This is a genomic window from Maridesulfovibrio sp. (assembly GCF_963678865.1).
Lineage (GTDB): Bacteria > Desulfobacterota > Desulfovibrionia > Desulfovibrionales > Desulfovibrionaceae > Maridesulfovibrio.
The window spans coordinates 498,529-556,199 of sequence record NZ_OY787459.1; the positions used below are offsets into that span (position 1 = coordinate 498,529).

Consider the following 57,671-nt stretch of genomic DNA (forward strand, 5'->3'; position numbering starts at 1 on the left):
AAAGGCTTGCCATGTCCACAACCGGTACTCAAATGCAAAAATGCTATTGAATCTGAGAACCCTGCAAAAATCAAAATCATAGTTGATAATGAAGCGGCCAAAGAAAATGTCTCCCGGTTCATGGGAACCAAAGGCTACGAAGTCAGTGTTAAGGAAAAAGGCGACCTTTTTGTGGTAAAAGGCAAAAAAGACGTTACTTCCGAATCTCCGGCTGAATGTGAAGTCTGTAATGTAATGAGCGACGAAGAACTTTCCAACGTGGGCAGTAAAACCCTCGTATTCCTGAACAGCGAATTTCTCGGCAGCGGTGACGACGAACTTGGTGCCGGACTTATGTTCAACTTTATTTCAACCCTGCCCGAACTCGGGGACTCCCTCTGGCGGATTATCATGGTCAACAGTGCGGTAAAACTTGCAACAGAAGGCAATAAGTGCCTTGAAAAGCTGCAGGAACTCGAGAAGTCAGGTGTTTCCCTTCTTGTCTGCGGGACCTGTCTCGATCATTTCAAACTGCTCGACAAAAAACAGGTAGGCGAAACCACAAATATGCTCGATGTGGTCACCAGCCTGCAGCTTGCCACTAAAGTCATAAAAGCTTAAGAGGTTGCCTCCGGCAGCTGAAGAGGAAGGGGGAACTTTTGCTAACACCGAAAGTTCCCCCTTTCCCTTTGGAATTACCATCAAAACACGTTATGTACTTCGTAGAGCTACTTTGCTGTTTGGATGGGGTTACCGCATGAAGAGATTTCACTTTTAACGCTAGAAGCAAATGACTGAAAAACAAACAATCAGATTGAATAAATATATTGCCTCCGCCGGGCTTACTTCCCGACGCGGAGCAGATGAGCTTGTCCAAAAGGGCAAGGTAAAAATCAACGGTCAACTTGCGGATTCACCCGGAATTCAGGTTGATCCTGAAAACGACCAGGTGGAAGTAAACGGCAAGCTCGTACAGCACAACCAAAAGTCCAAGGACATATACATCCTGCTGCACAAAACCATTGAAACCGTTACTACAGCCAAGGACCCCCAAGGGCGCAAAACAGTGCTCGATCTTTTGCCACCTGAAATCATCAAACGCCGGGTCTTTCCCGTAGGCAGGCTTGATTTCTATTCTGAAGGCATGCTTCTGCTGACTACTGACGGCGAATTGTGCAACCGCATGACCCACCCTAAATGGCACTTGCCCAAGATTTACCACGTAACCATTCGCGGAAAACTTTCGGACAAGGAAATGTCGGTCATAAAAAACGGTATGTTCCTCGAAGATAAAGGGGAGCTTCTCGCCCCTGTCAAAATAAGAATAATTTCCGAGGTAGGCGAAACCACCAAATATGAAATGGAACTGCACCAAGGCATCAACCGCCAGATCAGGCGCATGTTCGATGAATTCGGCAAAACCATCCTGCGTCTTAAAAGAGTTCGTCAGGGACGTATTGAGCTGGGCAATCTTAAACCCGGAAAATGGCGTGAGCTGAGCGATAAAGAACTGACTTTATTGAAGAACGATTTGAAAATGAAGTAGAATTGCCTCTGGCTGCCTCAAGGCCAGTACAAAAGTATCCATCGTAATTTTCGAAACTGTAAGCAAAACTTTTCGCTTAAGGGATAATTCAAAAATCCCATTTTTTAAAAAGTTTCATCACCGTTTACGATATTTCGCATTAAATAGGAAAGGCCCGGATTTGATAGTCAATCCGGGCCTTCTCTGTTGGTAATTTTAATTAGCCTTTGTATTGTCTTCTACATTTACACCTTCCGGTGGAGTAAATTCAAACGCAGCAGCATCCACATCAGGATCGATTTCAATGTTGCTCATGGAGACTTCATTTCCATTGCCGTAAAAATCAACAACAAGCACCTTGCTCATCATTTTTTTACTTGGATCTATCCACGCAAAGGCTAGCACCATACCTGTTTCAGGTTCAAGGGGCAGCAACTTGAGCTTGATCAGCCCGTTGTCATCACCCTGATTTTCAACTACAAAATCTTCTTCGAGCTTGGCCTGCCCGGAGATGAATTTAATCATGGTCTTGGAGTTGAAAAGCTGCTGGGTGCGATATTTAAGGGCCAGTTCATCTTCCGGAAAATAATCCCAGACAACGGATTCGCCCACAATGAGAAGCTCCGGTTCCGGCTTGACTGATTCCCAACGCAGCAACGAAGGCTGCTTAAAAACAATCTTACCGGAACGAATGTCTTGTTCTTTACTTGCGGCATTGGTCAAAGTCTGGGTAAAATCCGCACTGAAAGTTTTAATGGAATCGTATGTTTTCTGAATTTCGGAAGTCAGTTCATCTGCTCCTGCTATGGAGCTGAATGAAAGTAAAACCGAGATTACAAGTATTAAAATCCTGAATTGCATTATTCTCCTCGTGAATTCGGGTTCATCTACAAAAACTGTCTTAACCCTTTTGGATTAATTATGAAAGTACAACCTGTATCACAAATTTCCCGTCGCTTGATTGAAGCGGAATTGTATGGCGAACTTTATGAAACCATTAGCAAAAAAATCGGCAAAGAACAGGCCCTGCAGCTCATAACCGAAAACCTGCAAAATTCAGCCCGCAAAGCCGGACAATCATTTGCTGCCTCAGTAGCTACCCCAAATCTTGAACATTTCGCAACAGCCGTGGAAGTCTGGAAAAAAGGTGATGCCATCGAAATCAGCAATATTTCCCTCAACGACAATGAATTGACCATTAAAGTCACCAAGTGCCGCTATCAGGAATCTTACCGTGAAATGGGCCTGCCAGAAGAACTTTGCACCCTGCTCTCCTGTTCAAGAGACGAACCTTTTGCCAAAGGCTACAGCGAAAGCCTAAGCATGACCAGAGAAACTACACTGGCAGAAGGCGGAGACTGTTGCCCGTTTAAGTTTACCTGGAAATAGCTTCCATCAGCCCTTTGGGGACCAAAGAAACTTATAGCGAGCTTTACAGCCTCACTCGCTAATCAATGCAAAAACAATAACCGCAATATCTTCGAAAGATATTGCGGTTATTGTTTGAAAAACGGTTTCTTGCGCTACTTTCGAAGCATACTGAAAAATTTTGAATGGGATGGAGTCTGGGGAAGGAAAAATTATTGCAGACGTTTTTCCTTCCCCAGACTCCGAAGAGATTTTAATCTTTAGTAACCAAAACTATGCGAGGCTTACTGCCGTCCTGTGGGCCGAGTATGCCGTCCTGTTCCATCTGTTCAATGAAACGGGCAGCACGGTTGAACCCGATGCGGAAACGACGCTGCAGGAGGGAGATAGAAGCTTTTCCCTGCTCCAGAACAAATTGTACAGCCTCGTTATAGACAGGATCGTCAGATTCTCCGGGCATACTTCCGACTCCGGGACCGGATTGACCTGAATCTTTCCAGTCACTGAAATCAAGTTCAAAATCCTGAGGATATTTTTTCTTCCAGAAATCAACAACGCCCTTGATCTCGTCATCTTCAACCAGTGCTCCATGCAGCCTGCGAAGCTTTGAACCACTGGGCTTGAAGAGCATATCACCTCGACCGAGCAGCTTTTCCGCGCCGACCATATCCAGAATTGTGCGTGAATCATGTTTGGAAGTAACCTGAAAAGATATACGCGTAGGGAAGTTCGCTTTGATCAGACCGGTGACGACATCAACAGATGGACGCTGGGTTGCAAGAATAATATGTATCCCGGCAGCACGAGCCAACTGCGCCAGCCGCACAATGCTGATTTCAACATCCTTACCGGCTGTGAGCATCAGGTCGGCAAGCTCATCCACGATAATGACTAGGTATGGCATCGGTTCGAGATCTTCAAGTTCTTCGGGCAGATCATCACCGGATTTAGCCAGTTTTTCGTTGTAGCCGGCTATATTGCGAACTCCGAGGCGGGCCATGTTCTCATAGCGCTTATCCATTTCGAAAACAGCCCACTCAAGAGCGGACTTGGCAAGAGCCATATCAGTGACCACTGGATGCACAAGATGCGGCAGACTGGCGTAAACAGCCAGCTCAATACGTTTGGGGTCGATAAGAAGCAGTTTCAGTTCTTCCGGTCCGGCTTTGTAGAGCATGGACATAAGCAGGCCGTTCAGGCAGACACTCTTACCGGCCCCGGTAGCTCCAGCCACCAGCAGATGCGGCATTTTAGCAAGGTCTGCGGAAACAGGTACGCCCTGAATATCTTTACCAAGAGCCATGGTCAGTGCGGACTTGGAGTTGGTAAAGCAGCTGTGCTCAAAAATTTCACGCAGATAAACGGTCTGTCGAGTGTCATTGGGAATTTCGATACCAACGGAATCCTTACCCGGAATAGGAGCCTCGATACGCACAGCAGTAGCCTTGAGCGCAAGAGCAATATCATCGGTCAGGTTGGCTATTTTACTTACTTTTACACCCGGAGCAGGACGGAATTCAAACATGGTTACAACCGGACCGGGTGTAACTTTCTGGATTTCACCGTCAATGTTGAAATCCTTAAGACAGACCTTTAATGATTCAGTCTTTTCTTCGAGATCCTTAGGATCAAACTGGACACCGGCAACCTTTGGTTCTGCCAGAAAATCAAGGGCGGGAAAATCTGTACTGATATCAATCTTCTTCGCTTTAGGCTTTTTAGGCTTAGCCTTGGCGGTTTCCTTTTTAGAAGACTTATCACTAAAAGGCTTGAGTACAAGCAAGTCGCCCTCTTCCTCAACATCAACAGATTCGATTTCCTGTTCTTCCGCTATCGCTTCTTCAGCTTCGCGCCGGGCTTTCGCCTTTTTGCGCTCGGCACGTTTAATTTTCTGTTCCGCTTTCATGCGCTTGGCTTTACGTCCCACCCGCTCCTTGTTCTTGAGCCAGAAATCGATGAATATGGAACGCAGCCGTTTGCCGATGGAGGCCCAGCTTAGATTCAGGGTAAGCTGAATTCCGGCAAGACTCATGAACATCCAGAACAGAAAAGCGCCAACAGGCTTAAGGTATTTAAAAGACCATTTGGAAAGAAGCGCGCCTATGAAGCCTCCTTGATGGATGACCATAGACTTCTGAAATTGGATCAGCCATGGATGGGCGGACCATGCCAGCAGGCAGACGTAAAGGAGTATCAACCCGACCCAACGCCACCAAGGTTGCTTAAGTTCGGAAAGGAAGGAGGTAATACCCAGAAAAACAAAATAAAAAGGAATCAGCCATGACCCCAGACCAAGAAAATCCACCATAGCCCCTGCGGCGTATGACCCGGCAGGACCGATTAAATTTTTGACCTTCCAACTGCCGCTGACAGCCTGATTGAAGGTTGGGTCCCCCGGATGGTAGGAGTACATGCTGATAAAAAGAAATACGGCTAAAAAAATCCAGAACATGCCGAAAATCTCTTTTGCGAATTTTCCGCTGGGCAGTGGCGCATCCTCCGTTTGATGCCGGATCGGGGCTGATGAAACAATAAGTTTTCGGGGAGCACCGGGCCCCCCGAAAAAGTCAATATCAGACTATTTTTCGCGACCGAGGTATTCGCTGGAACGGGTATCAACCTTGATCTTGTCATCTTCATTAATGAACAGGGGAACGTTGATAACCAGTCCGGTTTCAAGAGTAGCAGGCTTGGTTGCGTTACTTACGCGGTCCCCCTGAATGCCGGGGTCGGTCTGGGCAACGGTAAGAATAACGGAAGCCGGAAGTTCAACACCGATAACCTCACCGTTGTAAAGCAGCGCTTTGTTGGTTTCACCTTCTTTAAGGAAACCGCCCGCAGTTGCGATAACATCAGCAGCAACATTCATCTGTTCATAGGATTCGAGATCCATGAGCACATACTCTTCACCGTCTTTGTACAGGAACTGCATTTCTTTGGTTGCCATGTCGGGCTTTTTCACTTTTTCACCGGAACGGAAAGTCTGGTCAGTAATACGGCCGGTGAACATGTTACGCAGTTTAGTACGGACAAATGCTCCGCCCTTACCGGGTTTAAAATGCTGAAATTCAACAATTTCAAAAGGTTTACCGTCAATCTCAATTTTAAGTCCGTTCCTGAAATCCTTAGTAGAAATCATATTTCCTCCGAATAAATATTATTTGCAGGGCCTTAAATGGCGCCTTGCGCGTTACCCCGCTGTCTGCATATTAATAAGGTGACAGCGCGCTGTTTTCAGCGGCCTAAATGTCAAATCTCGACATTAATCAGCTGCCACATGTGAAAACAATGCTTGAACGGCCAAGGCATAGCTCATTATTCCGAATCCGGCAATTACTCCAATGCACTGTTTTCCCATAAAACTTTTCTGGCGAACCGGATCTTCTGTTCTTGCCCAGATATTGCTGATGTGGACCTCCACGCAAGGAACTTCGATCCAGGCCAGACAGTCGGCAAGAGCAAGACTGGTGTGGGTATATGCTCCGGCATTAAAGGCAACCCCGTCAATACCGTCTTCACGGGCCTTCTCCAATCTGTCGATCAAAGCGCCTTCAGAGTTGGACTGAAAAAATTCCAGCTTGATTCCGTCCGCTTTATCTCCCATGAGAGTCTTAAGGTGATCAGGAATATCTTCTATTTTATCGGAACCATAGATTTCAGGCTGGCGTTTGCCAACGTATCCGAGATTGGGACCGTTAAGAATCAGGAAAGTTTTCATCAAATCCGCCTTTGTGTTCTGGTTAAGGTAAAATATTCTTGTAATGATCGTCCGGCTTGACTAACCTTAAGAAATAAGTGAACTAGCCGGGTTTAAACAACCACGAATAATCAAGGAAAATTCCTTATGGATAATACACTCACACTAATTAAAACAGTTTACGAGATCAATCAGCTTGAAGAACTGGCTGCTCCGCAGATTATTCTTGCCGGACGCTCAAATGTAGGCAAGTCATCATTGATCAATTGCCTCGCAAACAGAAAAAAACTGGCTAAAATCAGCTCCACACCGGGTAAAACACGCAGCCTCAACTATTACGAGGTAAGTCCGCACGGATATTTTATTGTAGATCTGCCCGGATACGGCTACGCACGCTGTTCAAAATCCGAACGGGCCAAATGGGCCGCGCTGATTGACAAATACATGCTTGACAATCCGCACATCACGGCGGCAGCGGTGCTGCTGGACAGTCGTCACAGTCCGCAAAAAAATGATCTGGACCTGATTTCCTACTTCAAACACTGTAACATCCCCGTTCTGCCGATCATGACCAAATCGGACAAAACCAAGCAGAAAGATCGCGCCAAGATCCAAAATCAATGGGAAGACATCCTCAAGGTCAAGCCGCTTTGCGTTTCCAGCAAAACAGGCATGAACCGCACCAGACTCTGGAATCTACTTGATATAACAGCCATGCCGGAACTGGCACAGGCTGAAGATAAATAAAAAAATCTCCGGCGTCTGTGGAAGGATAATCTCCTGCAAAGGTTTCCCCTTTCACAGACCCTATCCCCTTCAAAGCCTTCTGGCATGCTTCGCAAGAAGCGCGCTATGGCTGCCTTCGAATAAAAGACCGGCGAAAACGCACCAAATCATCTCTTCATCTTGGCAAAATATTTGCCGAAATGTTCAGGCACAAGCACCCATGCTATTCTACTGAGAGCAAGAGAGCTGACGATAATATTACCCAGCCATGCCGCTATAATAGGAGGTAAGGCACCGGAATCACCGGCGGAAGCACCAAGCATAAAGAGCGCATAATACGAGAAGACCAGAGCCAGCCCTAGCCCGATATTTATATAAACATTCTCGGTAACAGTAACCAGAGCCAATGAAACAAGAGCCATGGTCAAGAGAGAAAAGGCATAGGCCCATTTTGAATGCCATGCCGTAATAAGCCTATCTACGCTGGAGCCGGAAAGCTTCAACTGCTCAATGACCTGATCCAACTGCCAGAGCGGCAGCTGCGCCGGATCAATGTCCGGATCGACCACCTTGAAAACATCAAGATTAAGTTTGATGGGCATAGTAAAAATAGGATGCTCACGAGAAGCAAAATGGTCCGGGCTGAGCTCAACTGCATTCTCCAGCTTCCAGCCGTACTTGCTGCTGACTTCGGCACTGTCGGAGGTGATAACACGTTTGATTCCGCCGTTATCTTCGGCAAACTCGTACACGGTAATCCCCTTGGCCCGATTGCCGAAAGGCATTACCTCCTTGGCCTCTACCACAAACCGCCCTTCCTTGAGCCAGATGTTTTTAAGCACCCTTTTATCAAGCATGCTTTTTCGTACATCTTCTTTCCAAATACGATAAGCTTCCTGTTCTCCGTAAACACCGATAACCTGCGAAAAAAGCAATTGTCCAAAGGACCAGATCACGGCATAAATTACAAAAAATTTAAGAAACCACGCCAGTGAAAGTCCTCCCGTACGCAGGGCCAGAAGTTCCTTGCTACGGGCCATGACGCAAAGCTGCACAATCATGGAGATTAAAAAGACCGCAGGCAGAATCTGGGAGAAAATGAGCGGCATTTTTACCAGAAAATATTTGAGGATAGTCCCCATCCCCAGCCCGGCCTCGATGAAATCATCCAAACGGTCAAAGAGATCCGAAAGCAGATAAATTCCGGTCCCCACCCCAAGACATACACCCATGAGGAAAAGATTCTGCTTCAAAACATATGACGCCAGATATCCAGGAAGAAGTCTGCGGATCATGCTTCTTTCCTCCTGAATTTTTTCAGGAACGGAATCCTGAGGCTGAAAGAATGCTCCATAACCGCCATTTTAAGCAGAACAATTGAAATAACCGCAAAGGACACATTGGGCAGCCAAAGCCCGATAACCGGGGTCAGCACCCCGCTCTCCCCAAATGTAACCCCAAGGGAAAGCATTGTATAATAGACCAGAAAAAGCCCCATGGAGATAAGTAAGCCATACTGCTGCTTAAGCCCCCGAAAAATACAGGCAATGGGCATGGCGAACATCCCCAGAACCAGACAGGCTACAGGCAGGGCCAACCTTTTTTGAACCTCCACTTGAACTTTTTTCAGGAAACCAGGATCAATATCCTCAGCACGATCCCCGGCCCGGCTGATGCGGACCAGTTTTTCCCAAGACATTTCCTTGGGCCGCAATTCGTCCACATCATATCCTTTCAAAATATTGGCAAGAGGAATGCGTACGTCGTAATTTTTAAATTTAAGCACGCTGAGCTGGTCGCGCTCCTGCTGATAAATACGGCCGTTTTCCAGATGAATCAGTAAACGGCCCATCATCGGGTCGGTACGAATTTCACCCAAGGGAGCCACGATTGTGGCAGTCATGTCTTTACGGGTACTGTCACGTACAAATACAGAGCGCATAACCCCGTTATCATCATCAACATCCTCAGCATAAAAAACCAGTCCCGGAAAATTTTTATTAAATACCCCGGGCTGGATTGCCAGTTGACTCTGTGTGCGGGCAAAATCCATTAAGGCGCTGCGGAAATTTTCCGTACCCCATGAAAGTCCGTAAAGAGAAAAATAAAAATCCGCCCCAGTGCAAATCAGGCAAAAAATTATGGGCGCGGGCAACAGCCTGTAAAGACTCAACCCACCTGATTTAAGCGCTGTAATTTCATTGTCCGCATTCATCCTTAAAAATGTAAGGAAAATGGAAAGCATGGTTGCTATCGGAGTGAGTATAAGCAGAAAAAACGGACAGAGATACACAAACAGTTTGGCCATCTCCAATGCGCCGATACTCTGCCCCATGAACAGGTCGCGAAACTGGAGAAGTCTTCCGATTAGGATCAGGCCCATGAATCCTGAGAGACTCAAGGAAAATAATGATATGAGTTCTTTAAAAATATTGCGATGAAGAAGCTTCAATTTAGTTCCCGCAAAATATGCAGAGATAGAGTTTCAAACAAGTCATTCGGACTTTAAAAAAAGCCCGTGACGTAAATTATCGGGTGCAGATAGCTAGCAATCAGGTTCTTCGCCGTTGTTTTCAGCGTAAAAACGTTCCATGAATTCCATATCTTTAGGGGAAAGGTTAAAGCGCATGGCAGCTTCTTCAAGCAGGGATTTCAATGGCTTGCCAGTGTCAGCATGCTGTTCGGAAATCCATTTAATCGCTTTTCTGGTCAGTTCGCAGGGAGGCACGATAGTAGCCATATATTTTTATCCTCATTTAAAGTCGTAATTGATTAATATTTATCAGTACACGAGCTTGCCGCCCCTTGCAACTTTGTGCAGGCTGGCTTACCCAAAACAGGTAACTTGTAAACTAGGCCGGAAGTTCCGGCAATCATAAAGGAATACCTATGACATCACTATTTACCGCCGGCATACTCGGCATTGTTGAAGGTCTTACTGAATTTCTGCCGGTATCGAGTACCGGCCACTTGATTATCACCGGACACCTGCTCGGCTTCACCGGTGAAAAAGCCGCCTCTTTTGAAGTAGCCATCCAACTTGGGGCCATCCTTGCCGTTGTCGTTCTTTACTGGTCCCGTTTCTGGGGACTGGTTGTTCCTGATCCGACCAAGAGGTTTTCAGGGATTCGCGGGCTGTACCTGCTTTTCCTGACAAGTCTTCCGGCATCGGTTCTGGGGCTGATTGCACACGATTTTATCAAGCAATACCTTTTCAATCCCTACACAGTGGCATGGGCGCTGGGAGTGGGCGCAATCATGATTCTGATCGTTGAAAAAAAAGATATCCGGCCCAACTGCTATTCACTTGATGAGGTAACACCCAGACTCGCTTTTGGCATCGGCTGCTTTCAGTGTCTGGCATTATGGCCCGGATTTTCACGGTCTGCGGCAACCATCATGGGGGGGATGCTCTTGGGAGCAAAACGTAAAATTGCTGCGGAATACTCTTTCATCGCCGCTGTACCGATCATGTTTGCTGCCACTGGCTACGACATGCTTAAAAGCTACAAACTTTTCACTATGGGTGATATGCCCTTTCTGGCTGTCGGCTTCATTGTCTCTTTCCTTTCAGCATGGGCGGCGGTCAAAGGATTTATATATTTACTAGGCAAGCTGACCCTGCGGCCTTTTGCTTATTACAGATTGGCACTTGCTCCGTTTATCCTGCTCTTCTGGAGCTAAAAGGCACTCAACATGCTGGTTCGATGCACTATTTTAAAAAAAATTTAAAAAAAGTTATTTTTTTACTTGCCAAGTGCAGGCAGACTGTATAGAAAGACTCCTCGTTGGACGGGAAGTCCAGCCCACAAAAACGTGGCGAGGTAGCTCAGTTGGTTAGAGCATGCGGCTCATATCCGCAGTGTCGGGGGTTCAATTCCCTTCCTCGCTACCACGTAAATCATAAGGCTTTGCAAATTTTTGCAAAGCCTTTTTCTTTCCAGCTGACCGGTTAGATGGACATATAATTATTATACCGAAATTTTTGTCATTTTTTACTTGCCAAGCCGCTCAGGAATGTATAAACACTGTCCTCGTTGGACGGGAAGTCCAGCCCACAAAAGTGGCGAGGTAGCTCAGTTGGTTAGAGCATGCGGCTCATATCCGCAGTGTCGGGGGTTCAATTCCCTCCCTCGCTACCACGTAAATCATAAGGCTCTGCATAATTTGCAGAGCCTTTTCTTTTGCCCTCTCCTTTCAAAGCCTGCCTGTCAATAATTCAAGGGAATAATTTGCAAAGGCCATCCTTTCTGTTATTCATGAAGACAAGACCACACCCGAACTAATACAGGATTAGTATTTCATGAAAAAGCAGCATCCTTTCGAAATACATAAAACACGTAAGCACAATATATTTTTGCCAACTTTTTTTGTCTTCATCTTTTTATCGTTTCTAATCCAATTACCCAACAACAGCTTTGCCAACGAAAAACTGGATAAAGTAACCCTGCAACTAAAATGGTTTCATCAATTCCAGTTTGCCGGATATTACGCCGCCCTTGAAAAGGGATATTATGAAGATGAAGGACTTGAAGTTACAATCATCGAGCGGGACCTGCGCAGTAATCCCATAGACAAGGTGCTTAACGGTGACGCTGATTTCGGGGTCAGTAATTCCGAAGTGCTGCTTAACTATTTGCGTGGCAAGAAATTAGTACTGCTGGCTTCTGTTTTCCAGCATTCACCGTTGGTTTTTATTTCGAAAAATCAACCGCTCATTCATACAGCGCAAGCCTTGAAAGGCAAAACAGTACTTATGAGTTCCGCCTCACAAGATATTGAGCTGAAAGTTCTTCTAGAAGGAAACGGAATCTCGTTCGATGACATCAATTTGATAGACCGCTTTGCCGTTCCTGAGGATTACTTCGACCCTCAAATCGACGTCATAGCAGCATACATCACAAATCAACCTTATTATCTGAAAAAAGAACACGTTCCTTATTCAATAATCTACCCATACACCCACGGTATTGACTTCTACGGAGACACACTTTTTACCTCTCAGGCACAAGTCCGGAACAACCCGGAACGGGTCAATAAATTCCTGAAAGCAAGCCTTAAGGGCTGGCAATACGCTCTAGACCATCCGGACGAACTGATAGATATCATAATCAATAAGTTCGGATCGCTGAAATCCAAGGGGCATCTGAAATATGAAGCTGAAACAATACAAACCTTGATTTTGCCCAAACTGGTACGCATCGGGCACAGTAATCCGGCTCGCTGGGAACAAATTGGCGATGAATTCAGGAAACAGGGTTTAGTCACCGAGACTAAAGATCTTTCACCATTCTTTTTCAATCCGACAGCAGGTAAAGTAACTATTAAAGAAGAAACAGCTTTTATTGCAGCCGTAATATTTATTGTAATCATAGTTATCCTGCTGGCTTCTATTTTTGTTGCCGGAAAATTCAAACACGAAATCAATACCCGCAAAGAGATAGAAAATAAGCTTAAACAAAGTGAAAAATATTATCGCAGCCTGTTCGATAATACCGGGGCGGCGACAACAATCCTCGGTGAAAATTATCTGATAAAACGATGCAATGAAAATTTCGCCATGCTCTGCGGTTTGCCTATGGAAGAGATTGAAAATAAAAAAAAGTGGACGGATTTTATTGCCCCGGAAGAACTCGAAAGAATGACGGAGTATGCAAAAGCAAGAAGGTCCAACAACCAGTCCCCGCCAAAATCATACGATTTTATTTTTTTGCGCGCTGATGGCGAAACACGAAATGTCCACGTACAAGTTGAGATTATCGACGATAGCACTGACTCCGTAGCCTCTCTCCTCGATATGACAGAAAAAGTAAAAACTCAGGAACTTTTGATCCAGACCGAAAAAATGATTTCAGTAGGAGGTCTTGCCGCAGGCATGGCCCACGAAATCAACAACCCTCTTGCCGGGATACTGCAGGCCGTACAAAATATTCACCGCAGAATTTCACCGGATGTGCCTGCCAGCATAAAAACGGCTGAAAAATATGGCTGTACCTGTGAACAGATAAACAGTTTTCTTGAAGAAAGAGGCGTAATAAGAATGCTGGACGGCATACACAGTTCAGGAGAAAGGGCTGCCAACATAGTCAGGACCATGCTCAATTTCACCCGCAGAAACGATGAAGGCAGAAACAACTGCAACCTGAATCAACTTTTTGATGACATTATGAACATCATTACCTGCGATTATGATCTCAAGAAAAAATACGATTTCAAGCATACAAAAATAGTCAAAGAATATCAGGATAATCTTGGTATGATCAATTGTTTGCGAATAGAAATCGAACAGGTCCTCCTGAATCTGGTTAAAAACGCCGCATATGCCACTAATGAGATTGCCGACATCAGGACTCCCACCATCACCCTGAGGACAAAAACTGATGATCGGTACATTGTTGCCGAAGTGGAAGATAACGGGCCGGGCATGTCTGCAGATGTAAAACGAAGGGTTTTTGAACCATTTTTCACTACCAAATCCCCCGGTATGGGAACAGGGCTTGGACTTTCAGTGTCATATTTTATAATAACACAAAACCACGGCGGAATATTTGAGATTGACACCCAAATCGGTAAGGGTTCGAAATTTACTATTAAAATACCAAAGATATGATCATTATGTTTAAGAAAACCATACCTGTTCTGCTGGCCCTTATGCTTCTGAGCTGCCCGGCCTGTGCTAAAAAGCCTGTGCTCTACCCTAATGAGCAATACAAAAAAGCCGGGGAAGCCAAATCTTCCGAAGACATCGAATATTGTCTGGCCCTTGCAGAAAAAAGCGTTGGCAAAGACTCTAAGGGGAAAACATCCCTTAAAACAGGAATTCAGGGAGGACTGATAGGTGGAGCTGTGGGGCTGGGGATCGGAATAGTGACTGGAAGTCCCGGAACTTCAGCACTGGCAGGTGCAGCAGGAGGAGGAGCCGGAGGAGCTGTAGGCGGAGCCATGCAGGATAACCCGAACTCCCTGTACAGAAAATTTGTGGAGCGCTGCCTACGCGAAAAAGGCTACGACCCCATTGGTTGGAAATAAACCCGGGCTTTTAAAAACCTTCATGAACGGGGATATATCTGGAAATTATTTTTTGATATGAACCGTCCTGCTTCATTTTTTTCAGTTCAGCATTAACTTTTTCAAAAGCTTCAGGATCCTTTTTTCTTGAAAAGGCAAGATATGTGTCCGATTTGGAATAAATCAAAGGCAAACCGCTTTCCGGGGCAATGATGGCCTCAACTTTATACAGTAGATTATTGTCGTTTAGAAAATTTAATGCCGGATAGTAATCTGCAAAAAAGAAATCAATTCTGCCAAGCAGCAGTTTCTTTACATTCAGATCTATATTCGGCACTTCTTCGATCCTTAAAAATACTCCCTTCTTCAGGGCCTGATCCACTTTCTTACCATAGTAGAATCCCCGGCCTACACCACCTGAATACTTTTCTGCCCCGGAAAAATCAGAGGGAAAATACACATTTGATCCGGCAAGGCGCAATGCGACAACTTTTTCCGTAATCAAAACAGTTTCAGAAAAACGCAAATATTTATTACGTTCTTCATTATATCCGGCATTAAAGATAGCATCGGCAGTCCCTTTTTTAACCATTGCCATAGCCCTTTTCCACGGGACAATACGTATATCCGGTTCATACCCCGCCCGCTTTGCGGCTTCAGCAACTATTTCTACCAGAAAGCCTTTAGGCTTGCCGTCCTGAAGAAATGTTTGAGGTGGAGTATCCAAAGTAACAAACACAAGTTTTTTCGCATGCAGGGCGGACGGGAAAAGCAGAATAAATATAAACACAACAGAAAGTATCTTATTACACACAGCTATGACGCCCTCCTGAATTTATGTGTAATCTATCACTAATTTGCTGTTGTAACAATCGGTCCCGGCCAACACAAACGTAAACTTATTCATATAATTTCCAATTCGGGTTATCATTAACCAAAATTACAAATTTCGGTGTTAAGTTTATTAAATAAATGCCGATTGAATTTGTAATGGTCTTAAAATTTAAAGGAAAAATTATGCTGAGATTACTGACCCTTCTCATAACCATCCTCATGCTTCCGTCCATAGCACTCGCATGGCCGGGAAAAATAGTAGCGGTGGAAGGAGCCACAACATTCGTGGTTCTGAAAAATGGGCAGACCCCTGTAAAAGTGAATATTGCCGGGGTAAAGCCTTCGCCGAACATGGATCCGGCCAAAGCCCGTATGGAAAGCAGTAACGATGTTCTGATGCGCGATGTGGAAGTCCGGGAACTCAGCAAAACCGAAGACGGCACCATTATTGGAGACATTACTGTTGACGGCAAATCCCTCTCAAAAGAACTGCTTGATGACGGGATTGTGGAAAGCTCAGCTCAGGCTCCGCCTGCAATTGATACGTCCCCGGTAGAGTTACCCAAAGAAATCACCGAACCGGCAGCACCGGTACAAGATACAGCCCAGGCAACAGAAGCCAATGCTGATGAAATAGTTAATGAGCTCACTCCTGAACAATCAGCACAGGCTCAAGCTGCGGCTCCCCAACCGGTTCAACAACCAACTTTCCGCCCTGCTCAGCCCCAGCCCGGACAGGTGCAATATGTTCAGGTTTATCAGGCTCCACAGCAACAATTGGGACTATGGCCGGGACGTCCGGCAGCACAACCTGTGCAGCAGACCTACACTACACAACAGCACGGTATTCAACCTGTACAGCAATCATCCCCAACTTCCGCTCAACAAACAGAGGCTCCCCGGATGCAGCAGCCCGGCGATGCGGCAAAACAAGATTACGATCTGGCTGTCAGTGTACAAAAGAATTCCCGTAGAGACCGTAAACCTACAGGTTTTTTTACAAAAAAACGTAAATCAGAAACCTATGTCGGTGTAAACTCCGGTTTCCATGCAGTTATGCAGCCTAAGTCTAATGTTCCGTATGAAAATTGGGGATCAAACGATGCAATAAGCATCCGCCATTTCTTTCCTTCAGGACTAGGAATCGGTGGTGATTTCAAATATTCATTGAGTAATGGACGGTCTGGTTCTTATGCTCTCAACTCAACCGATTCAGCAGATTATGATTACAAAAAGAAGTCTTTCAGTACTTATTCATTAACAGCCTCCCTGCTTTACCGTTATTATACCGGTAAAAATTTAACCGCTTATATTGGCGGCAGCGGCGGCTATGCTTTCTTTTCCCACCCCGATACAGAATTCCATCTTTCCGACGGAGCTCCTTTGATAGGCTCTGAAACCGGAATATTATATAAGTTCGATTCCGGTTTTACGATTGGCGGAGATATTAATTACACGACTCCCATCGGGGGTAAATCTGACGATCCCAATGGATATCTCGGCACTTCGCTCAACATTGGCTACACGTTTGATTGATTTTAGCAGCATAACAAATAAAAAAAAAGCTCTTAACATATTTAAGTTAAGAGCTTTTTTTATTTCTTTATTGACTTCATTTTCTTGTCTTTGTATTACTCATACCAAAAGAGTAGCACAATACAGCTATTCATTTTAATTTTTCATAATCAGGGGAGAAAGAATGTCGTTTAAGCAACATTTTTGTATGCAGCTTCTAATTTTATTTGTTATCGGAAGCCATCCGGTCTTTGCCCACAGAGTAAGCCTGTTTGCCTATGTTGAAGGCGATACAGTGTTTACGGAAAGTTATTTCAGCAAAAAAAGAAAAGTACATCAGGGAAAACTTGAAATCTTCAGTACTGGCAGCAACAAACTCCTGCTTACAGGAATTACGGATGACAACGGAGACTTCAACTTCCCTATCCCCGAAACAACAAAAGCCGAAAAAAGCGGTGTGTTAATCAAACTGCATGCATCAGAGGGCCATCAGGCTGTATGGACTTTAACTCCGGATGAAATTTTCCCTGAGTCGTCCACCGCACAACCCGCTGCAGAAGACTCTCCCTCCCCTTCTCAAGCCCCACAAGTCAAACAATCCGCAACAATTGTCCCCGGATCTGAACTTGCCGAACTTTCTTCACAGGTAAAAACGCTGAGTAACAAGGTCGAGACTCTCAAACGACTAATTATCAGTCAGCAGGAGAAAGGCCCCGGCGTTAATGAAATATTTTCGGGGATCGGATACATCCTCGGACTTTTCGGTATAGCCGCTTTTTTTCTTGCACGGAAAAAGTAGCTTTTCCATAACCTTTCATACGGAGTGATTCCATGCGTAAACTGTTTATTTCAACTCTGGCCTGCTCAATGCTTCTTCTTTTTTGCGGTTCCGCATTTGCCCATTTCGGAATGCTGATCCCCGGAAACTCAATTATCACCCCGGCCCAAAAAAGTACAAAAATTGAGCTTTCTTTTTCACATCCTTTTGAAATGGCCGGTATGAATCTGGTTAAACCCAAAAAATTCAGCGTTTATCATGACGGCAAAGAGACCGACCTTCTGCCTTCTTTGAAAAAAACCAAAAACATTGGCCATGATGCCTTCAACACTGAATTCAAATTTAAAAGACCGGGCATGTATACCTTCTTCATGGAACCGGTTCCCTACCCGGAGCCTGCAGAAGACAATTACATTATTCACTATACCAAAACCATCGTCTCCGCCTTTAACGAAGGAGAAAACTGGAACACTCCCCTTGGTGTAAAAACAGAAATCGTCCCGCTGACCCGCCCCTGGGGCAACTATGCCGGTAACGTTTTTCAGGGAGTTGTTTTGCTGGACGGTAAGCCTGCACCCTTTACCCGCGTAGAGGTTGAACTTTACAACAAAGACGCAAAATTTGAAGCTCCTTATGAGTGCATGGTTACCCAAGAAGTTCTTTGCGATGAAAACGGAGTATTCACATTCGCCTGCCCCAAAGCCGGCTGGTGGGGATTTGCCGCACTGAATGATGCTGATTATAAAATAAAAGGAAAAGATGTTGAGCTTGGAGCAGTGCTCTGGATTGAAATGATTCCTTATAAAAGCAAATAAATAGAGACAATCTGCTTGCAAGCTGGTTATTATTTATGGCCGGTAGCATCTAGCTGCCGGCCTTTACTTTTATCCTCAAGCTCATTATGACTTTTTGTACAGATATACAAAATAAACATAAAATACTGTTTTATTTGTAAAAAGACAAACGGAGCATGAATGCTTAATCCTCAGGTTTTGATTGTCGACGACAGCAAAACTATCCGATCTGTCATAAGTTCGGAATTAAAGAAGTACTCAATTGACGTCACTGAGGCTGCTGACGGCCTTCAGGGGCTCAACTATACCCGTGAACGGCATTACGATCTTGTAATCACGGATATAACAATGCCCGGTCTTGACGGCTACCAGCTCTGCACAGAAATCAAAAAAAACCCGGACACGCAATCGACTCCTGTAATCATGCTTTCCAGCAACGAGAGACATGAACAAATCGAAAGAGGATTCGAAGTAGGAGCGGCTGCGTATGTTACCAAGAACAAAGCCCGGAAAGATTTACTGCCCTATATCAGAGAAATTCTGAATCGTGCCAAACTTCTTCGCGACAAACTTGTTCTAGTTGTGGATGACTCAAAATACATCCTAAACGTTGTGGAATCCGGCCTGACTTCAGCAGGATTTAAAGTCATCACAGCACGCAATGGATTAGAAGCATTTGAAATGGTCAGCGAAGTAGCTCCGCATCTGATTCTTTCCGACATAAATATGCCGGTTATGGATGGTATTAAACTGTGCGAGAAAGTGCAGAACCATCCCGGACTTTCACATATTCCTTTTGTAATCATGAGCTCCGGTTCAGACCGTAGAACCATGCGCGAACTGCTGCACAAAGGGGCTGCAGCGTTTTTAGTCAAGCCATTCAATATTGACCAGTTAGTGATTACTGCCGAAAAGCTGCTCAGTGACCATTTTCAGATTATTTTACAACAACGTGAGCTTTTTAAGAAAGAACGCACGTTGCTCATGGGCAGCATCACCAGTCTGATTCAGGCCCTTGAAGCAAGGGATTCTTACACCAAGGGACATTCAGATACGGTGTCTAATTTATCCGTCAGCATAGCCAAGAAGCTCGGTTTAAAGGAATCTGAAAGAGAACGTATCGCATTTGCTGCAAGACTGCATGATCTAGGTAAAATCGGCATTCGCGACGACATACTGCTTAAAAACGGACCTCTTACTGATAATGAATTTGCCAAAATCAAAGAACACCCTGTTCTGGGAGCTGATATCCTTAGCCCTATCCCGAGTATGGAAGATATCATCCCGGCTGTGCTTCATCATCACGAAAAGATGAACGGAACAGGCTATCCGCATGGTCTTTCCGGCAACAAGATTCCGCTCTGGGCACGTATCATTTCAACTGCGGATGTTTATGATGCCCTGACAACAGACCGACCTTACAAAAAAGCTTTTACTCATCAGCAAACGATGGAATTTATCGATAATATATGTCCCAATGAGTTATGCCCGGAATGCGTCAGGGCATTTCAGGCTGTCATGCAGGAAACGACAGCCAACTGCACTAGCTAAAAAGCTTATACCGGCTGAAGTTTATCCAGACCTGAGACTTCCCAAGCCCTTTCTTTATCTACTTCTTCACCGTTTTCCAAAACCTTGGCCTCCATGTCCTTAGCCACATCAGCGCTCTCATCCACACCCATCATGAATATCCGTTTCTGATTGGTGTCATAGATGTAAGCTGTTTCCTCATAAATATAAAACTTGAAAGGATTCTGCATAGTTCCTCCATTAAATTATTATTCTACAACATCAGGCTTTTAGCACTTTGCGCAATGACAAGAAAGAGATATTATTATAGAAATTCAAGTTACTGCGAACAGCATCAGCATATTAAGCAAAAGAGAAATGCCATGAGACAACACCGGAGAAGGACTCCCCTAATCCTACTTATCCTGACCATCGTTTTGATCAGTACAACTGCAATTGCAGATACCTCCAATTTTAAATGCGACGACGGACCTGGTTGCATTGACGAAAGGGTCAATTTCGGGACAGCCAAAATTAAATGTACTGATATTAACGGAGATGTGCTTTCAGATTGGGTTTGCGAATATGAAATGGAATATTCCTGCCGCGATGAACTGACAGGTGAAGTACGCAAGGGTGGCTATGATCCACAGGGGACATCCTTATGCTCTGAACTTTGCGGCCCCTGCGATGAAGGCTGGGAAAAATAAAAACTACTCGTGCAGCACTTGCCAACTGTCCGGTAATGCTATAACTAAACGTTCTTCACCTGCAGGGCTTAGAAGAATTATCTTTCTGTAAACCTTGCATCATCTTCCTGCGTGTATATCATATAAGTAGGAAGAAGTTCTTTGAAAATGGGGGCGCATTGGTTTCGACGGGGGTGAATGAAGCCAAGGTTGCAGGTCGTGGCGCCGCTGGCCACGTAAAAAGCGGCACAATCATAATTGCAAACGACAATTACGATTACGCAATGGCAGCTTAATTAAGCTTGCCATGTCATAGCTTTGATGTCTGATATTAGCTTTGACAACAACCCTATCAGGCTGGCTATCTCTGCGTTGCACGTCCGTAGAGAGGCGAGAACCTAGCACGCGCTGGCTCATATGTTGCCTGTTCAGGGGCGTTCATACGGGCGAGATACAATACTTGAACTAAACCTGTAGATGCCTTGGTGGAGCATTCTCGGACGGGAGTTCGACTCTCCCCGCCTCCACCACCCTATTGAAATAACTGAACTTTTTCAGTTTTAAATTGGTTCATGGTAAATCTAAGCTAACTTTTAGTACAAAGGTTAGTACAAAAAGGATTTATTATGGGCCTTTTTTTATGCCTTCAGGGTCACACCTACCATTATAGAAAAGTTATACCCGCCCCTTTGCGCCCCTACCTTGGTAAACGTGAAATTAAAAAAAGCCTTCAAACTGGAAATAAGCTTGAAGCAAGGCGCAAGTCTTTGGTATTGGGTGAAAAAGTTGAAAAAATTATCCAATATACGAGGGCGATAATGGCGAAATCAACACTTTCAGATGAAACGAAAAAGAAAATCATAACCCAGTACTTTCAATATCTCATCGAAATGAATGACAAGATTCTTGATGACGATTTCAACAACTACCCTCTTATTACAGAGACTTGTGAAATATTTTCAGCTGACCCAACACCTCTAATTAATCTTTTCAGAAATCATGGCGAAGAGATGGATTTAGAAACAGCCATCGAAAGTCACAATAAAAGAGACTTTGACCGCCTTATTACAGATGTAAAGATGTCTGCTGAATATAATGGCCATCGTTTGAATGATAAAGATTTTAATGGAAGCTTTCTGAATAATCTTTCTGTAGCAAGAATTGATGCAGCTCGTTTTATTTGCGACCAGCGAGAAGGCAAATGTCCAATAACACCAAAAAAATATCTACCTAAGCAACAACCTCAAATAAATGAACCAGACTCACCCTTGCTGCAAGAAGTTGTAGATGCTTACGTCGAGGACCGTACCAAGACAGGCAGGTGGAATGAAAAATCAAAACAAGAGAACATTGCTTGCTATAAGACATTCATAGAGTTCGCAGGTCAAGACATTAGATGTGCAGACATAAACTATAAACTCATGACAAGATATAGAGATGCACTGTTAATGCTTCCGCCGAATATTAACAAGTCACGGAAGTATAGAGATAAATCAATACACGAAATTTTAAGCATGCAAATTGACGTAACAATGTCACCCAGCACTGTTAACAAAAAACTGAATAGAATGTCATCGCTATTCAAATTTGCTGTTAAAATTCAAAGTATGCAAATTAATCCAGCAGAAAAATTAGAACTGAAAATTGAAACAAAAGATTCTGACCTACGAGAAGTATATACCAATCAAGAGCTTCAACAACTTTTTGACTCACCGCAATACGTAAACGATAATTTCACATACCCTTATATGTTCTGGGCGATTCCTATTGCCCTATTTACAGGCATGCGCCAAACGGAAATAGCTCAGTTGTATCTTGATGACATCAAACAAGAAGATGATATTTGGTATTTTGATATTAATGACAGTACATATGATAAAAAAATAAAAACTAAGAATGCTAAGCGCAAAATCCCAATGCACAACTTCTTATCAAAAGAATTAAATCTACCAGCATTTGCCCAACGCTTACGAGATTCAGAACAGAAACGACTTTTTCCTGATATAAATCGAGGAAGAGACGGATATGGACAAAGGATAAGTCGTTGGTACAATGGCAACTCCAGCAACTCATTAGGATACAAAATAAAATGCGGAATCAAACCGTCTAACAATGAAGCGAAAAAAGACTTTCACAGTTTCCGGCACACACTAATCAACCACCTCAAGCAAAAACTTGTTGATTCCAAACTCTTACATGAGTTTGACGGGCATTCATTAGGTTCAATGACACTAGATAGATACGGCAAAGCCTACGAAATCAAAACCGTATTCGAAGAAATCGTCTGTAATATCAGCTTTGACCAAGACTTAAATTTGAAACACTTAAAGAAATCTAAACATGTACTTGGCAAATAAGGATTCAAGACGATGAAAAGATATCATCCCCTCCCCTTAACCCTTACACATAATAACGCGCGGGCAGAGTATAAACAAAGTCCAATCACGCCACGGCTGTCCTTGCTCCCCCCTACACCTTAAATCATACCAAAATGGTATACAATATTACCAACACAAGCTCAAGTAGCACGAAATACTAAACTTGTGTCACCAACAGACAATCACATTCACACTGTCATTCTGGGGTAAACTCTAAGTTGACAACCTAAAAACACCAAACAGTGTCAGTTTAGAATTGTTTTCGTATTTTATTGACAAGTGTCAGCTTAAGTCCTAGACTTCTTATTAACACACTTAAGGAGGATTAAGCATGAGCCAGAGAATAGGATACATTAGGGTAAGTTCCTTGCTTCAGAACACCGAAAGACAGCTTAACGAAATTGAGCTTGATAAAATATTCAAAGACAAGGTTTCAGGTAAGGATACAAACCGCCCTGCACTTACTGAATGCCTTGAATATTTGAGAAAAGGTGATTCGCTGCACGTCCATAGCATTGATAGACTGGCTCGCAACCTGAAGGACTTACAAGATATAGTCGAAAGCCTCTCAGCAAGGGGAATATCTGTTCATTTTCATAAAGAGAATCTAACCTTTGACGGGCAAGTATCCTCACTTCAAAAGCTTATGTTTCAGATGCTTGGAGCGTTTGGTGAATTCGAAAGGAACCTTATCAGAGAAAGGCAAGCAGAAGGAATTGCTATTGCCAAGCAAGCAGGGAAGTACAAGGGCCGTAAGAAAGCCTTAAGCTCTTCACAAGTATCAGAGATTCAGGAAAGAATGAATGCAGGGGAAAAAGTAACCCACTTAGCAAATGAATACGGTGTTTCCCGCCAGACGATATATAAAAACATCAACGCCTAGCCCCTGCCCCCCCCCTTAGTATTATTTACTACAGGGGGGTATCTCTATTGATCGCAGGGTCAGCAGTACAAGTCGAAACGTATTTTCATGGTCGAACCTCCATGAAGAGTAAAAGACTTAAATCTAGTCTTTTGAAAACTGAATCCGATCTGATAAAAATCTCCTTAAAAAGTGGAACCCTCATAGTTACGTGTTTTAAAAAATTTTAAGCGTTGTTAGTATCAATCTGGACCCATAGGTCGACTTTATAGTAAAAATGGATTCTAGGCCGAAGACTCTATGTAAAACACCATATTTAGAGCATATAAATAAATTTATGAGACACAGTAATTGTCAACTTGAATGCAATATACAAAAAATAGGCCTATTACGTGATATATTTCAATGGCTACTATTGACAATTTTAACTAAATAACTAGCTATATGGAGGCGAAACAAAATACAACTCAAACCATAAGAAGAGGAATATGAATGGAAAGACTTTTCATCGAAGACGAAACAAAATATAAGGAGAAGCATTTAAACTTCAGCATACTACTAGATGCATATAATAGGGCAGAATTCAAAGGGCTAAACTCTTTTGTGGAGGAGATACGCAGAGATGCACCTTCTGGTCTCATTGGCAAGATAAGTAAATCTATCGAAAAGAACAAGAAGAACCTCAATTCGGTTGTCCTGAACCTGTTTGTAGCATGGAGAATATCCAAACGTCTTTACATTGCGGTTCCTCTGGCAAAAGATCGCTACAAGAAGAGTGAACGGTTAGGTAGATTATTTTTTAACCGCGAAGGAGTCTCGAACGCTATCAAATTATTGGAGCTTAAAGGATTGATAGAGGCCCACAAAGGTAGCTTCAACCGAGAAACACAAAAAGGACACTTTACACGGATAATTGCGACCGAAAAACTTCAAGAGATGTTTAGCTCTATGATTATTGACCTGCCTAAGATTGTTCCAGAGCACCAACCTGTATATCTTAGAAGGGCAAACAAAGAGAATATCAACATCAAAGCAGGCAAGCACGCCCAAAATGCCAAGCCATTCAAGAAGAATGTCGATCTGATAAATGAATTCCATAGCAAGGCCAAATGGACCCTCAATATAACTGAGGAAGAGTTCATTCAGGAATATATTATCAAGAAAATGGCGGCCCCAAGCAAAAAGAAGAAAAAGGGTAAAAATACTCGCAAGCAGACGACTTACCCGCCAAATCCTCTTAAGACAAAGCTTCACAGGGTATTTAATGTCGATTTTGAACACGGTGGAAGGTTCTATGGTATTTGGCCCCAAAATGCTCCAAGCTCGCTCAGAAAGCATATACTGATTAACGATGAGCCAACCGTGGAATTAGACTTCAAGGCAATGCACCCAACAATCTTATACCACGAAGCTGGAGTAGAATGCCCTAAAGACCCTTACCAAATTCTCGATTACAACTCTGAGGAAGAACGGAGACGAAACCGGAAGTCCATGAAGCTGCTTTTCAACATGGCACTAAATGCCAGATCCAAGGAAGAGGCTTTCGCTGGCTACAGGGGAAAAGCATTGACTCTGGGCGATAAGATAGCAGCTGGAAGCCGAAAGAAGGAGTGGTACACTAAGGCCTATGACACTATGGAAAAATATCATGCTCCAATTAAACAGAGCTTTGGAACCGGAGACGGAACAAGACTTCAGCGAATTGATTCGGACATAGCAGAAATAGTGTTACTCAAGTTAGCGGAGATGAATATCCCAGCAATACCCGTGCATGACTCTTTTTGTGTTCAGGAAAGACATGAGGAGACTTTAAGAAAGACCATGCAGGAAGCTTCTGAGGCTGTTGTAGGGATTGCTCTTGCTGTAGACAAAAAATAGCCTCTTAAAATCTCGCTAGCCCTTATTTTGTAAGCACTCACTCGCTGTATGATAAACTAATTGGCCTAGTAATGAGATATATTGTTATTTCTGTTATTACAGTCTTTATATATTCTATGTTTTTTTTTTTTTTTTTTTTTTTTTAACATATCATATTACTTAATATCTTCCCTTGTAACTCTTTAATAGTTACCTAAATAATACCAATCTATGAAAACCAACCAAATCATAGGTATAATCTAAATAGATTTATCTATATTTGTCTTGAAATAATTCTCTGAATATGTTATAATAGCGTAGAAAGTTTGGGAAAGTGCCGCTCCTCTCTTTCCTTGCTGACTTGCTAGCTTCCTATGTAATGCCCTTCTGTGGTGCGTTTATATATGCCTCAAGGCTGCATCTTCACTTTCGGACCTTAGCCCGAGATGCAGCCTTGTATCACTATGTCTCATTTTTTTTTATAATAATGGTCGCTATATAGGCTCTACTTCGGACCCACAATGCTTACATTTGATAGCCTTAGCTTTTATTACTTCAAAACAATAAGGGCATTCTCGACTATCTGACAGAACTTTATTTTTTTCATTCATATCAACATACTCATCCGAAAATGCACTCAATACCTTTTTGCATCCCTTGCAGTACTTAGCCCCTTTTTCAAGATCGTATCCACATTCACTACACTTAAAATTAATATTAGCTGACTTCGTTTTGCAGAAAGGACACCAACTTGATTCAAAGCATTCTGAACTTTCATTTTTTTCATTTCCACACTCAGAACATGTAGCAACGACATTTACTATTTCAGTCTCTTCCCGGACATACCCTGAATGACCTCTCTCATTTGTCCACTTCCACCCATTTTTTAGATAGTGATTCTCCATTATTGATTTCGCAAAAAAAGGGTAAATTAACCATGAAATACCGCCAGTACAAAAGGCAATAATTAAACTAGCAGCGCAATGAGTCCATACACCTTTGACTGCGAAATAAAATGGACCGAACAAAAGCACTATCCAGCCAACATTATCAGACACTTCCTCAACATAGCCATTTGAAGGATTTTTGAATTTCATTATTCATTCACTCCAACAAAAGGCACATACTTACTGGATTTAACCTCTGCTTGCCCCGTACTGCTATCTATTTGCCTAATCCCTGCACAACGAGCATTAGGAGCAATTACAAGAAAGCTACTCCCATTAGCCTTAACTGCTACCTGAATAGATTCTTCCTTAATGGTAGGAGTCCAACTACCAAAGCATTTCACCCCAATAGTATGCCGTCCTTGATTCAACTTGAATTTTGTATATTGGCCTGAACCGATCTCAAAAATATCACTTTCGTCAACAGTCACGACATAACTTATAGCTGCACCTACAATACTACTTTCCCGGATTACATAAACTTCACCTGCCGAATTTACATTCTTTATTTCAGGCAAAGTCCCTATAGCACCAGATGAAGCACACCCCGAAAACACGCACAGACAGCCAAGAAGAGCCACCAGCGATATAATTTTCATCTCCTTCATATTTACCCCCTCCATTGAACAGTTCAAATAAACCTTCTTATATCCCATTTTGGGATATTTCATTCCGGCGTTTAAACTTCCCTCTTAACCACAAGAGAGAAGAAATGAAATCAATCTACACGCCTGAATATAATGATCTTATATCTTCGCTTCGACTAGCCCGCAAAAAGGCCGATATTACACAAGAGGAGCTAGCCAAACGCCTTAACAAACCTCAGTCGTTCATCTCAAAGATCGAAAGCAATGAACGGCGTATAGATATTGTGGAGTTTATCCATATCTGTAGAGCCATTAACGCCAGCCCCACAGCCTTGCTGCAAGAAGTCGGGTTACTCTAGCTTTCCCCGCCCCTGCCTTTAACCGCCTTTTAATATAGACTTAATCATACCAGCCTTGAAATTGGCTCTGTAGATTTATTGCATACACCTAATGATTATATTTGTCACATCCAAATTTACCTAGGATGACCTGCATAACAATTAATTCGAATCCTCATTCAGGAATCGAATTGACATAGAGGGCGGTTTAGTACAATAAGAAGTACAAAATGGAGTGCGGTAACATCCATGCAACCAATATATTGATACATTTTTAAAAATGTGTATCGCCTCTCCCCGCCTCCACCATTTCATTGATTTCATACTGTCCCATACAGTTTCACAAAGAACTCTAAACCCTTGTTATTCATACGAATAGCAAGGGTTTTTTCGTTTCTTCTACGTTCGTTATAGTTCGCTTAACCCCGTTGACATCCGTGGTTTGATATGGGTAGACGATCGAGTATATCGCAAATACTCATCCAATCTACCCGCAAAAAGGAGGAACCCGCATGGCTCTTACCGTAAAGCAGATTCAAGCCGCAAAACCCAAAAAGAAATTATACCGCCTCGGAGATTCAAATGGGCTCTGTCTCGAAATCACACCCTCCGGCACAAAACTGTGGAGATACCGATTTCGTTTTAACGGCAAAGAAAAAATGATGTCTTTAGGCTCCTACCCTGCGACCAGTCTAAAAGAAGCCCGAGACAAGCGAGACGAGCAACGTAAAATTCTAGAACGTGGTATAAACCCCTCCGAATACAAAAAGGACCAACAAGCTGCGGCAAGTGGAGAAAATGAATTTGAATCAATCGCCCGCGAATGGCACACCAAATTCAAAAGTACTTGGACCGCTGGACACGCCCAAACAGTTATCAGACGTCTTGAACTGAACTGTTTCCCTTGGATCGGCAAAATGGTTGTCAGTGAGATTGAACCGCCGGATATCTTAAAAGTCCTCAGAAGAATTGAAAGCCGGGGTGCGCTTGAAACAGCCCACCGTGTACGCAGCATTCTCGGTCAGGTTTTACGTTATGCCGTAGCGACCGGCCGCGCGACTCGCGACGCTACTTCAGATCTTAAAGGTGCTCTTCCGCCAGTAAAGCACAAACACATGGCCTCAATCACTGACCCTAAACAAATCGGTCCCCTACTCAACAGTATTGATGAATATGAAGGCAGACACATAACCAAGTGCGCTTTGCAACTGGCTCCGTTAGTTTTCGTCCGCCCCGGAGAACTTAGACATGGTCTATGGAGTGAGATTGACCTCGAAGCAGCTGAATGGCGAATCCCTGCGGGCAAAATGAAAGCTCGCCGTCCACACATCGTGCCGCTATCCCGGCGAGCCTTAGAAATTTTATATGAACTTAAGCCCCTTAGCGGTGATTGTGAGTTTTTATTTCCAAGCGTACGCAGCCAAGCATACCCAATGAGTGAAAACACCGTTAATGGTGCCCTGCGCCGTCTCGGCTACAGCAAAGAAGAAATCACTGGTCACGGATTCCGCTCAATGGCGTCGACAAACTTAAACGAGAATGGTTGGAAACCAGATGTGATTGAGAGACAGCTAGCTCACGTTGAAGGTAACAGCGTACGAGCAGCATACAACCATGCCGATTATCTGCCAGAGCGACGTAAAATGATGCAATGGTGGGCTGATTATTTAGATGCTTTGAAGAATGAAGAAGAAATCCCAGAGATCAATTAAAACTGGAGGTTAGTATGAGATCATTTTTAGAGTTAATTGATAAAAAAGAAGACATTGCAAAAGACATTTTTCCAATTTTCATGCTGTATACAGCAATTGGAGTATCATTTTTATCCATTGGTGAAGAAATCTTTTTCGGATGGTTTATCCGAATCGCAATGCTGGTAGCAATATTTATCTGCTACGCGATAGTAATCATCAGAAACCATAAAAAGATATCAGATTTGGAAAATGAACTGGAAGTTCTTTCTAGTACTAAAAAATTTATTCTTAGCGAACTTCATGATGCCCAACAGAATACGAAAGAAAACACAGTGGAAGATCTGGAACAAACTTTAGTTCTTAAGGAAAAGATTAAATCCTTAGAAACACAACTCGCCGAACAAGAAGACATCATAAGCAAAAATAAATGGAAAAAATGGTTTATCCCTGCATGCACTGCTATGGGGGATATTATTCGTGAAAACACAGTTAATTCAAGCCATCCTATCATAATCGAAAAAGAACAATTTTTTACCAGAGTGATATCGCACTATCCAAATTTCAATGAAATTAAAAACGTAAAAGGAGAACCTTTTGGTTCAGCTTTAAGAGAGTCATGGAGATGTGTTCCGGTCACGGTTAAAGATATGACAGGAGGTTCAGGAAGGGGTAAAAAAGCCTCGAAATAGATATTTAAGACTCAAATTCTTTAAAAATAAAAACCATAAAAACAATTACTTATATTTTTCTACCCCCTTTTACCCCTTCAACCCGTCTAGAAAACAAATCCGATTCTTGTAGGCTTTCCTCAAACGTCAAAAAACGGAGGAAAGCTTATGAGAACCGAATCAAACCAGACTTCATACCACTTGCCTAATACGGGCTTTGTGAGACTTGTAGATGTCCTGAAGGTCATCCCGGTATCTAAAACAACGTGGTGGAAAGGTATCCAGACCGGCAGATTCCCGAAGCCGGTCAAACTCACTGAACGCACAACAGCATGGCGTGTTTGTGATATTCGCAGACTGATTGATGAACTCCCAAATCAGAGCGAAGCCTAACATGTCTAATATGGCGTCCATGGCTTTTGAGGGGAGTAACTTGCTCCCCTCGCCAACCTCTTTCCCGCAAGGAGTTCTCCCGGCCAGTGTTGAAGACTCGCTATCCGTAGCAGCTTCAGCCTTTACGGTTCCTTTTGCCGTTCCTGCCGTAACCTTTCTTGCTGTGATCGGTGCAGCAGTCGGAAGAACCAGAGGCCTTGAAATTAAACCAAGCTGGATCACGCACCCGAATCTATATTGGGGACTGGTAGCGCGGTCGGGCATGGGTAAAAGTCCGTGCTCAAATGCCATATTAAAACCAATTCATGAGCAAGAGAATGCTGCATTTAAAGAGCATAAGCGAGAGTTAGAAGCATACGAGCTGGAATTAAGTGTATTAGTTCCGACTTGATCTGACATTTCCTCTTGAAACAGAAGAGGTTCTCCTTTTTGATGGGAATACTAAGGAACCATCAAAACAGGGCACCGTGCCCAAGGAGAACCACATGTCCAGTTTCAATCAAAACATCATAAAACACAAGATAGGTCTGCTGAATCTGGCGGAAGAACTCGGTAATGTTTCCAGAGCTTGCAAGCTGATGGGCTTTTCTCGGGACACCTTTTACCGGTATCATTCAGCCAAGGAAGAAGGCGGTGTGGAAGCACTTTTTGATAAGTCCCGTCGTAAACCGAACCTGAAGAATCGGGTAGATCAGGCAATCGAAGACGCAGTTGTTGTTTACGCAACTGACTTTCCTGCTCATGGACAAACAAGAACCAGTAATGAGCTAAGAAAGTTGGGCGTTTTTGTTTCGCCTTCAGGAGTTAGATCCATTTGGCTCCGGCACAATCTCCATAATTTCAAGCTCCGGTTGACTGCGCTGGAGAAGATTTCAGCAGAGCAAGGAGTTGTACTCACCGAGGCGCAGGTTCAGGCCCTTGAGAAGAAAAAGGATGATGATTTGGCCTGCGGTGAAATCGAAACAGCCCATCCTGGCTATCTGGGTAGTCAGGACACCTTCTATGTCGGCACAATCAAAGGCGTTGGGCGGATCTATCAGCAGACTTTTGTGGACACCTATTCCAAGTGGGCAGCCGCAAAGCTCTACACAACCAAAACGCCGATCACTGCAGCCGATATGCTCAACGACAAGGTCCTTCCTTTCTTCGCGGAGAAGGAGATGGGCATTTTGCGCATGTTGACCGATAGGGGAACCGAGTACTGCGGATGCGTTGAGAAACACGATTACGAGCTGTTTCTTGGCGTTTGCGGCATTGAGCACACAAAGGCTAAGGCACGTCATCCGCAAACAAATGGGATTTGCGAACGTTTCCACAAAACAATTCTGGATGAATTTTACAGGGTCACGTTCAGGCGCAAGATCTACACTTCACTGGAAGAATTGCAGGCTGATCTCGATATCTGGATTGATGAATACAACACACAACGATCTCATCAGGGAAAAATGTGTTGCGGTCGAACACCACTGGCAACTATGCTGGATGGAAAAGAACTCTGGAACGACAAGGTTCTGAGTTTAAACTAAACTGACAATTTCGGTCCCATCAAAAAGGCGGACTGTCAGATCAAGTATGAACCACTACAAATTAAGGGAATGGCAAAGCTCTTTTGCTCGCGCTCAGCGCAAAAACGACACGCTTCCAAATAAGCCCATCTACCCTACTTGGGAGCAGATTTACGTTGAGGACAGTACCACGCAAGCCGTGGGTTCAATTCTGTCCAATAATCCCCGTGGCATTCTCTGGTACCGTGATGAACTTTCCGGTCTGCTGGCCGATCTAGGCCGCTATGACAACAAAGGCAGTGACGGAGGCGACAAAGCCCGTCTGCTTTCCGCATACGATTGTGGCGCATGGAAAGTATCTCGCAGCACTAAGGACGCTCTTCATATACCTCACGCCTGCGTTTCTATCTTCGGGACAGTCCAGCCAGATCTACTTCCGTCACTCTTCAAGCACAAAGACACCGTCTCCGGCTTCTTGCCTCGCTTCCTGTTTATCCGCTGTGAGCAAGAAGCTCCGCCCCTATGGACATCCGAAAGCTTCGATGGAGAACCGGCTGACCATATCCATGGATTCATTCATCAGGCATTAGACTTGAATTTTGGTCCGGAGAACTCCCCCTGAAATAATAAAGCTATCCGATGCGGCCAAACACACAGTCAAAGACTGGTACGACAATCAGGTCTTGTCTCACTGGTATCAACCGGAGCTTGAACAATTCGAATCTCTTGCACCCAAATTACGTGGCGCATTCTTCAAAATCTGCCTGATTATTCACATGTTGGACTGCTGGAGCACTGGCAAATCTGAGATGAGCCCTGTTAATCATGAATCAATTCAGCGAACCATTGTTTTGATGGAATGGCTTCAGGAACAGCAAAGACAGGTCTGGACCTTACTTTCTGCCGGAAACAAATTTCAGGAAGCTTCAGCCATTGAACGGAGAGTTGCAAAGGCCATTGTTAAGCTTTCTGTAAGCCTAGAAAAATCATTTCTGCCTACTTCAAAAATCGTTGATTTTCTCAACAAAGATTTACCTCAAGCATTTCACATCACATCAGGTACAGTTGGCAAAACCTATAAGAAATTAGGTCTCGAATCGAGCCGCACAAATAAGGTAAGAGGGGCTGAGATATCGCCTGAAATTATCCAAGCTCTTTCTAAGCACTTCCCACCTGAAAAATCCGTCACAAGCGTCACAAGTGTCACTGACACAGTTAAAAGTAAGGAATTTCAAGATGATAACAGAGTGACACATAAGGTGACACCAATTTTCAACCCGTCACCAAGTGTCACCGATAAAAATGTACATAAAATCAGCAACCTACAACAGGAGTGACGGATGTGACACTTGTGACACCGCATTTAGGGTTAATAACTCATATTGATAAAAGTGCTCTCATATTTCTCCATGGAGTTAAACCTGCGACCCAATTTCGCGCCAGCAGGATAGACCAAAATTCGTACATAGTAATGTGCTGTAGCTGTCCAAGCCAGTTTACCCAATGTTGCACATCGGGAACTGGCGAGGGAGATTCTCTCCCTTCGATCCCACGTAAGATTAAGAGCCGTGCAAGCACTCCACTCTCTGCGAGGTTTAGACTCCATGAAGAATAATGAAGAGAAACGCACCGAGTTCGTGAACACACGTGTCACTCCATCGGAAAAGAAAATACTCAAGCTTCAGGCTGAAGCCGAAGACATGAGCCTAGGCGATTATGTGCGCGAAAAACTCAATCGCCCAAGAGTCAGGAAGACGAAAGCAGAAAGACAAAAAGTCATCCACTTGGCCCGCATCGGCAACAACATGAACCAAATAGCTCGCTGGGCAAATACTTATAAGAAAAATGCTGAAGCGGCACAGGTGGTCCTAGCTCTCCTCGAAATCAAGGAACAGCTCAAATGCTTATGAAAGTGTTCCGGCACGGAGTTGGACGCGGGGCGAAGGTCGTTGAATATGTGACGGGTAAGAAGGACTCCAAGAGAAAGGAAAATCCACCTGAAGTACTGCGTGGAGATCCAGACTTAACTTCAGACCTCATCGATACCACTACCCGCAAATGGCGATACACTTCCGGCGTTCTTTCATGGGCTCCGGAGGACAAGGTCACGCCTGAAGACGAAAGAAAGCTTATGGACAGCTTTGAATTATACGCTTTTGCAGGTCTTGAACCGGACCAATATTCAATCCTTTGGGTGCGCCACAGCCATGCTGGCCATCATGAAATGCATTTTGTGATTCCGCGCACAGAACTACGAACAGACAAAGCTTTCAATCCCTGCCCGCCGGGATGGGAGAAACAATATAATCCGTGGTGTGAACTTCACAACCGTCGTCACAACTGGGCACGCCCTGATGAAATGAAACGCGCAAGGTTGGTCAGTCCGGGAAGCTCGATACAGAGCTATAAATCCGGCAATGCCTCAGAGGTAAGGCGGACCGTAACTGAAGCGATAGTTCAAGGTGTGGAAGCCGGTCTTATTCATAACCGGCAAGACATCGTCAGGACTCTTGAGGAATTCGGGTTTGGTGTACCGCGCCAAAGCAAAGAATACATAACAATCGAACTACCAGAAAACGACAACAGCACTGTTTCCCAGAAACGGAAAAACCGCCGCATCAGGCTAAAAGGAGTACTTTATGCAAGATCATGGACAGCCGAGCAATTCAAACAACGCGCTGAGCTTAGCCGAGAAAATGAAGGAGCAGATGGAGGAGCAAGTGCAAAGCTCCAAGCTGATAATTCAAGAAGGATTGCAGAGCTTGAGAAAAGCGTTTCTAAAATCCGCCAAACACGAGCTGAGTACCATCGAAACCGCTATAAAAACAGAGACCGCAGAACTCTCGAAAATTCAACAAACCTTAATCCGCGACATGCACCGATCCTTGAAGATCCCAGTCGCAGTATCATTAGCGGTGACATTCGTGTGTTGTCTGGTCCTAGTGGGCGGGACTCTATTCTGGATAGATCTTCAGGGAACAACCCTAGCAGAGCTTTCCGAAAAGATAGAACACCAGAGGACAATAGAGAAAAAGCTCGTAAGCTGGGGAGTAACGCCCCTTCTGGACAACAACCGCAGGTTCATAGTTCTGCCAGCCGGAACAAGCCTGAAGCAGAATTGGCAATCAGGAAACCGTCCCGCCATTTTACTCAAGGATTGAGCCATGAACGAATTACAGAAGAGCTTATCGGACGCGCTGAACCGAATCGCAAAGGAACAAGCTCGCCGTCTGGACGAACAAGATCAAAAGATAGCCGAACTGGAAAAGGAAATACAAGGTTGCCGGGACTTGCAGAGCGAATTGGAGCAAGTTTTGAACGAATTGGAAAAATTAGCTCAGCTCTAGTCCAGAAAATTATGACCCCCAGAAGCCGCAAAAAGACTTTAAAAGCTGGAATTAATAAACTATTGAGCAGGTAAAGGAGTCAGTAAATGAATCATTACGAAGGAAATATAGAAGATGCGCTCAGCAAACACGACATAGAAGCCGTATGGGAATGGCTGGAGCATGGCGGCAATCCGCGCCATATCACTGAATACGGAGATTCACTGCTCCATATCGCAGCGTTAAATGATAACACCGATGCCACAAAGCTGCTGCTTGATGTCGGCGTAGATCCTAATAACCGTAACGCCGAAGACCTCACCCCCATATGCTACGCGAGCAAGGCTGAAACAATCATCATGCTGCATGAATATGGCGCATCCTTGACCGTTGAAGATAGCAATTACGGCCCTCCCCTACACCGGGCGGCCTGCGGTCTGTCCGTGGAAGCAGTAACGACCATGGTCGCTCTTGGTGCTGATATTTATGCCAAACCTTCAGACGGAGGATTACCGGCAATATATAACAGCTTTCTTTCGGATAACTGCAAAGCAATGTTGCTGGCGTTCATCTCAATGGGCTTCAGTGTTAACGGCCAAGAGGGACATCCCCTGCTTCATTATGCTTACGGAAGTGCTAGACTTGAAGCGGTCGAACTACTTCTAAAACTTGGTGCAGATCCAACTCTCAAAGACGAGAATGGCAGGGACTTTGAAACCTTTAAGGAAATGGTGAAAGAGCGCCGAAAAGCAGCCAACAGTCAGTCCATAGAGGCAGAACAAGAAGTTAATCCTTTACTTGAAGAATTGGATAAGCAATTAAAGATAAATGAGCAGCTTAAACAGGAATAAAAGAATCTATGCAGACGAAACAAATAAGTATTTCCGAAGAGATAGCAGATAGATTGGAGGATCTTGCCAGATACACCAATCGCAGTCAGGAAGAACTCATAACCTCTGCAATTGAAAGTTACATTGAAAATGAATTTGCAGAAATTTCCCTCATCCACGAAAGCCTTGCCCAAGCCAACAACGGCGAATTCGCTACAGACTCAGAAGAACAGGACGCTTTCAGCAAATGTGGGATAACGTCAAAATTAACTGAATTTTAATACAGTTTTATTTCAATTTGCTCTCCGTTCAAAAAAAGCTACAATCAAGCATCGTTAACACATAAACACACGGCTCACATTATGTCCCAGAATAAACAAGATATACCTTCAAGCTACATACTTCCTGATTCCGCAGAGCTCACCACCAGCCTTGCCGAAAATGACAGGTTGCAAAAGATTATTGATAAAAAACGCCCGTTGGAAGGTGACCTTTGGGACGTGATCCAGTTTAAGCTGAAAGTAGACTGGACTTACAACTCAAACGCTATTGAAGGCAGCACCTTGAGCCCAAGCGAAACGCTGTTCTTTCTGCGTGAAGGGCTTACCGTGAAGGGCAAGCCGCTCAAGGATTTTCTGGACGCCAGAAACCATTCTGAAGCTGTTGATTTACTTCAGGATACCATCAAGGATGAAAGACCGCTTTCTGTTGGATTCATGAAAGAAATAAACGCCTTGATTCTCAATGGAGTCAGTTACACAGCAGCCCAGACACCCGATGGGCAGAGCACCAAAAAGAAAGCTCATGCCGGGGAATATAAAAAGCATCCGAACCATGTGTTAACACCAAGCGGCGAGATCCATACCTACGTTGAGCCTGAACAAGTGGCCGCTGAAATGGATTATCTTTTTGAATGGATTGGTGAGCAGGAACAAAAGCAAACACATCCGCTGATTACGGCCTCTATAGCGCATTACAATTTCGTGCGCATCCACCCTTTCGATGACGGTAATGGTCGCGGGGCAAGGCTTCTGATGAACCTAATCCTTATGAAAAACGGGTATCTCCCTGCCGTCATTAACAATGAAAACCGTCAGGATTATATTGAAAGCCTGCATCAGGCAGATAAAGGTGAGCTGGCCCCTTTCTGCGTGTTTGTTTCTCAGTCCCTGCGGGAAACTCAAGAATCGGTTGTGAAGATTCTGGAAGGTAATGGGAAATAATCTCTATTGTTGCTGATAGTTAGACATTAGATACGCCACACTCTAGAAGGAAATTGTACATAGGGTCGTAAAACTCAGGAAGTCTGGTTTCATCTTCAGTGCTACCCTCAGGAATAAAAATGACCATTCCTTGCCGTGCTCTGGTCAACAACACCCTATACGCATTAAGAAGATATCGCCTACGTATTTCATCATTTACATTTTGCCACTTGGTTCCTCGGAAATTTTTAAACTCCCAAGCCCCGTTTTTAATTCTTAAACTCGAATCCCAAGCAACACAGGTCCAATCTAACTCAAGACCTTGGATATCAAATTCAGTTGCTGCATCTTCTAAGAATGCCGCTGATCGCACATCATTTTTATTATTTAAAAACCATGTCTTAGGATCGATTTGCGATTTAACATGAATACCGTAAGGCTTTAATCTATATGCTCCTGAGTAAGCAGTTATTCCAAGTCCTTCACTGCCACGCGCTTTTGATTTAAGCCAATTTTTTGCTTCCTCAAGATTACGAGTAACTTTAAGTGGATATACTTCCCTTAATTCTTCATTCAACTCTGCAGCGGTCTCCAGATCTAGATCCAATATAGCCTTTACAAATCCAGAAAGTCGTTCAGACCTAAAAGATCTAACTGAAACAGATAAGTGTAAATCTTTTTTGATCTTAAGTTGTTCAGTTGAAAGTGCCGAATAGATATTGTTTCCATTTGTATATTCAATCTCAGTAAGCTGGTCAGAAGCATATACATCCCAATGTGGATATGAATCATGTATTGCAGTAAACCACTCAGGTAGTCCCGCCTCACCTGTGTTTATCTCCTGGCCTCCGCCTATCAGACAAATGATCGTCGCCCAATCCTCATGTCTATCGAGAACGCTTATTAAAAATTCAGGCTCAGACATTGAGAAATCACGCATATTTCTTTTTTTAGACATGAAAGAACTCGCCTGCTCTTTAGTCCATGCTCTTTGAGCTTCATCAAAAACAGCCACTCGTTCGATTGGAGCTAAATCACTCTGCAAATTATCATCTCGAAAGTGGTGTATATTTTGGATGAATGCTTTAGCTTTTCGACGGGCTTTATCCTTGGTTATCTTTACGCCTGAACATGATGCGACTTCATTTCTTGCAAGAGCTTCCTGCAAAACATCAACTAAAGGTCCATTACCGGATAGAAATACGGCATGCTCACCTTCGTCAACATTATGCCGTTCATTTGCAATGTTAAGTCCGGCGAGAGTCTTACCTGCACCAGGAACACCTGTAATGAAGCAAATAGATTTCCGCTTTTGAAGTTTAGAGTGCTCAATAATATCTGAAATTGTATTTGAGGTAGCGGCGAGATTAATAGCACCAGAGTCTGATCTAGAAATTTCCTTTACGCTATGCCCTGTATAAAGAGCTTGAGCAGCTTCGATAATTGTAGGAGTAGGCCTATATACCGAATCTAACCATGCTTCAGAGTCTATTTGACCTATACATTCAACTTTTTTTGATATTTCAGATAAATATTCAGCAATGTTGTTCTTGTTCGCCATAATGGGCTGATAAATAGCATCTGGATATTCTTTGAGAATAAACTGTTCTCGAGGCGCTTCTGTTGAAACAACGACCGGAACAATCACGCAATTATGGCTTTGCTCGTGAAAATTTTTCAAATCAACTGAATAGTCTAGTACCTGCTCTATTGCCGACTTCGTATACTTCTTATCGCCAACCTTGAATTCCAGCGCAAAAACGATCCCCTTATAGATAATGACTACATCTATACGTTTTCCCATTCTGGGAATTGCATATTCAAAAGCTATGTAAGCCCCAGAAAAATCTTTTAACTCACGTTGAAGTATCTCTATCTGAGCCACCCAGGCATTTTTTTGTAAATCTTCTAATGAAAATGTATGGTTCTGAGTTAAATCACCAAGAATTGAAGACGGGGAATCAAGAAGGAATTTATCAACTGGCGAAGAATAATAGGCTCTTTTCACAAAATGCTCCTAAACAGTTATTATCGACCTCGAGTTAACTAATAGAGTTATGTTTTGCAAGATCCAACCTAAAAACTGATGCAGAAAAACAAGCCCATTATTACAAAATAAAGCATGGTTGCGCTGACTACACACCCCTAACACACTAGCTTTATAGTGTTATTTAATATCGCGCGCAAAACTTGGCAAACGTATACGATTTTCCTATAATGCCGCCTAGATTTAGTCTAGATATTATTACATCACACTGAGTGTGTTGCCAATAAACATGTTTTCGTTCCCGGTACCCCCGGTAGACATAACGAAAAAGGAGGTGATTCGTATGGCCCGCGATACACACCGCGTAATGCCGCACCCTGACGGCGGATGGCAAATTAGGCGCGATGGCGACAGCAGAGCATCTCATAGAACAGATACTCAGACTGAAGGAATTGACATCGCCAGAGGAATTAGCCGTAATCAAGGAACAGAGCTCCAGATCCACCGTCCCAACGGACAAATCAGAGAGTCTGACAGCCACGGCAATGATCCATATCCTCCCAAGGGGTAACTGGCTAACTGAAGGAAACGAAGATGATTGAAGACTTCAAAGAAAAAGCGGCTGAGTGCGCCAACACCCAACCGCCCTTGAGGTCGGCCTGCTCAAACCAAAGTCGTTGCAGGTAATAGAGGGACCTCCGCCACTTGATAAGTTAGATTTACATGAAGGTTCCTTTTAATTCAAGACGGCTTTGAAGCCTCGTGGAGGCAATATTGTCCATTAGTATTGGTGGTTTTACCGCCACAGGTCCGTATACTAACACTGAGGATCTTCAAGACAGATCGGGAGTATATATTCTCCTGACTAAAAAGAACATTGTTAATAACAAATGGAAAGTTGTTGATATTGGAGAGTCCAGAGAAATTCGCAGCCGAGTACAAGATCATGATCGTGAAGAATGCTGGGGATGGGAATCCGAAGGTGTCTTGGATTATGCTGTTATCTATACGTCAGGCAAACAAAAAGCTGGACGTATGGAAGTTGAGCATGAGCTAAGAGCTCAATACTCCCCTCCCTGCGGAGGGAGATGAACATACGGTCGGAGGGAAGCTTCCAACTGTTTTATAACACTAAACTAAGGAAATTAATGTGAATAAAAATTGGAAAATATGGGCTGCAATGATGGTGTTTACAAGTTCTTACTTTCCTCTTTCCTTAGTTTTGTTAATTCAGGATATCAACTCTCAAGCTGTACGTTCAATCACTATTGATAAAATTCAAGAACTATTGCCAGCTCTTTTTAAATCTCCAATTGGAACAATAAAGCAAATGTTAGTTGGGCTGACAAACTTGCTCCACAACCCAGAGATTTCATTGCCTATATCCCTCATCTGTTTTGTCAGTATCTTTATCCTACGAGCAGCAATGAAAAGCTTATCAGGAGGACAAAACATCAAGGTAATTAAATCCCTGAAAAACCCATCAGATCTAATGAACTATACTGTTCCATACATGGTTGCCTTCATTGGTGTGGACTTAGGAGATGGACCTAAAGTAGCTGGTTTTCTATGTTTTATGATCTTTATGTTCATCCTGACATACAAATCTAAACAATTGTTCATGAATCCAATATTAGCAGTTCTTGGGTACAGTCTTTACGATGTCGATTATGAAATAAACTCGTGTATTAGATCTGCTAGAATTCTAGCAAAAGACGACCTAATTCCAGACACGAGATATAGGTTGCTTAAAATTGCATCATTACCAATTATAACTATAAGAATTCCACAAAAGGAGGACTAAATTTGATAACTCTTGCAGATCTTCAAGGCTTCCCCTTTAACAATGCTACTGCTTCATTGTGGATTGTGAAAAAACGTATTCAACAAAAACAAGCTAAATATACCGCTCGCTGGGTTGAAATAGCAGGCGAAGAAGAAAATAATAATGACCTTGAAAGCCAATTGGTTTCTACAGTAAACAATGTCGTCACTATTCAAAAAGATGATCTTGACTATGATTTTGTGGCAACTCCTGACGAGTTTTGCTTACTAAAAGTAGACGCGCAAAACACAAATATGCCTTTGATACTAGATAAAATGAATATTCCAGGAGATGAATGTCAAGTAACTTCAGAAAAAGAACTGCTCAATGCCGCCGGATATGTAATCCATATTCAAGCTGGCGATGAATCCCTATATGCATTTAAAAAAACATCCTCGTCTTGGACAACAAAAAAAGTGAAAGCTTCTTATGGTGCGTTCTTTAGAAATGGATGCATGATAGGCATTTCACAAGAGTCTGTCTTTCAAATATACAAGTCCGTGGACTTTATTTGCTACAAAGACACAGTCTTCATCTCAGATAAACGAAGCTTTGAATCAGCAATGAATTATAAAGAAAGTATGATTGAGCGTAGAGATGAAGCCGTTACAGATCTCGAAGCATCTGGAATATTTAGTTCCGTTGATTCCATTAGCGAATTTATCGGCGAAGACATGCGTTACTTACGGTCAATCTCATCTATTATGGACAAAGGATTTTATAAAAACAATGAATTCATGACTAGATTGAAAAACAAAAACCAAGAGCGAAATTGGGGAATTGAATTCGATGAATATGGGAAAATAATACCAAACACAGACAGAATGCCCGACCTCTTTAAAATTCTGAATGACTTTAGATTATTCTCAGAGTTAAGCCATAATATCTATGATGTTCCATCAACTCAATCTGTAGCTTAACGACTTATACGACACATAAACTCCATCTCTATTCAGGGACAGAGCCTGAATTCACTGATGAAAATATCAAACGGGCGATCCGCAAGATCGCCCAACTCCCTTTGACTGCCAGATCACTTTCAGTGACTGACTTGCGTTCGAACACCTATACCTCGAAAACCATAAGGACAGATATCCTAACAACGCGACACCACACTCGCGCACTCTAACATTCTAAAATATAGGTAACTACCCCTCACTCAACCGATAACTAGTACTCCGCCCGCCTCCGGGGTTTTGCACCAATATTCCGCGCTCCTTCAAATCTTTGATGTCACGCAGTGCTGTATCTGTGGAGCATTTTGCCAGCTTGGCGTATTTGGATGAGTTCATGTAACCTTTGAAGTTTTCGTCAAGCATGCGCTCAAGTACGGACCGCTGACGGTCATTGATTGGTGACTGTTGGGATATCCGTTCCCACAGACTTGCTTTATGGAGTACATGACTCAACGTGGATTCGGCATTGATCAGTGCTTCTTTGAGGCAATCAAGAAACCATTCCAGCCATTTGGTAATTTCAGGTGTGCCGCGCTGCTGCCGCTCCAGATGGGAATAGTAATCCTTGCGCTTCAGCTCAATCTGCGTGGACATGCTGTAATACCGCTCCGCCGCCCCATCAGCACGAGCCAAGGCCATATCCGCGATGGTACGAGCAATACGTCCGTTGCCGTCTTCAAAGGGATGAATGGTAACAAACCACAGGTGGGCTATTCCGGCACGCAGAACCGGATCAGTATCATCTTTGCTCTCGAACCATTCCAGAAATTTTGCCATCTCACCTTCAAGGCGATCAGCATGCGGTGCTTCAAAATGGACTTTCTCGCGTCCCATAGGGCCGGAGATTACCTGCATGGCTCCAACTTCCGCAGGCCGCCAATCTGCAACGGTAATACGCTTTATGCCGCTGCGTCCGGTCGGGAATAGAGCCGCATGCCAGTCGCATAGCCGATCTTTAGTCAAAGGCTCCGCATATCGCTGTGTAGCGTCAAGCATCATTTCAACTATGCCGTCCACATCACGCCCAGCCGGTTTCAGTCCGGCAATATCGATTCCCAGACGCTGAGCAATAGAGGAACGTACCTCCTCTGGATTGAGGAGTTCCCCTTCTATGGCTGATGAATGAACGATGTCATTGGTAAGAGTCTTCAGGCCAGCCTCATTTCTCAGGTCAAAGCCCAGATTACCAATCTTACCAAGCAACACGCCCTGCCGATGGCGGACGTCTGCCAGTTTGGAAATTAGCTTTTCGGCGTTCCATGTGAAGTTCGGCCAGTCTTGATGTTCGTGTATCCACATTGCTTTTGCCTTTATTTGCGGTGAATGCTGTGGTTATTCGCCGCAGGTTTTGCGGTGATTGTAGGGTGTATTTGGGGCAAAGGCAATACGAATAAAAGAACCATTAAAATCCAAAAATTGGATGCCTGAGCTCAGCATGACCTTTTAACAAATAAAAATCTTCATCAGATCCTTCTAAAGACTCAGTACCAACAGTAGTATCAGGGTCTAAGCTTTTATGTGAGGTACCCGCCACAATAGTATTGGTATCAGGATCAATAGGCTCAATAGTTAGAGTTTGAACAGTACTCCCTAATAATAAGTAATCAGGATCGCTAGGCTCAATTGTTTCTGTCAACGTCGTTGTATCAATCAACACCAAGTCAGGATCAGTAGGCTCAATTGTTTTAGTCATCGTTGTTGTATCATAGGATACATCAGAGCCCTTAGTCGAATTTAGTTTAATTGTCTCTGAATAACTCATTATATATGGCTTCATAATTACTCCATTAATTAATATAAAAATTAATCGAAAAATCAATCATTGTTCCTAAACTAATATCTTGACATAAAATATAATTACAAATTGCTAAAAGAAAAAAAATCAAAAGGTTTTCTTCTATATGCCGGACATAACTACCAAGACATCGGTTTTGTTGTTCCAATAAGACTTTCCTAGCATAGTAAAACTCTGCTAATTTATGAACAGATGGATTTTCTTTCAAGCGTTTAAAAACCATCTTTTCAACAGATTTAGTTCTTAAATATTTTATCAAAAAAACACTTGTCTTAAAAAAATAGTAACAAGCTAAAAGAGCCCCCCCCATAACAATATATTGTATCAATTCTTTAGGATTATTTTTAAACATTTTAGCTAAGTCACCAACAAACAAAGGAGTAATAATTGACAATACGACTAAATAAATAGAAACTTTCATATGAAAATGATTTTTACTATTTGCAGCATCGTTAAGACAACTTTTTAGATAATCAATTTCAACATCAACTTTATCTTTACTTAAAATATTTAAATGATCTTGATACTCACTCAACGGCTGACTAAACTCAGACATTCTGGGCCATGCACACAACTCGTCGATAGATAGAACCTTATAAATGGCAAAGCCATTTTGATCATATGTAATGATATATAATATCCTCGTTCCAAAAGAAAGTCTTAACAAAGACAGTCGAATATCTTTTTTTTGAGAAAATTCATCAAATGAGGAATCATTGGTCACTGAACATATGGGACTTCTACATAAAAACAAAACAACAAAATCCCTAAGCCACAATAAAAAACTAACCATAAAGCAATTCCCTAACAATCTCACCCGAAATATTAATTCCTGTTTCAAACTCAAGCCATGCCCACTGACCATTAGCATTCAATTCTAAAAAATAATAATCAGTGCCTTTAACAATAAAGTCAAAACATCCAAATCTCATGCCAACCTCGTCTAGCATCTCGCAACACATTGAATAAATTTGGCTTGGAATTTCTATGACCGAATACTTATTCTCCGCATCTGGCTTTCTCCAATCAACGTTGTTAGTCGAATATATTGCAAATGAAAAAGCTTTTCGACCAACAAAAACAATACGTACATCAAAATCCTTTCGAACAAAAAGCTGAAAATAGGCAGGGCAATACCTAAGCTTATCTAACGACAAGGTTGCATCAATTAAATTTGTTTGTACAAATTCCTTTTCATTTGTATGTATAATCTCACCAGATGCAATTGGTTTCACAATTGATTCATCAGCTAAAAAAGCTTTAATGTCATCTCGCGAATTTGTTATTGCCATTTTAGGAAGATTAAAACCAATCTTCCTTGCAACACAAACTTGATAAATTTTATTATTTGCCTTTCTTAAAAGGCTTGGTTTTGTTAAACAAACCCCCGAATGCAACTCCACAATACCATCCATAGTCGAAAAAACTTCTCTATAAACAAAGTCATGATATTCATTGCTCAAAACATTAGTAAGATCTGGTAAATTAGGTTTTCTATAGTAAATGGCATCCTGAGAACTCAAAGTATATTCATATTCATTACATGAAAGTTTTATACTATCATTTGTGACAACAATTTTATATTCATAAAACAAGTCAACATTAAATCGAATAAAGCAAACATCTCTATATTTAGACTGGATATAGTCAACCGTTCTATCGTTGGAACTTGTGACAACTAATATTTTTTTCATTATGTATATTAAGATTTAATCATATTTTAATTAACTAAAGGAGGAATTTTCCTTTTATCTTCCTCCACAATGCATTTATATTTATCACTATGCCACAAAAATTTGGTTTAATATCTAAAACATCTTCTTGTACAATAACAGGATTAACTTTATCTTCATCATAAGAATACTCTAAAACATAAACATTTGACTGTTCAGCAATATATCTATTGTACCCTTCAATATTATGAGCAACATCTCTAGATTCTCCTTTCGTGAAACCATCCCCCATTAGCGATCGATCAACATCCACTGCCCTAATGTAAGCCCTTTGAACTAGATTATTCAATAAACCAACAACTTCAGCAACACTCTGTTCAACAGAAACAGATGTACTTTTAGCAAGTTCAGCAGTCTTTTTTAATTCCTCACGAATAGTATGATCTAAAAGTGTAGGTAAAAATTCAAACCAAAAAATATGCTGTGGACTTCCATTGAATCTAATCCCTCTGTACTGAATATACCTCCCATCAGGCAATTTAATGTCTAACCCCGGCCCTTCTGATATAAATAGCCAACTTGTAATTAGACGTTGAATTTCAGCATCTTTAATTATTAATCTATCTAACACCCTAGGATATATCGGCGTAGGACGAATCCCTACTAATGGCAAAATAGGTAACGGCATAAAAAAAAAGCTCTCCAAATCCAAACTTAATTTTTAAATTTGCATTATCGAAGAGTAATTAATATTTTAAAGAAACAATAAAATCAATACACTCTTCATACAGAAAATCTAATCAGCCCACAAAATAAATATCCCCGTACGAGTACCCACACGAGTACAGCAATTTAAACAATTTAAAAAAACTAAATAATCCCAACACCATACACCATCAATTCGATGTCCCCCGCCACCATTTCCTTGATTCCATACTGTACCATACAGTTTCACAAAGAACGTTAAACCCTTATTATTCATACGAATAACAAGGGTTTTTTCGTTTTTTATACGTTCGTTATAGTTCGCTTAACTCCGCTGGCGTCCGTGGCTCTGAGTAAGTAAGGATAAGCTGACGCATAAATGGCACACCAAGTTTAATAATACATGGGCCGCAGGACACGCTCACACTGTTATCAGATATATTCGTTTGTATACGAGGACCCACTTAATAAAGACGAGACTGATTCAGGCACTTCTGCCGATTGATTTTCAGCAATTTTAACAAGATCTTTAAGATACAATTTTATATTTCTGCACAAGATTTCATTCCCCATAAACCTGTAGCAATAGAACAAAACAACGTAACCTTCCCACCAAAATCCGTCTTGCAGAACCTTCTGGACCAAATTTACGGCCCGCTCTACTTCTCCTTTGAATAACAGAATTTCGGCCTTTAATTTTGTCAAAATAAAACTGCCTTCACTATGTTGCATTTCCGCAAGAACAATCAGTTTTAAGGCAAGATCATAATTTGTTCTAGTAATAGCTTCAGAAACAGCATCAACTGCCGCAAATAATTCCTTTGATTTAAATCCGTAATCATTCAGGTCTGCAAAAATTTCAGGCCTGCCAAACTTCATAAGCCTGTTTAACTTCGCCGCAACAGGAAAGATGGAATCATCAATCTGTTGTTTACATGAAACATGCCTGAAAAAATCACTCCAAAGACTTTCATGTTCTCTTTCAATGTGATTGTAGTGCCAGCGATCAACTTTGTTCTGATATTCACGCTGCCCTCTGAAAATATAATGATTGAGCTGAATGCATTGCACGCTGGGTGGAGAATTATTTCCATGTACAGGAATATACAGTTCATTAACGGCGCACTTTCCGCCGGTATAGGTAAAAAAATGAGGACTCAGGTTGGCCCTTTCCACGTACTGAGGCTGCACAATTGATTTAATCTTTGAATTCGGCATCTTATAATCTACAATTTCTCTAAGATGCAAAGAAATAGGAAGAGGTGGATTATTGATGTATCCGTTGGAACCGAACATAACCCAATTAATTGCAAGGGCGGCACACTCTTCATAACATGCGAGCAACGAATGAATATTCTCGTTCTTTTTTAAAACAATAAATTCATCAATATCAATAAAGGCCAGCCACCTGAATTCATCCCCATGCTTATCCAGACAATGCTGATAAGCTTGCTGTTGAGGAGATATCCCCTTTATTTCATATATTTGAACCAACCCACACTCTATATACCCGCTCAGTGTCTCGCGTAACGGAACCTTGCTCTCATTGTCATAAACAATGAATCTCTCTACACCGATCATTGCATGGTACTGCACCCACTCCTCTATGAAATAGTTTTCATCCCGGGCAATAGCACAGGCTCCGATATAGTTCTTCAATATCAACCTCACATTTAAACACGCAGTATACTTTACCATCTACCATGATTATTTTTGAAACTACATGCTGTAAGTAGATCATAATGACAACAAATATAATATTACTATGCAGTTTAAAGAAAGTCACGTAACACAGCCAAACGAGTCTATTTTTATAAAACATGCTGCTGGACCACAGCCGGAGTTCAGGATAGAAGATGTTGATAAATCATAGCAGAAAACGAGCATATGGGAGCTGCACTATGACTATATTAGATCGGTCCTGGAATATTGTTGAACGGATTCGCTCCAAAGCACCACTAGTACACAGTATTACCAACTATGTGGTTATGAATAATACGGCCAATGCCCTGCTGGCTATTGGTGCATCCCCCATAATGGCGCATGCGCAGGAAGAGATGCAGGAGATGGTAGGCATATCCAACAGCCTTGTACTGAATATCGGTACGCTGAGCGCCCCATGGATTTCCAGCATGCTTGTTGCCGGAAAGGCGGCAAAGGCGGCATCCAAGCCGGTTGTTTTTGATCCGGTGGGCGTGGGTGCGAGCTCGTTCCGGACGCAGGCCTGTACTAAAATTCTTCAGGAAGTTACCCCTACGATTATTCGTGGTAATCCCTCCGAAATTATGGCTATGGCCGGCGCGGACGGACAGACCAAAGGTGTGGACTCCATGCATGATACTCAAACGGCAGAGGAAGCTGCTAAATATCTTGCAGAGCACTTTAGTTGTGTTGTGACTGTAAGCGGAGAGCAGGATATGGTGGTTTCCGCCACAGAGACTGTGTGGTTGCGGGGTGGCAGTCCCCTAATGCCCAAAGTTACCGGCATGGGATGCACTTCTACAGCCATTTGCGGTGCCTGTGCTGCAGTAGCCGACTCAGCGTTTGATGCTGGCGTGGCGGGCATGGTTATCATGAACAGTGCGGGAGGGATGGCTGCAGCCAAGGCTGAGGGTCCCGGCAGTTTTCAGATGCATTTTCTCGATGCACTGTATTCGCTGGATAAAAAGGATTTGATATTATAGCCCTCCCGCGAATTAGGACCCAAAAAAGAGCTGATCCATCTAACAAAAAGACGATGCTTTTAATAATTCCATAGTATATTCACTTTCTGGAGCATTAATAATTTTTTCTACCGGACCGTATTCCTCACACTGACCATTTTTCATGACCATCACTGTATTGCAAAGGCCACTGACCAAGGCAATATCGTGAGAAATAAATATCATGCTCATGTTACTTTCCCGAACTAAAGACCGTAAAAGGTCTGCAATCCGTGCCTGAGAAGAAACATCGAGCGCACTGGTAGCCTCGTCACAAATAAGAAGTTCAGGTTCGGCAACCAAAGCGCGGGCTATGGCTGCACGCTGACACTGCCCTCCTGATATTTCCCATGGATAACGATCCGCCAACTCCGGTGCAAGGCCCACTCTGTACATCAATTCGTTGATATACGCATCCGCTGCACTTTTTCTTTTCCGGTCAGTAAGGTTCCGAACAGCATCTCTCATGGTTACGCGAATTCTCTTATTCTGATCAAAAGAGGTAAGCGGAATCTGGAACACCATCTGTGCCCGACGATAAAGAGTGCGCAGGCTCCGCCTGTTCATAGCCGTAACTTCTTCCCCTTCATATCTAATACTCCCCTCATCCGTTTCCTCCAACTGCAGGAGTTGTCTGGAAAGAGTGCTCTTACCAGATCCAGATTCGCCGACAATCCCTAAAACCTCGCCGCGAGAAAGAGTAAAACCGACGTCCCGGACTGCTTCTATCGTTCGTTCAGCAATACAGTACCGTTTTGTTACACTGCTCACTTCAAGAAATTTAGAAGAATTATTAAGAACAGGATAAGCCGCCCGCAAACAGGGAACATCAGATATCAATTCTTTCGTATATGAATGCTGCGGTGAATTAAGGACCTCTCTGGTGACTCCGCATTCGACAATCTTCCCCCGGTGCATGATAGCCACCCTGTCGGCTATATGAGACGCAAGCGAGATATTGTGAGTCACCAAAAGGATAGATGCCCCGCACTCTTCACGTAAAATACGAAATTCCTCTATAACCTGCCTCTGGTTCATCACGTCTAGGGCACTGGTAGGTTCATCTGCAAGGATGAGAGTTGGTTCCATTACCATAGCCATGGCCAAAGCAACACGCTGGCACATCCCCCCTGAAAGTTCAAAGGGGCAGCAGTCCAGCACTCGATCAACATCGCCCAGCCCAAGTTTTATAAAAGCGGTTCGTATTGCAGCGAGAGATTTTTCAGTATCAAACCGTTTATGACTACGCATGGTATCCAAAAACTGACTGCGTATCTTCCGTATGGGATTCATGGAAGTAGCAGGGTTCTGAAATACTGTGCACAGTTTATCACCAAGCAGTTGCCTATGTTCTTCAGCAGAGAGCTCAGTTAAATTCCGCCCGTTGAATGTTATCCCGCCGCCGGAAATCCGTACTCTATTAGAAGGAAGTCCCATTATTGTCTTTAAAACAGTAGACTTACCAGATCCAGATTCACCGACCAAAGCGAAAATTTCACCCGCACCTACATCAAAGGAGATGTCCCGTATGACATCCTCCCCATTATATCCAGCGCTAAGGTTCTGCAGCTTCAACACTGTACTTTTCATATACGGTCCTCGCCAAGATCCTTTACGTCTATACGGTCACGCAAGGCGTCACCTAAATAATTGAATACCATTACAGTTATAACAAGTGCCGCAGCCGGATACATGACCGTCCATGGAGCAGTACGCAACATCCCCCTGGACTCACTGATCATACTACCCCACTCAGCTTGAGGAAGCTGTACGCCGAGCCCAAGAAAGGAAAGTCCCGCAAACCCCAGCATGACTGTACCAATTTGGGAAGTTGCAAAGGTGAGAAGCGAATTGAAAATATTTGGCAAAATATATTTAATCATAATCACGCTGTCGCTACAGCCTGAAATTCGGGCGGCCTGAATGAACTCTTCATTTTTCAGCGAGATGACTCGACTTCGTGCTAAGCGGGCATATGGTGTCCAACTGGCAAATCCCATGGCCAGCATTGCATTGCCCATTCCCCCTCCGAGGATACCGGCCACGGAAATAGCTAAAACCATCTGTGGGAAGGCCATAATACCGTCGATAAAACGCATGACAATCCTATCCGCCGAGCCACTGTAATAACCACAGAGAATGCCGACACATGCCCCAAACGCAGCGGTAATAAAAACTAGGCTCAAAGCCGAAAAAACACTCGTCCGAGCACCGTATAGCAATCGAGAGAAAACACAGCGGCCCATTGCATCCGTTCCCATCGGAAATTCCATTCCCGGTGCCTGCCGCATACGCATTATATGCGTGGCATAAGGATCATTCGGAGCAAAATGTGTTGCAAATAAACTTCCTACTATCAGAAAAAGGGCTATGATGAGAAACACCCTCAACCAGAAATCTTTATGTATTTTTTTCATAGGGTTGCTCTCAGCTTTCGGTTACCCGAGGATCAAAATAGCGATAAGCCAGATCGGTCAGCAAGTTGATAAGTACATAGATGATCGCAATATAAACCACGAATCCTTGTATCACCGGGTAGTCCCTGGCTGTAATAGCATCCATTACCAGCTTACCCATTCCGGGCCATTGGAAAATTGCCTCGATAACAACGCTACCGGCAAATAAATGGCCCACGGCAAAGCCTATAACCGTTAATATGGAAAGCATGGAATTGTGCAGTACGTCTTTAATTAAAAGAGTACCGGACTTTACGCCTCTTGCCTGAGCCCCAGTTACATAATTTTGTCCCAACTCACCAAGCACCTCCGCCCGAATCTGCTTGATAAACTTGCCTATTGTCGGCATGGCAAGAGCGACAGTAGGCAGAATAAGCCCTTGAAAATTATTTTTCGCAAGCACGGGAAGCCACTGAAGGAACACGCAAAACAGATAAATTAACAGTAGAGCAGCCAAAAACGAGGGGATGGCGTTGGCTAAAAAAGTAAAAAACCGAACAAGATAATCTACAACTGTATTTTTTTTGACTGCAGTCCAGATTCCAAGAGGAATGGATACAATCAGGGAAAGTGCCAGTGCAGAAACTGCCACCATCGCAGTTTTACCCATAGCATTCCACATTAGCCGGGAGACCGGCAGCCCTTTTGCGTATGACTCGCCAAGATCCCCTTGCAAAAAACACCACAGCCAGTTCCCGTAACGTACAAGAAAAGGATCATTCAAGCCCATGCTCTCCCTAGTGGCTTTAAGCACTTCCTCCGTTGGGGCTATTCCTTGGGCTATCAACTTCTTTTGTGCCGGATCACCTGAAGCAAGGAACATAAGGGAAAACGTAATGAACGTTATCACTAAAAGCACAGGGATCAGCCTTAATAGACGACTTTGAACATATTTAAACATAGTAAACCTGCAAGACACAAAAAGGCGTGTGGAAAATAAATCCACACGCCGTTAAAAAACATACCAGCTTTATCCATCAGTCATTTATTGTGGTGTTGTCATTCAGAAAATAAAAACTGATCGGATTCCTTTCACTACAGTTGGCAACCCCGGCTCTCATAACCGTAGTCTTATTAAGGATTGCCAAAAAGCCCATAGCTTCATCATTTATGATCTGCTGCTGGATATCTACAGCAATTTTAGCCCGTTGTGCTGCTACAGGTTCCGAGTAGAGCTGCCCCAGAAGCTTCTTGGCTCTGGCATTGTTGTATCTGCCAGAGGTATATTTGCCGCCGCCGACTACACGTTCCATAAAATAATATGGATCTGCTGAAGGGTTCGCAGTCATGCAATATACGCCGATATCGAAGTCCCCAGTACTCATATAGGTCCCGTCCGGGTCCTCAGTGACACTCAGCTTAGCCTTGATGCCTACAGCTCTTAACTGTTCCTGCATGAGAAGAACTATTTTATCAATTGAACGGGCTGCGTAGTAAGCAATATCTAACTCAATTTCCTTGCCATCTTTGGCATAGTAGCCATTCTCATCAAGAGCATAGCCGAGTTTCTCAATAAGCTTCTTCGCCTCCACAGGATCAAAACCGTGTTTTGTAATATTACCATATGCTGTGCCAGTACCATAAGCTCCAACAGTGGGGCTGGCTAAACCGGCGAGGAGGATGCACACATCATTAGGATTAATGGACATATTGATTGCAGCACGAAGCTCTTTTTCCGGAAGTCGCTCCATGCTCAAATAATAATAATACAAGCGGGAAGCCGGAATAGCGACAACCGTGTATTTTTCAGGAGAAGCAGAAAAGATGCTGAGATCATTGGTTGTGGGGCCGATATAGGCATCAATCTCTCCATTCTGAAAGGCCAGAGAAAGAGTGTCGGCATCAGCAATGTACAATCCCTCAACTCCATCAAGATTTACCTTGCCAGCCCAATAATTATCGTTACGTACGAGCTTAACTGATACACCGGGGTCAAATTCATCTACTTTAAATGGCCCAGTACAAACAGGAGCATTCTCTATATCTTTTGAAGCATCAAGGTTTACCATCGCCATATAGACGTTACACAATTCGTTAAGCACTGTAGGCAGAAGCTTAGGGGTAGAAATGGTAAATGTTTTCTCATCCACTACAGCTAAAGATGCACCAGTAAGCATCCGAGACCTTTCGTTCACCTTGCATGCACGCTCTATACATTTTACTGCGATATCAGCTGTGAGCTTGCTGCCGTCTGAAAAAAATACATTGTCTTTTAGTTTAATAGTCCAGGTATTTCCATCAACAGAAGCTGATTCTGCCAACCAGGGAACAACAGCGTAGCTATCATCAATACGGAACAGAGTTTCGGAAAGACCCAGCGTAGAAGTATACCAACCAAACGACCCCTTCTGAGGATCAAGACTGGTGTATGTATTAGCGAATAGATCTCCAATGCGAACAACTTTAGGCTGAGCAGCTTCCGCGTGGATCGGCGAACAGATCAAAACGGATATCAGCAAAAAAAATACACTCAAGCACATAGAAAAATTAGTGCTTTTTTTTGAAAGCATCGTGCAATCTCCTTAAATGAAATAGTTTAAACAGATAGATGAATCGCTCAGGTGGGTACCCCATTCTGTGCGGCGAAATATGAATCTCAGTGAGAGAGTTTTAAGGTGCAGCTATTTGTCTGCATAAACGATAAAAAACGTTGGTCTAATACTCATATCAAATTCATAGGGGTTTGTTCTAAAGTACTGTCCAATATCCCAAGATAAAACTTCATTGAACCCGGCATGTTGTAATAAATTTTGTACTTCGTTTTTATTAACACCCTCATATAAAGGCAAATGTTTCATCATACTGGCGTAATGAAGAAAAAAACGTAATGATATTCTACTCTTCATTTGAAATACACTCTTTATCATATTTATTGGTATTTCATAAAACCTTCTCCAAGTCTGGTTACTCCAGAAGCCATCTGAAACAATAATTCGACCACCGGGTTTCAATACTCTGTACCATTCCTTCAACGCCAGATCAGGATTTGGCAATGTCCAGATAAGGTTTCTGGAAACAATGACATCAAAACTATTATCTTCAAAATCCAGTTTCTCAGCGTCACCAGTACGAAAATCAATGCCAAGTTGCATTTCTTCCGCCTTCTTTTGAGCGCTTGCAATCATTTGGGAAGATATATCTACCCCGGTTACATTAAAACCTGCTCCAGCAAGGTAGAATGCAAGTTGTCCAGGTCCGGTACCAATATCCAATGCATCTTGATTCTGACCAGACTTTGCCAAAGTTTTTATGGTCGTATCCCAAGCCTTCTCCGTTTCCGGTGATTTCTCAATATCCAAAGCGTAACTTGAACTACGCCAGTTCCAATATTTTTCGATCTTTGACTTCAATCTATCCATTTGAAATTGATCCTTTAAAGCTTGAAATTTCGATACTAAGAAACAAAAAAATAATATTTTGCTATTCCTTATAAAACTAAGACAAATTAAGTAGCACGAAACACATATTCGCGTATAAAATCAAGTAATATGTCACACCAAGATCAATAGTATTAACTAATAGTTACACAAAGATTAAATTGATGCTATCAGACTTATTATTTGACCACAAGTATCTTTATTCAATAGATTTCAGATCAATACACTCAGTTTTCGACCTTTTCATGGGATGCAACTTTGCTGTAATAAGGATTTCCCATTTCACGAAAAACTAACTGCGCAATTGGATAGTTTATAATAGCTATTTAGAAATATAATATAACCTAACTATTAACTAACTTACTGGAGAATTTAAAAAAATGTATTTTGAAATGCGAACTTACACAATACACCCTGGCATGCTTCCAGCCTACATGAAACTCTTTGAGGATGTAGGGCTACCCATTATTGGAAAATATGCAGAGCTAGTCGGTTACTGGTTTACAGAGATTGGTGAGTTAAACCAAGTTGTCCATTTGTGGCGGTATGAAAGTTTGGATCAAAGAACTGTTAGCCGTAAAAAACTTTATGAGGATTGCGACTGGCAAACCAAGTTTCTACCCAACGCAATGCAAATGTTGGAAAAACAGGAAAATAAAATCATGCTCGCGGCAAACTTCTCACCAATAAAATAGTTAAGCTCGTTACCCGCATAGATAAGGAAGTGCGAGCCTATGAAAAACTTTATTTATGCAATAAAAAAGGGCTTACATCATATTTGATGTAAGCCCTTTTTTTTAAGTGGTTTTCAGTGCAGAACTGAAATGCCGCACCTGCTTTCTTTATCTTCGGATGGTCTCCGCCACGTCGAGCAAGCGCTCTCTCACTGTGAACATATAGCGAGCCATCTTTCCTCGATGGTCAGCGAACATAGAATCTTCCTTGCCTCGCAAGACAATAGCAGGGTTGAAGGTACAGATCTTGTTCATGGCTATCATAGCCTCTTCAAGGTTCTGAGTTCCACCCTTGTCCACATTGGTGATTTTCTCAGGATACAGTTCTTTCAGCACAGTAATTACATCACGAAGAACCAACGTCATGCCTTGCGCGAAGTACACACGATCATCCAGCTCGGACCATGACAACGATCCTCCAGGTGCGGAGAGCCAACCGAGTGGAACGTCGATAAAGTTTTTGGAAAGTATGAAGGTCAACATCTCATAGATTTCACTGGCCTTAATGTTGACAATAGCACGGACATCATCTTTCTTCTTATTGGTCAAATTCAAGCCAATAAGTTTATCGGCGTATTTGTGAACGTTAGCCACGCCATCTTTATACGCTGAGCTGGAAGATCTCTCAAAGAACCCCCATATGCGAGGACCATACGTAAAATCACGCTCACGAGCTTCTTGCATCCACTTATTTTCAGGGTCCATAGAACCATACTTTGCCATGGTAGTGGAGAAAAACTTCTGCAAAAGAGTTGTCGCTGTAAGAACCCCAAGCTTACGATTGACCGCATTATCGAAATGAGATTTAGGATTCACAAACAGATACTGCGGAGTCCACCCATCAGCCAACTCGGCCTCCAAACGGGACACAATAGCCAACGCAAGCACCCTACCCTTCAAAGTCTCAAGATGTTCCTTATCAGACTCAGAAATATTTGGATTGTTAAAAGCAGGATCAGCCTTAACCGCTACGATCTCCGAACAAACAGAGGGTGATATCTCAGGCCACTCAGTAACGGATAACATATAGCCAATACCAGAATAGGCCCACCAAAGTCCCCACAATAACAAGGGGATAAAGACAGCCGACACCTTACCACTAGTGGGAACAAGTTTATTCAGTCTCTTAAAAAAACCCATAATAACACCTTTTTTATTTATTACATGAAAATACTACAAGTTACAGATCTGAACTTGGATAAAAACTCTGCAGAACCATTAAAGCTAACGCAGACTATGCCATGCGCGCTTTGTGTTTTTAGAAAATTTAGCCATTGCAAACTCAAACAGAAACGCGCAGATAAGGACAGCAAAGAATGTCAGGCAGGCAGGCAAATTATCAAAAGCGGCACGCCACAGCAAAATGCATAGCACAGCAAAACAGACGACGGCACCAATAAGCATAGGAAGTCTTTTCGCGTTAATCTTTCCAGCAAGCTTGGCTCCTGCCAGGTTTACAGCAGCAAATATCAACAAGAATCCTGCGCTGGCAATCACGGCTATGGATTCGATCTCCAATAAATTAGCCATACACAAAGTAATTGCTCCGACAACCAGAATTCCAAAGGGCTGATCCCATACTTTTCGCTCCATAATATCTGGCAGTTCTTCATCTTTTGCAAGGATAAATCCCAAACGGGCACTACCGTAAATTGTTGCGTTAATAGCTGAGATAGTCGCAAGCATTGCTGCTACACCTACAAGAGCAAAACCGAATTGTCCCAATGCAGGCCGTGCAGCTTCAGCGAGCACATAATCTTTCGAGGAAGCAACAAGACTTTCCGGTACTACTCCAACGGTAAGTACTGCGACCAGAAGATATAAAAATATTACGATCCCGACTGAACCGTAAAAAGCCCGAGGTAAGGTGACTGAAGGATTGTTGATATCCTCCGCAGCATTGGCGATTAACTCAAATCCCTCATAAGCGACGAATATGACCATTCCGGCAGGGATGACAGTAGAAGCTGGAGCCCATGTCGACATGGCAAGGCGCTCCGGCTGTATATACATGAATCCTGAAACTACAACAATTCCAAGTAAAAATAACTTGAGCATAACTACCAATATTTCAGATTTACTGATCAGCTCCGCACCAAGTAAATTTATGATCACAGGAACTATGATAGCCACGCTGATAAGGCCATGATGCAACCACGCAGATTGCATATTTAGGGGGAAAAAAGTCTTGGCATACGATTCAAAAGCTGTGGCGTAGAGAGATAAGGTAACCAAATAACTGAGCCACAATACAAAATTAAGTCCTCCGACAATGCTGTCGTGACCAAAAGCCCGGTCTAAGAATACAACCGTACCGCCTTGGCTGGGGAAGGCTACTGAGAGCTTCGCGTAAGAAAAAGCAGTCAACAGAGCAATACTCCCTGCAAGAGCAAAAGCGATTGGAGTTGCCCCATGTGCCATTGAGACAGCGAGTCCCAGCACAGCAAAAATA

Annotated in this window: 59 protein-coding genes, 2 tRNA genes and 1 other RNA gene (2 of these 62 only partly in view); 37 read left to right on the top strand and 25 right to left on the bottom strand. The window is 43.0% G+C overall.

The genetic code is table 11. The annotated features are described in order from the left end of the window. Both yedF and ACKU41_RS02150 read left to right on the top strand, forming a co-directional pair. Window positions 1-600, top strand: partial view of a sulfurtransferase-like selenium metabolism protein YedF gene (yedF, locus tag ACKU41_RS02145; RefSeq protein ID WP_321403812.1) — the 3' portion only. 21 nt of this gene lie to the left of the window's left edge; only the last 600 of its 621 coding nucleotides appear in the window; its start codon lies off the left edge, out of view; it ends in the stop codon at window positions 598-600. Window positions 601-769: 169 nt separating this feature from the next. Continuing rightward, window positions 770-1,525 (top strand): pseudouridine synthase, encoded by a 756-nt coding sequence (locus tag ACKU41_RS02150; RefSeq protein WP_319781287.1) that lies wholly within the window; start codon window positions 770-772, stop codon window positions 1,523-1,525. A gap of 195 nt (window positions 1,526-1,720) precedes the next feature. Here the strand turns inward: ACKU41_RS02150 and lolA are convergent, their stop codons facing one another. Next, a complete protein-coding gene (gene lolA, locus ACKU41_RS02155; protein WP_319781285.1) occupies window positions 1,721-2,365 on the bottom strand; it encodes an outer membrane lipoprotein chaperone LolA in 645 nt (214 codons plus the stop codon). 60 nt (window positions 2,366-2,425) lie between these two features. On the opposite strand from lolA, the gene ACKU41_RS02160 reads away from it, so the two are divergent. Next, a complete protein-coding gene (locus tag ACKU41_RS02160; RefSeq protein ID WP_321403815.1) occupies window positions 2,426-2,893 on the top strand; it encodes an L-2-amino-thiazoline-4-carboxylic acid hydrolase in 468 nt (155 codons plus the stop codon). A 232-nt stretch (window positions 2,894-3,125) separates the two neighbouring features. Here the strand turns inward: ACKU41_RS02160 and ACKU41_RS02165 are convergent, their stop codons facing one another. The 3 genes from ACKU41_RS02165 to ACKU41_RS02175 form a co-directional block, all read right to left on the bottom strand. Beyond that, window positions 3,126-5,324 (bottom strand): DNA translocase FtsK 4TM domain-containing protein, encoded by a 2,199-nt coding sequence (locus tag ACKU41_RS02165; protein WP_321403817.1) that lies wholly within the window; start codon window positions 5,322-5,324, stop codon window positions 3,126-3,128. A gap of 126 nt (window positions 5,325-5,450) precedes the next feature. After that, on the bottom strand, window positions 5,451-6,011 hold the full coding sequence (efp, locus tag ACKU41_RS02170; RefSeq protein ID WP_319781282.1) for an elongation factor P: 561 nt from the start codon (window positions 6,009-6,011) through the stop codon (window positions 5,451-5,453). A 123-nt stretch (window positions 6,012-6,134) separates the two neighbouring features. After that, entirely contained in the window at window positions 6,135-6,590 is a 456-nt protein-coding gene (locus ACKU41_RS02175) for a type II 3-dehydroquinate dehydratase (protein ID WP_319781281.1), read from the bottom strand. A gap of 126 nt (window positions 6,591-6,716) precedes the next feature. Here ACKU41_RS02175 and yihA point away from each other — a divergent pair, with 126 nt between their 5' ends. Continuing rightward, window positions 6,717-7,316, top strand: a complete 600-nt coding sequence (yihA, locus tag ACKU41_RS02180; protein ID WP_319781279.1) for a ribosome biogenesis GTP-binding protein YihA/YsxC — start codon at window positions 6,717-6,719, stop codon at window positions 7,314-7,316. A 146-nt stretch (window positions 7,317-7,462) separates the two neighbouring features. Here the strand turns inward: yihA and ACKU41_RS02185 are convergent, their stop codons facing one another. From ACKU41_RS02185 to ACKU41_RS02195, 3 genes are all read right to left on the bottom strand, one after another. Then, window positions 7,463-8,590, bottom strand: a complete 1,128-nt coding sequence (locus tag ACKU41_RS02185; protein WP_319781278.1) for an LptF/LptG family permease — start codon at window positions 8,588-8,590, stop codon at window positions 7,463-7,465. Then, a complete protein-coding gene (gene lptF / locus ACKU41_RS02190) occupies window positions 8,587-9,747 on the bottom strand; it encodes an LPS export ABC transporter permease LptF (RefSeq protein ID WP_321403820.1) in 1,161 nt (386 codons plus the stop codon). The genes ACKU41_RS02185 and lptF overlap by 4 nt, the downstream gene beginning before the upstream one ends. Window positions 9,748-9,840: 93 nt before the next feature. Next, window positions 9,841-10,035: a hypothetical protein gene (locus ACKU41_RS02195; protein WP_319781276.1), complete on the bottom strand. Its 195-nt coding sequence runs from the start codon at window positions 10,033-10,035 to the stop codon at window positions 9,841-9,843. Between the two features lie 149 nt (window positions 10,036-10,184). On the opposite strand from ACKU41_RS02195, the gene ACKU41_RS02200 reads away from it, so the two are divergent. From ACKU41_RS02200 to ACKU41_RS02220, 5 genes are all read left to right on the top strand, one after another. Further along, a complete protein-coding gene (locus tag ACKU41_RS02200) occupies window positions 10,185-10,979 on the top strand; it encodes an undecaprenyl-diphosphate phosphatase (protein WP_321403824.1) in 795 nt (264 codons plus the stop codon). A 134-nt stretch (window positions 10,980-11,113) separates the two neighbouring features. After that, a tRNA-Met gene (locus ACKU41_RS02205) sits at window positions 11,114-11,190 on the top strand. A 170-nt stretch (window positions 11,191-11,360) separates the two neighbouring features. Beyond that, window positions 11,361-11,437 (top strand) — tRNA-Met (locus ACKU41_RS02210). A gap of 161 nt (window positions 11,438-11,598) precedes the next feature. Next, complete coding sequence (locus ACKU41_RS02215) at window positions 11,599-13,905, top strand: ABC transporter substrate-binding protein (protein WP_321403826.1); 2,307 nt, start codon at window positions 11,599-11,601, stop codon at window positions 13,903-13,905. A gap of 5 nt (window positions 13,906-13,910) precedes the next feature. After that, window positions 13,911-14,324, top strand: coding sequence for a hypothetical protein (locus ACKU41_RS02220; protein WP_319781273.1), 414 nt, complete (start codon window positions 13,911-13,913; stop codon window positions 14,322-14,324). Between the two features lie 10 nt (window positions 14,325-14,334). Here the strand turns inward: ACKU41_RS02220 and ACKU41_RS02225 are convergent, their stop codons facing one another. Beyond that, on the bottom strand, window positions 14,335-15,117 hold the full coding sequence (locus tag ACKU41_RS02225) for a transporter substrate-binding domain-containing protein (protein ID WP_321403828.1): 783 nt from the start codon (window positions 15,115-15,117) through the stop codon (window positions 14,335-14,337). 203 nt (window positions 15,118-15,320) lie between these two features. On the opposite strand from ACKU41_RS02225, the gene ACKU41_RS02230 reads away from it, so the two are divergent. From ACKU41_RS02230 to ACKU41_RS02245, 4 genes are all read left to right on the top strand, one after another. Then, window positions 15,321-16,673 carry a hypothetical protein gene (locus tag ACKU41_RS02230; RefSeq protein WP_321403831.1) on the top strand — a complete coding sequence of 451 codons (1,353 nt, stop codon included), beginning with the start codon at window positions 15,321-15,323 and terminating at the stop codon, window positions 16,671-16,673. Window positions 16,674-16,836: 163 nt separating this feature from the next. Continuing rightward, a complete protein-coding gene (locus ACKU41_RS02235; RefSeq protein WP_321403833.1) occupies window positions 16,837-17,451 on the top strand; it encodes a hypothetical protein in 615 nt (204 codons plus the stop codon). A 32-nt stretch (window positions 17,452-17,483) separates the two neighbouring features. Beyond that, window positions 17,484-18,245 (top strand): DUF4198 domain-containing protein, encoded by a 762-nt coding sequence (locus tag ACKU41_RS02240; RefSeq protein WP_321403835.1) that lies wholly within the window; start codon window positions 17,484-17,486, stop codon window positions 18,243-18,245. A 159-nt stretch (window positions 18,246-18,404) separates the two neighbouring features. After that, on the top strand, window positions 18,405-19,775 hold the full coding sequence (locus ACKU41_RS02245; RefSeq protein WP_321403836.1) for a response regulator: 1,371 nt from the start codon (window positions 18,405-18,407) through the stop codon (window positions 19,773-19,775). Window positions 19,776-19,780: 5 nt separating this feature from the next. Here the strand turns inward: ACKU41_RS02245 and ACKU41_RS02250 are convergent, their stop codons facing one another. Then, on the bottom strand, window positions 19,781-19,984 hold the full coding sequence (locus ACKU41_RS02250; RefSeq protein WP_321403839.1) for a hypothetical protein: 204 nt from the start codon (window positions 19,982-19,984) through the stop codon (window positions 19,781-19,783). A gap of 132 nt (window positions 19,985-20,116) precedes the next feature. Here ACKU41_RS02250 and ACKU41_RS02255 point away from each other — a divergent pair, with 132 nt between their 5' ends. From ACKU41_RS02255 to ACKU41_RS02275, 5 genes are all read left to right on the top strand, one after another. Then, window positions 20,117-20,443, top strand: coding sequence for a hypothetical protein (locus tag ACKU41_RS02255; RefSeq protein ID WP_321403841.1), 327 nt, complete (start codon window positions 20,117-20,119; stop codon window positions 20,441-20,443). A gap of 149 nt (window positions 20,444-20,592) precedes the next feature. Continuing rightward, window positions 20,593-20,952: a transfer-messenger RNA gene (ssrA, locus tag ACKU41_RS02260) on the top strand. A gap of 96 nt (window positions 20,953-21,048) precedes the next feature. Continuing rightward, the gene (locus tag ACKU41_RS02265) at window positions 21,049-22,779 is read left to right on the top strand and encodes a site-specific integrase (protein WP_321403844.1); all 1,731 of its coding nucleotides are present in this window, start codon (window positions 21,049-21,051) and stop codon (window positions 22,777-22,779) included. Between the two features lie 352 nt (window positions 22,780-23,131). Further along, the gene (locus tag ACKU41_RS02270; RefSeq protein ID WP_321403846.1) at window positions 23,132-23,683 is read left to right on the top strand and encodes a recombinase family protein; all 552 of its coding nucleotides are present in this window, start codon (window positions 23,132-23,134) and stop codon (window positions 23,681-23,683) included. Window positions 23,684-24,154: 471 nt separating this feature from the next. After that, window positions 24,155-25,540, top strand: a complete 1,386-nt coding sequence (locus tag ACKU41_RS02275) for a hypothetical protein (protein WP_321403848.1) — start codon at window positions 24,155-24,157, stop codon at window positions 25,538-25,540. 473 nt (window positions 25,541-26,013) lie between these two features. Here ACKU41_RS02275 and ACKU41_RS02280 read toward each other — a convergent pair whose 3' ends face one another. Further along, entirely contained in the window at window positions 26,014-26,616 is a 603-nt protein-coding gene (locus ACKU41_RS02280) for a DUF2628 domain-containing protein (protein WP_321403850.1), read from the bottom strand. Continuing rightward, window positions 26,616-27,074 (bottom strand): hypothetical protein, encoded by a 459-nt coding sequence (locus tag ACKU41_RS02285; protein ID WP_321403852.1) that lies wholly within the window; start codon window positions 27,072-27,074, stop codon window positions 26,616-26,618. Before ACKU41_RS02285 ends, ACKU41_RS02280 begins: the two co-directional genes overlap by 1 nt. A gap of 104 nt (window positions 27,075-27,178) precedes the next feature. Here ACKU41_RS02285 and ACKU41_RS02290 point away from each other — a divergent pair, with 104 nt between their 5' ends. From ACKU41_RS02290 to ACKU41_RS02350, 13 genes are all read left to right on the top strand, one after another. After that, the gene (locus tag ACKU41_RS02290) at window positions 27,179-27,412 is read left to right on the top strand and encodes a helix-turn-helix transcriptional regulator (RefSeq protein ID WP_321403855.1); all 234 of its coding nucleotides are present in this window, start codon (window positions 27,179-27,181) and stop codon (window positions 27,410-27,412) included. A 491-nt stretch (window positions 27,413-27,903) separates the two neighbouring features. Next, on the top strand, window positions 27,904-29,103 hold the full coding sequence (locus tag ACKU41_RS02295; protein ID WP_321403856.1) for a phage integrase central domain-containing protein: 1,200 nt from the start codon (window positions 27,904-27,906) through the stop codon (window positions 29,101-29,103). 14 nt (window positions 29,104-29,117) lie between these two features. Next, window positions 29,118-29,774 (top strand): hypothetical protein, encoded by a 657-nt coding sequence (locus ACKU41_RS02300; RefSeq protein WP_321403858.1) that lies wholly within the window; start codon window positions 29,118-29,120, stop codon window positions 29,772-29,774. Between the two features lie 147 nt (window positions 29,775-29,921). After that, on the top strand, window positions 29,922-30,146 hold the full coding sequence (locus tag ACKU41_RS02305) for an AlpA family transcriptional regulator (RefSeq protein ID WP_136672021.1): 225 nt from the start codon (window positions 29,922-29,924) through the stop codon (window positions 30,144-30,146). Between the two features lie 19 nt (window positions 30,147-30,165). Further along, window positions 30,166-30,537, top strand: a complete 372-nt coding sequence (locus ACKU41_RS02310; protein WP_407944426.1) for a DUF3987 domain-containing protein — start codon at window positions 30,166-30,168, stop codon at window positions 30,535-30,537. A 94-nt stretch (window positions 30,538-30,631) separates the two neighbouring features. Beyond that, a complete protein-coding gene (locus tag ACKU41_RS02315) occupies window positions 30,632-31,672 on the top strand; it encodes an IS481 family transposase (RefSeq protein ID WP_321401718.1) in 1,041 nt (346 codons plus the stop codon). 46 nt (window positions 31,673-31,718) lie between these two features. After that, window positions 31,719-32,273, top strand: a complete 555-nt coding sequence (locus ACKU41_RS02320) for a DUF3987 domain-containing protein (RefSeq protein ID WP_321403865.1) — start codon at window positions 31,719-31,721, stop codon at window positions 32,271-32,273. After that, window positions 32,251-32,988 carry a DUF3987 domain-containing protein gene (locus ACKU41_RS02325; protein WP_321403867.1) on the top strand — a complete coding sequence of 246 codons (738 nt, stop codon included), beginning with the start codon at window positions 32,251-32,253 and terminating at the stop codon, window positions 32,986-32,988. The genes ACKU41_RS02320 and ACKU41_RS02325 overlap by 23 nt, the downstream gene beginning before the upstream one ends. Window positions 32,989-33,255: 267 nt before the next feature. Continuing rightward, window positions 33,256-33,561 carry a plasmid mobilization protein gene (locus tag ACKU41_RS02330; protein ID WP_051249765.1) on the top strand — a complete coding sequence of 102 codons (306 nt, stop codon included), beginning with the start codon at window positions 33,256-33,258 and terminating at the stop codon, window positions 33,559-33,561. Further along, window positions 33,552-35,072 carry a relaxase/mobilization nuclease domain-containing protein gene (locus ACKU41_RS02335; protein WP_321403869.1) on the top strand — a complete coding sequence of 507 codons (1,521 nt, stop codon included), beginning with the start codon at window positions 33,552-33,554 and terminating at the stop codon, window positions 35,070-35,072. The genes ACKU41_RS02330 and ACKU41_RS02335 overlap by 10 nt, the downstream gene beginning before the upstream one ends. Window positions 35,073-35,084: 12 nt before the next feature. Further along, window positions 35,085-35,828 carry an ankyrin repeat domain-containing protein gene (locus ACKU41_RS02340; protein WP_321403871.1) on the top strand — a complete coding sequence of 248 codons (744 nt, stop codon included), beginning with the start codon at window positions 35,085-35,087 and terminating at the stop codon, window positions 35,826-35,828. An 8-nt stretch (window positions 35,829-35,836) separates the two neighbouring features. Then, entirely contained in the window at window positions 35,837-36,088 is a 252-nt protein-coding gene (locus tag ACKU41_RS02345; RefSeq protein WP_319779594.1) for a ribbon-helix-helix protein, CopG family, read from the top strand. Window positions 36,089-36,169: 81 nt separating this feature from the next. Continuing rightward, complete coding sequence (locus tag ACKU41_RS02350; RefSeq protein WP_321403873.1) at window positions 36,170-37,030, top strand: Fic family protein; 861 nt, start codon at window positions 36,170-36,172, stop codon at window positions 37,028-37,030. Between the two features lie 19 nt (window positions 37,031-37,049). On the opposite strand, the gene ACKU41_RS02355 is transcribed toward ACKU41_RS02350, so the two are convergent. Then, window positions 37,050-39,017: a DUF2075 domain-containing protein gene (locus ACKU41_RS02355; protein ID WP_321403874.1), complete on the bottom strand. Its 1,968-nt coding sequence runs from the start codon at window positions 39,015-39,017 to the stop codon at window positions 37,050-37,052. Between the two features lie 322 nt (window positions 39,018-39,339). On the opposite strand from ACKU41_RS02355, the gene ACKU41_RS02360 reads away from it, so the two are divergent. From ACKU41_RS02360 to ACKU41_RS02375, 4 genes are all read left to right on the top strand, one after another. After that, window positions 39,340-39,567: a DUF2188 domain-containing protein gene (locus tag ACKU41_RS02360; RefSeq protein ID WP_321403876.1), complete on the top strand. Its 228-nt coding sequence runs from the start codon at window positions 39,340-39,342 to the stop codon at window positions 39,565-39,567. 203 nt (window positions 39,568-39,770) lie between these two features. Continuing rightward, complete coding sequence (locus ACKU41_RS02365; protein WP_321403877.1) at window positions 39,771-40,088, top strand: hypothetical protein; 318 nt, start codon at window positions 39,771-39,773, stop codon at window positions 40,086-40,088. A gap of 58 nt (window positions 40,089-40,146) precedes the next feature. Then, complete coding sequence (locus ACKU41_RS02370; RefSeq protein ID WP_321403879.1) at window positions 40,147-40,800, top strand: hypothetical protein; 654 nt, start codon at window positions 40,147-40,149, stop codon at window positions 40,798-40,800. A gap of 2 nt (window positions 40,801-40,802) precedes the next feature. After that, on the top strand, window positions 40,803-41,741 hold the full coding sequence (locus ACKU41_RS02375) for a Kiwa anti-phage protein KwaB-like domain-containing protein (RefSeq protein WP_321403881.1): 939 nt from the start codon (window positions 40,803-40,805) through the stop codon (window positions 41,739-41,741). A gap of 228 nt (window positions 41,742-41,969) precedes the next feature. Here ACKU41_RS02375 and ACKU41_RS02380 read toward each other — a convergent pair whose 3' ends face one another. The 6 genes from ACKU41_RS02380 to ACKU41_RS02405 all read right to left on the bottom strand — a co-directional run bounded on the left by ACKU41_RS02380 (window position 41,970) and on the right by ACKU41_RS02405 (window position 47,609). After that, complete coding sequence (locus ACKU41_RS02380; protein ID WP_321403884.1) at window positions 41,970-43,076, bottom strand: Fic family protein; 1,107 nt, start codon at window positions 43,074-43,076, stop codon at window positions 41,970-41,972. A gap of 103 nt (window positions 43,077-43,179) precedes the next feature. Then, entirely contained in the window at window positions 43,180-43,554 is a 375-nt protein-coding gene (locus ACKU41_RS02385; protein WP_321403885.1) for a hypothetical protein, read from the bottom strand. Window positions 43,555-43,564: 10 nt separating this feature from the next. After that, complete coding sequence (locus tag ACKU41_RS02390; RefSeq protein ID WP_321403887.1) at window positions 43,565-44,365, bottom strand: hypothetical protein; 801 nt, start codon at window positions 44,363-44,365, stop codon at window positions 43,565-43,567. Continuing rightward, the gene (locus ACKU41_RS02395) at window positions 44,358-45,266 is read right to left on the bottom strand and encodes a hypothetical protein (RefSeq protein ID WP_321403892.1); all 909 of its coding nucleotides are present in this window, start codon (window positions 45,264-45,266) and stop codon (window positions 44,358-44,360) included. Before ACKU41_RS02395 ends, ACKU41_RS02390 begins: the two co-directional genes overlap by 8 nt. 34 nt (window positions 45,267-45,300) lie before the next feature. Continuing rightward, the gene (locus ACKU41_RS02400; protein WP_321403896.1) at window positions 45,301-45,933 is read right to left on the bottom strand and encodes a hypothetical protein; all 633 of its coding nucleotides are present in this window, start codon (window positions 45,931-45,933) and stop codon (window positions 45,301-45,303) included. A gap of 449 nt (window positions 45,934-46,382) precedes the next feature. Continuing rightward, window positions 46,383-47,609: a glycosyltransferase family 92 protein gene (locus ACKU41_RS02405; RefSeq protein WP_321403901.1), complete on the bottom strand. Its 1,227-nt coding sequence runs from the start codon at window positions 47,607-47,609 to the stop codon at window positions 46,383-46,385. Between the two features lie 242 nt (window positions 47,610-47,851). Here ACKU41_RS02405 and thiM point away from each other — a divergent pair, with 242 nt between their 5' ends. Beyond that, complete coding sequence (gene thiM, locus ACKU41_RS02410) at window positions 47,852-48,634, top strand: hydroxyethylthiazole kinase (RefSeq protein ID WP_321403903.1); 783 nt, start codon at window positions 47,852-47,854, stop codon at window positions 48,632-48,634. Window positions 48,635-48,673: 39 nt separating this feature from the next. Here thiM and ACKU41_RS02415 read toward each other — a convergent pair whose 3' ends face one another. The 5 genes from ACKU41_RS02415 to ACKU41_RS02435 all read right to left on the bottom strand — a co-directional run bounded on the left by ACKU41_RS02415 (window position 48,674) and on the right by ACKU41_RS02435 (window position 54,467). Continuing rightward, window positions 48,674-50,242: an ABC transporter ATP-binding protein gene (locus ACKU41_RS02415; protein WP_321403905.1), complete on the bottom strand. Its 1,569-nt coding sequence runs from the start codon at window positions 50,240-50,242 to the stop codon at window positions 48,674-48,676. Then, window positions 50,239-51,069, bottom strand: a complete 831-nt coding sequence (locus ACKU41_RS02420; protein WP_319779611.1) for an ABC transporter permease — start codon at window positions 51,067-51,069, stop codon at window positions 50,239-50,241. The genes ACKU41_RS02415 and ACKU41_RS02420 overlap by 4 nt, the downstream gene beginning before the upstream one ends. A 10-nt stretch (window positions 51,070-51,079) precedes the next feature. Further along, entirely contained in the window at window positions 51,080-52,009 is a 930-nt protein-coding gene (locus tag ACKU41_RS02425; RefSeq protein WP_319779612.1) for an ABC transporter permease, read from the bottom strand. A 76-nt stretch (window positions 52,010-52,085) separates the two neighbouring features. Continuing rightward, complete coding sequence (locus ACKU41_RS02430) at window positions 52,086-53,567, bottom strand: ABC transporter substrate-binding protein (protein ID WP_321403912.1); 1,482 nt, start codon at window positions 53,565-53,567, stop codon at window positions 52,086-52,088. A 162-nt stretch (window positions 53,568-53,729) separates the two neighbouring features. Continuing rightward, window positions 53,730-54,467: a class I SAM-dependent methyltransferase gene (locus ACKU41_RS02435; protein ID WP_321403914.1), complete on the bottom strand. Its 738-nt coding sequence runs from the start codon at window positions 54,465-54,467 to the stop codon at window positions 53,730-53,732. Window positions 54,468-54,865: 398 nt separating this feature from the next. On the opposite strand from ACKU41_RS02435, the gene ACKU41_RS02440 reads away from it, so the two are divergent. Continuing rightward, on the top strand, window positions 54,866-55,180 hold the full coding sequence (locus ACKU41_RS02440) for an NIPSNAP family protein (RefSeq protein WP_319760133.1): 315 nt from the start codon (window positions 54,866-54,868) through the stop codon (window positions 55,178-55,180). A 147-nt stretch (window positions 55,181-55,327) separates the two neighbouring features. Here the strand turns inward: ACKU41_RS02440 and ACKU41_RS02445 are convergent, their stop codons facing one another. Then, window positions 55,328-56,359, bottom strand: coding sequence for a hypothetical protein (locus ACKU41_RS02445; RefSeq protein ID WP_321403916.1), 1,032 nt, complete (start codon window positions 56,357-56,359; stop codon window positions 55,328-55,330). 84 nt (window positions 56,360-56,443) lie between these two features. Next, window positions 56,444-57,671: the 3' portion of an APC family permease gene (locus ACKU41_RS02450; RefSeq protein ID WP_321403917.1), read on the bottom strand. 83 nt of this gene lie beyond the right edge of the window; only the last 1,228 of its 1,311 coding nucleotides appear in the window; its start codon lies beyond the right edge, outside the window; it ends in the stop codon at window positions 56,444-56,446.

Excerpts from the sequence above, each read along its gene's own strand:
- ACKU41_RS02150 (WP_319781287.1), top strand. The coding sequence starts at position 770 with ATGACTGAAAAACAAACAATCAGATTGAATAAATATATTGCCTCCGCC.
- lolA (WP_319781285.1), bottom strand. The coding sequence starts at position 2,365 with ATGCAATTCAGGATTTTAATACTTGTAATCTCGGTTTTACTTTCATTC.
- ACKU41_RS02160 (WP_321403815.1), top strand. The coding sequence starts at position 2,426 with ATGAAAGTACAACCTGTATCACAAATTTCCCGTCGCTTGATTGAAGCG.
- ACKU41_RS02165 (WP_321403817.1), bottom strand. The coding sequence starts at position 5,324 with ATGTTCTGGATTTTTTTAGCCGTATTTCTTTTTATCAGCATGTACTCC.
- efp (WP_319781282.1), bottom strand. The coding sequence starts at position 6,011 with ATGATTTCTACTAAGGATTTCAGGAACGGACTTAAAATTGAGATTGAC.
- ACKU41_RS02175 (WP_319781281.1), bottom strand. The coding sequence starts at position 6,590 with ATGAAAACTTTCCTGATTCTTAACGGTCCCAATCTCGGATACGTTGGC.
- yihA (WP_319781279.1), top strand. The coding sequence starts at position 6,717 with ATGGATAATACACTCACACTAATTAAAACAGTTTACGAGATCAATCAG.
- ACKU41_RS02185 (WP_319781278.1), bottom strand. The coding sequence starts at position 8,590 with ATGATCCGCAGACTTCTTCCTGGATATCTGGCGTCATATGTTTTGAAG.
- ACKU41_RS02195 (WP_319781276.1), bottom strand. The coding sequence starts at position 10,035 with ATGGCTACTATCGTGCCTCCCTGCGAACTGACCAGAAAAGCGATTAAA.
- ACKU41_RS02200 (WP_321403824.1), top strand. The coding sequence starts at position 10,185 with ATGACATCACTATTTACCGCCGGCATACTCGGCATTGTTGAAGGTCTT.
- ACKU41_RS02215 (WP_321403826.1), top strand. The coding sequence starts at position 11,599 with ATGAAAAAGCAGCATCCTTTCGAAATACATAAAACACGTAAGCACAAT.
- ACKU41_RS02220 (WP_319781273.1), top strand. The coding sequence starts at position 13,911 with ATGTTTAAGAAAACCATACCTGTTCTGCTGGCCCTTATGCTTCTGAGC.
- ACKU41_RS02230 (WP_321403831.1), top strand. The coding sequence starts at position 15,321 with ATGCTGAGATTACTGACCCTTCTCATAACCATCCTCATGCTTCCGTCC.
- ACKU41_RS02235 (WP_321403833.1), top strand. The coding sequence starts at position 16,837 with ATGTCGTTTAAGCAACATTTTTGTATGCAGCTTCTAATTTTATTTGTT.
- ACKU41_RS02240 (WP_321403835.1), top strand. The coding sequence starts at position 17,484 with ATGCGTAAACTGTTTATTTCAACTCTGGCCTGCTCAATGCTTCTTCTT.
- ACKU41_RS02245 (WP_321403836.1), top strand. The coding sequence starts at position 18,405 with ATGCTTAATCCTCAGGTTTTGATTGTCGACGACAGCAAAACTATCCGA.
- ACKU41_RS02250 (WP_321403839.1), bottom strand. The coding sequence starts at position 19,984 with ATGCAGAATCCTTTCAAGTTTTATATTTATGAGGAAACAGCTTACATC.
- ACKU41_RS02255 (WP_321403841.1), top strand. The coding sequence starts at position 20,117 with ATGAGACAACACCGGAGAAGGACTCCCCTAATCCTACTTATCCTGACC.
- ACKU41_RS02265 (WP_321403844.1), top strand. The coding sequence starts at position 21,049 with ATGGGCCTTTTTTTATGCCTTCAGGGTCACACCTACCATTATAGAAAA.
- ACKU41_RS02270 (WP_321403846.1), top strand. The coding sequence starts at position 23,132 with ATGAGCCAGAGAATAGGATACATTAGGGTAAGTTCCTTGCTTCAGAAC.
- ACKU41_RS02275 (WP_321403848.1), top strand. The coding sequence starts at position 24,155 with ATGGAAAGACTTTTCATCGAAGACGAAACAAAATATAAGGAGAAGCAT.
- ACKU41_RS02280 (WP_321403850.1), bottom strand. The coding sequence starts at position 26,616 with ATGAAATTCAAAAATCCTTCAAATGGCTATGTTGAGGAAGTGTCTGAT.
- ACKU41_RS02285 (WP_321403852.1), bottom strand. The coding sequence starts at position 27,074 with ATGAAGGAGATGAAAATTATATCGCTGGTGGCTCTTCTTGGCTGTCTG.
- ACKU41_RS02290 (WP_321403855.1), top strand. The coding sequence starts at position 27,179 with ATGAAATCAATCTACACGCCTGAATATAATGATCTTATATCTTCGCTT.
- ACKU41_RS02295 (WP_321403856.1), top strand. The coding sequence starts at position 27,904 with ATGGCTCTTACCGTAAAGCAGATTCAAGCCGCAAAACCCAAAAAGAAA.
- ACKU41_RS02300 (WP_321403858.1), top strand. The coding sequence starts at position 29,118 with ATGAGATCATTTTTAGAGTTAATTGATAAAAAAGAAGACATTGCAAAA.
- ACKU41_RS02305 (WP_136672021.1), top strand. The coding sequence starts at position 29,922 with ATGAGAACCGAATCAAACCAGACTTCATACCACTTGCCTAATACGGGC.
- ACKU41_RS02310 (WP_407944426.1), top strand. The coding sequence starts at position 30,166 with ATGGCTTTTGAGGGGAGTAACTTGCTCCCCTCGCCAACCTCTTTCCCG.
- ACKU41_RS02315 (WP_321401718.1), top strand. The coding sequence starts at position 30,632 with ATGTCCAGTTTCAATCAAAACATCATAAAACACAAGATAGGTCTGCTG.
- ACKU41_RS02320 (WP_321403865.1), top strand. The coding sequence starts at position 31,719 with ATGAACCACTACAAATTAAGGGAATGGCAAAGCTCTTTTGCTCGCGCT.
- ACKU41_RS02330 (WP_051249765.1), top strand. The coding sequence starts at position 33,256 with ATGAAGAATAATGAAGAGAAACGCACCGAGTTCGTGAACACACGTGTC.
- ACKU41_RS02335 (WP_321403869.1), top strand. The coding sequence starts at position 33,552 with ATGCTTATGAAAGTGTTCCGGCACGGAGTTGGACGCGGGGCGAAGGTC.
- ACKU41_RS02340 (WP_321403871.1), top strand. The coding sequence starts at position 35,085 with ATGAATCATTACGAAGGAAATATAGAAGATGCGCTCAGCAAACACGAC.
- ACKU41_RS02345 (WP_319779594.1), top strand. The coding sequence starts at position 35,837 with ATGCAGACGAAACAAATAAGTATTTCCGAAGAGATAGCAGATAGATTG.
- ACKU41_RS02350 (WP_321403873.1), top strand. The coding sequence starts at position 36,170 with ATGTCCCAGAATAAACAAGATATACCTTCAAGCTACATACTTCCTGAT.
- ACKU41_RS02360 (WP_321403876.1), top strand. The coding sequence starts at position 39,340 with ATGGCCCGCGATACACACCGCGTAATGCCGCACCCTGACGGCGGATGG.
- ACKU41_RS02380 (WP_321403884.1), bottom strand. The coding sequence starts at position 43,076 with ATGTGGATACACGAACATCAAGACTGGCCGAACTTCACATGGAACGCC.
- ACKU41_RS02385 (WP_321403885.1), bottom strand. The coding sequence starts at position 43,554 with ATGAAGCCATATATAATGAGTTATTCAGAGACAATTAAACTAAATTCG.
- ACKU41_RS02390 (WP_321403887.1), bottom strand. The coding sequence starts at position 44,365 with ATGGTTAGTTTTTTATTGTGGCTTAGGGATTTTGTTGTTTTGTTTTTA.
- ACKU41_RS02395 (WP_321403892.1), bottom strand. The coding sequence starts at position 45,266 with ATGAAAAAAATATTAGTTGTCACAAGTTCCAACGATAGAACGGTTGAC.
- ACKU41_RS02400 (WP_321403896.1), bottom strand. The coding sequence starts at position 45,933 with ATGCCGTTACCTATTTTGCCATTAGTAGGGATTCGTCCTACGCCGATA.
- thiM (WP_321403903.1), top strand. The coding sequence starts at position 47,852 with ATGACTATATTAGATCGGTCCTGGAATATTGTTGAACGGATTCGCTCC.
- ACKU41_RS02415 (WP_321403905.1), bottom strand. The coding sequence starts at position 50,242 with ATGAAAAGTACAGTGTTGAAGCTGCAGAACCTTAGCGCTGGATATAAT.
- ACKU41_RS02420 (WP_319779611.1), bottom strand. The coding sequence starts at position 51,069 with ATGAAAAAAATACATAAAGATTTCTGGTTGAGGGTGTTTCTCATCATA.
- ACKU41_RS02425 (WP_319779612.1), bottom strand. The coding sequence starts at position 52,009 with ATGTTTAAATATGTTCAAAGTCGTCTATTAAGGCTGATCCCTGTGCTT.
- ACKU41_RS02435 (WP_321403914.1), bottom strand. The coding sequence starts at position 54,467 with ATGGATAGATTGAAGTCAAAGATCGAAAAATATTGGAACTGGCGTAGT.
- ACKU41_RS02440 (WP_319760133.1), top strand. The coding sequence starts at position 54,866 with ATGTATTTTGAAATGCGAACTTACACAATACACCCTGGCATGCTTCCA.
- ACKU41_RS02445 (WP_321403916.1), bottom strand. The coding sequence starts at position 56,359 with ATGGGTTTTTTTAAGAGACTGAATAAACTTGTTCCCACTAGTGGTAAG.